This is a genomic window from Arthrobacter koreensis, from assembly GCF_009193255.1.
GTDB classification, from domain to species: domain Bacteria; phylum Actinomycetota; class Actinomycetes; order Actinomycetales; family Micrococcaceae; genus Arthrobacter_B; species Arthrobacter_B koreensis.
In genome coordinates this window covers 1-57,671 of the sequence record NZ_WACG01000001.1, presented here as the reverse complement: position 1 = coordinate 57,671, position 57,671 = coordinate 1, and the positions used below count along the sequence as shown (strand labels likewise).

49 protein-coding genes and 3 tRNA genes (1 of these 52 running past the window's edge) are annotated in these 57,671 nt (G+C 65.8%); 31 read left to right on the top strand and 21 right to left on the bottom strand.

Features of this window, described 5'->3' with window-relative positions:
• From GD628_RS00255 to GD628_RS16415, 4 genes are all read left to right on the top strand, one after another.
• A protein-coding gene (locus GD628_RS00255) for an ABC transporter permease (protein WP_091603557.1) crosses the window boundary here: on the top strand, window positions 1–368 show its end. 421 nt of this gene lie to the left of the window's left edge; 368 of the gene's 789 nt are visible here — the last part of the coding sequence; the start codon falls outside the window, past its left edge; the stop codon is at window positions 366–368.
• Window positions 365–1,138 carry an ABC transporter permease gene (locus GD628_RS00250; RefSeq protein WP_091603561.1) on the top strand — a complete coding sequence of 258 codons (774 nt, stop codon included), beginning with the start codon at window positions 365–367 and terminating at the stop codon, window positions 1,136–1,138. Before GD628_RS00255 ends, GD628_RS00250 begins: the two co-directional genes overlap by 4 nt.
• Entirely contained in the window at window positions 1,128–2,042 is a 915-nt protein-coding gene (locus GD628_RS00245; protein WP_091603564.1) for an ABC transporter ATP-binding protein, read from the top strand. Before GD628_RS00250 ends, GD628_RS00245 begins: the two co-directional genes overlap by 11 nt.
• 156 nt (window positions 2,043–2,198) lie before the next feature.
• Entirely contained in the window at window positions 2,199–2,357 is a 159-nt protein-coding gene (locus GD628_RS16415; RefSeq protein ID WP_193313159.1) for a hypothetical protein, read from the top strand.
• Between the two features lie 24 nt (window positions 2,358–2,381).
• Here GD628_RS16415 and GD628_RS00240 read toward each other — a convergent pair whose 3' ends face one another.
• The 5 genes from GD628_RS00240 to GD628_RS00220 form a co-directional block, all read right to left on the bottom strand.
• On the bottom strand, window positions 2,382–3,326 hold the full coding sequence (locus GD628_RS00240; RefSeq protein ID WP_152273500.1) for a serine/threonine-protein kinase: 945 nt from the start codon (window positions 3,324–3,326) through the stop codon (window positions 2,382–2,384).
• A 181-nt stretch (window positions 3,327–3,507) separates the two neighbouring features.
• On the bottom strand, window positions 3,508–4,305 hold the full coding sequence (locus tag GD628_RS00235; RefSeq protein WP_152273499.1) for an alpha/beta fold hydrolase: 798 nt from the start codon (window positions 4,303–4,305) through the stop codon (window positions 3,508–3,510).
• Window positions 4,306–4,307: 2 nt separating this feature from the next.
• Complete coding sequence (locus GD628_RS00230) at window positions 4,308–4,637, bottom strand: biotin/lipoyl-containing protein (RefSeq protein ID WP_091603573.1); 330 nt, start codon at window positions 4,635–4,637, stop codon at window positions 4,308–4,310.
• The gene (locus tag GD628_RS00225; protein ID WP_152273498.1) at window positions 4,630–5,670 is read right to left on the bottom strand and encodes an alpha-ketoacid dehydrogenase subunit beta; all 1,041 of its coding nucleotides are present in this window, start codon (window positions 5,668–5,670) and stop codon (window positions 4,630–4,632) included. The genes GD628_RS00230 and GD628_RS00225 overlap by 8 nt, the downstream gene beginning before the upstream one ends.
• Entirely contained in the window at window positions 5,663–6,706 is a 1,044-nt protein-coding gene (locus tag GD628_RS00220) for a thiamine pyrophosphate-dependent enzyme (protein ID WP_091603579.1), read from the bottom strand. Before GD628_RS00220 ends, GD628_RS00225 begins: the two co-directional genes overlap by 8 nt.
• Before the next feature lie 861 nt (window positions 6,707–7,567).
• Between GD628_RS00220 and GD628_RS00215 the strand changes: the two genes are divergently transcribed.
• From GD628_RS00215 to GD628_RS00180, 8 genes are all read left to right on the top strand, one after another.
• The gene (locus tag GD628_RS00215) at window positions 7,568–8,065 is read left to right on the top strand and encodes an Lrp/AsnC family transcriptional regulator (protein ID WP_091603582.1); all 498 of its coding nucleotides are present in this window, start codon (window positions 7,568–7,570) and stop codon (window positions 8,063–8,065) included.
• A 108-nt stretch (window positions 8,066–8,173) separates the two neighbouring features.
• The gene (locus tag GD628_RS00210; RefSeq protein WP_152273497.1) at window positions 8,174–8,902 is read left to right on the top strand and encodes an NUDIX hydrolase; all 729 of its coding nucleotides are present in this window, start codon (window positions 8,174–8,176) and stop codon (window positions 8,900–8,902) included.
• A gap of 1 nt (window position 8,903) precedes the next feature.
• A complete protein-coding gene (gene nadA / locus GD628_RS00205; RefSeq protein ID WP_152273496.1) occupies window positions 8,904–10,208 on the top strand; it encodes a quinolinate synthase NadA in 1,305 nt (434 codons plus the stop codon).
• On the top strand, window positions 10,205–11,860 hold the full coding sequence (locus GD628_RS00200) for an L-aspartate oxidase (protein WP_152273495.1): 1,656 nt from the start codon (window positions 10,205–10,207) through the stop codon (window positions 11,858–11,860). The genes nadA and GD628_RS00200 overlap by 4 nt, the downstream gene beginning before the upstream one ends.
• A gap of 21 nt (window positions 11,861–11,881) precedes the next feature.
• The gene (gene nadC, locus GD628_RS00195) at window positions 11,882–12,805 is read left to right on the top strand and encodes a carboxylating nicotinate-nucleotide diphosphorylase (RefSeq protein ID WP_152273494.1); all 924 of its coding nucleotides are present in this window, start codon (window positions 11,882–11,884) and stop codon (window positions 12,803–12,805) included.
• Entirely contained in the window at window positions 12,802–13,962 is a 1,161-nt protein-coding gene (locus tag GD628_RS00190; protein WP_152273493.1) for a cysteine desulfurase family protein, read from the top strand. The genes nadC and GD628_RS00190 overlap by 4 nt, the downstream gene beginning before the upstream one ends.
• Before the next feature lie 104 nt (window positions 13,963–14,066).
• Complete coding sequence (locus GD628_RS00185; protein ID WP_152273492.1) at window positions 14,067–15,431, top strand: M20/M25/M40 family metallo-hydrolase; 1,365 nt, start codon at window positions 14,067–14,069, stop codon at window positions 15,429–15,431.
• A complete protein-coding gene (locus GD628_RS00180; protein ID WP_152273491.1) occupies window positions 15,431–16,939 on the top strand; it encodes an MFS transporter in 1,509 nt (502 codons plus the stop codon). Before GD628_RS00185 ends, GD628_RS00180 begins: the two co-directional genes overlap by 1 nt.
• A gap of 31 nt (window positions 16,940–16,970) precedes the next feature.
• Here the strand turns inward: GD628_RS00180 and GD628_RS00175 are convergent, their stop codons facing one another.
• The 5 genes from GD628_RS00175 to GD628_RS00155 form a co-directional block, all read right to left on the bottom strand.
• Window positions 16,971–17,471 (bottom strand): MarR family winged helix-turn-helix transcriptional regulator, encoded by a 501-nt coding sequence (locus GD628_RS00175; protein ID WP_091603606.1) that lies wholly within the window; start codon window positions 17,469–17,471, stop codon window positions 16,971–16,973.
• Window positions 17,472–17,475: 4 nt separating this feature from the next.
• Window positions 17,476–18,588, bottom strand: coding sequence for an LLM class flavin-dependent oxidoreductase (locus GD628_RS00170; RefSeq protein WP_091603609.1), 1,113 nt, complete (start codon window positions 18,586–18,588; stop codon window positions 17,476–17,478).
• A gap of 187 nt (window positions 18,589–18,775) precedes the next feature.
• Complete coding sequence (locus GD628_RS00165; protein WP_152273490.1) at window positions 18,776–21,916, bottom strand: efflux RND transporter permease subunit; 3,141 nt, start codon at window positions 21,914–21,916, stop codon at window positions 18,776–18,778.
• Between the two features lie 165 nt (window positions 21,917–22,081).
• Complete coding sequence (locus tag GD628_RS00160) at window positions 22,082–23,578, bottom strand: malate:quinone oxidoreductase (protein ID WP_152273489.1); 1,497 nt, start codon at window positions 23,576–23,578, stop codon at window positions 22,082–22,084.
• Window positions 23,579–23,675: 97 nt separating this feature from the next.
• Window positions 23,676–25,346, bottom strand: coding sequence for an ABC transporter substrate-binding protein (locus GD628_RS00155; protein ID WP_152273488.1), 1,671 nt, complete (start codon window positions 25,344–25,346; stop codon window positions 23,676–23,678).
• Between the two features lie 133 nt (window positions 25,347–25,479).
• Between GD628_RS00155 and GD628_RS00150 the strand changes: the two genes are divergently transcribed.
• Complete coding sequence (locus GD628_RS00150; protein ID WP_152273487.1) at window positions 25,480–27,192, top strand: ABC transporter ATP-binding protein; 1,713 nt, start codon at window positions 25,480–25,482, stop codon at window positions 27,190–27,192.
• A gap of 75 nt (window positions 27,193–27,267) precedes the next feature.
• Here the strand turns inward: GD628_RS00150 and GD628_RS00145 are convergent, their stop codons facing one another.
• From GD628_RS00145 to GD628_RS00135, 3 genes are all read right to left on the bottom strand, one after another.
• A complete protein-coding gene (locus GD628_RS00145; RefSeq protein ID WP_152273486.1) occupies window positions 27,268–28,209 on the bottom strand; it encodes an ABC transporter permease in 942 nt (313 codons plus the stop codon).
• The gene (locus GD628_RS00140) at window positions 28,206–29,210 is read right to left on the bottom strand and encodes an ABC transporter permease (protein WP_091603625.1); all 1,005 of its coding nucleotides are present in this window, start codon (window positions 29,208–29,210) and stop codon (window positions 28,206–28,208) included. The genes GD628_RS00145 and GD628_RS00140 overlap by 4 nt, the downstream gene beginning before the upstream one ends.
• A 95-nt stretch (window positions 29,211–29,305) precedes the next feature.
• Window positions 29,306–31,000 carry an ABC transporter substrate-binding protein gene (locus GD628_RS00135; RefSeq protein WP_091603628.1) on the bottom strand — a complete coding sequence of 565 codons (1,695 nt, stop codon included), beginning with the start codon at window positions 30,998–31,000 and terminating at the stop codon, window positions 29,306–29,308.
• Between the two features lie 216 nt (window positions 31,001–31,216).
• Between GD628_RS00135 and GD628_RS00130 the strand changes: the two genes are divergently transcribed.
• From GD628_RS00130 to GD628_RS00115, 4 genes are all read left to right on the top strand, one after another.
• Entirely contained in the window at window positions 31,217–31,609 is a 393-nt protein-coding gene (locus GD628_RS00130) for a hypothetical protein (RefSeq protein ID WP_152273485.1), read from the top strand.
• 120 nt (window positions 31,610–31,729) lie between these two features.
• Window positions 31,730–31,802, top strand: a tRNA-Lys gene (locus tag GD628_RS00125).
• Window positions 31,803–32,001: 199 nt separating this feature from the next.
• Window positions 32,002–32,074 (top strand) — tRNA-Lys (locus GD628_RS00120).
• Window positions 32,075–32,258: 184 nt separating this feature from the next.
• On the top strand, window positions 32,259–32,519 hold the full coding sequence (locus GD628_RS00115) for a hypothetical protein (protein WP_141653651.1): 261 nt from the start codon (window positions 32,259–32,261) through the stop codon (window positions 32,517–32,519).
• Between the two features lie 10 nt (window positions 32,520–32,529).
• Here the strand turns inward: GD628_RS00115 and GD628_RS00110 are convergent, their stop codons facing one another.
• Window positions 32,530–33,378, bottom strand: coding sequence for a DUF1206 domain-containing protein (locus GD628_RS00110; RefSeq protein ID WP_152273484.1), 849 nt, complete (start codon window positions 33,376–33,378; stop codon window positions 32,530–32,532).
• Window positions 33,379–33,512: 134 nt separating this feature from the next.
• A complete protein-coding gene (locus GD628_RS00105) occupies window positions 33,513–33,923 on the bottom strand; it encodes a MarR family winged helix-turn-helix transcriptional regulator (RefSeq protein ID WP_420837560.1) in 411 nt (136 codons plus the stop codon).
• 243 nt (window positions 33,924–34,166) lie between these two features.
• On the opposite strand from GD628_RS00105, the gene bcp reads away from it, so the two are divergent.
• From bcp to GD628_RS00090, 3 genes are all read left to right on the top strand, one after another.
• Window positions 34,167–34,634 (top strand): thioredoxin-dependent thiol peroxidase, encoded by a 468-nt coding sequence (gene bcp / locus GD628_RS00100; protein ID WP_091603639.1) that lies wholly within the window; start codon window positions 34,167–34,169, stop codon window positions 34,632–34,634.
• 53 nt (window positions 34,635–34,687) lie between these two features.
• A tRNA-Leu gene (locus tag GD628_RS00095) sits at window positions 34,688–34,772 on the top strand.
• A 74-nt stretch (window positions 34,773–34,846) separates the two neighbouring features.
• Window positions 34,847–35,803 (top strand): 2-hydroxyacid dehydrogenase, encoded by a 957-nt coding sequence (locus tag GD628_RS00090; protein ID WP_152273482.1) that lies wholly within the window; start codon window positions 34,847–34,849, stop codon window positions 35,801–35,803.
• A 3-nt stretch (window positions 35,804–35,806) separates the two neighbouring features.
• On the opposite strand, the gene GD628_RS00085 is transcribed toward GD628_RS00090, so the two are convergent.
• Window positions 35,807–36,247, bottom strand: a complete 441-nt coding sequence (locus GD628_RS00085) for a hypothetical protein (RefSeq protein WP_091603646.1) — start codon at window positions 36,245–36,247, stop codon at window positions 35,807–35,809.
• 160 nt (window positions 36,248–36,407) lie between these two features.
• Here GD628_RS00085 and ilvD point away from each other — a divergent pair, with 160 nt between their 5' ends.
• The 8 genes from ilvD (at window position 36,408) to metG (ending at window position 47,756) form a co-directional block, all read left to right on the top strand.
• Window positions 36,408–38,111: a dihydroxy-acid dehydratase gene (gene ilvD, locus GD628_RS00080; protein WP_091603649.1), complete on the top strand. Its 1,704-nt coding sequence runs from the start codon at window positions 36,408–36,410 to the stop codon at window positions 38,109–38,111.
• Between the two features lie 527 nt (window positions 38,112–38,638).
• Entirely contained in the window at window positions 38,639–40,543 is a 1,905-nt protein-coding gene (locus GD628_RS00075; RefSeq protein ID WP_152273481.1) for an acetolactate synthase large subunit, read from the top strand.
• 5 nt (window positions 40,544–40,548) lie between these two features.
• Window positions 40,549–41,061, top strand: coding sequence for an acetolactate synthase small subunit (gene ilvN, locus GD628_RS00070; protein WP_091603654.1), 513 nt, complete (start codon window positions 40,549–40,551; stop codon window positions 41,059–41,061).
• A gap of 45 nt (window positions 41,062–41,106) precedes the next feature.
• Window positions 41,107–42,132 carry a ketol-acid reductoisomerase gene (gene ilvC, locus GD628_RS00065; protein WP_152273480.1) on the top strand — a complete coding sequence of 342 codons (1,026 nt, stop codon included), beginning with the start codon at window positions 41,107–41,109 and terminating at the stop codon, window positions 42,130–42,132.
• A 159-nt stretch (window positions 42,133–42,291) separates the two neighbouring features.
• The gene (serA, locus tag GD628_RS00060; RefSeq protein ID WP_091603660.1) at window positions 42,292–43,887 is read left to right on the top strand and encodes a phosphoglycerate dehydrogenase; all 1,596 of its coding nucleotides are present in this window, start codon (window positions 42,292–42,294) and stop codon (window positions 43,885–43,887) included.
• A 166-nt stretch (window positions 43,888–44,053) separates the two neighbouring features.
• Entirely contained in the window at window positions 44,054–44,764 is a 711-nt protein-coding gene (locus GD628_RS00055) for an ABC transporter ATP-binding protein (protein WP_152273479.1), read from the top strand.
• Window positions 44,761–46,122, top strand: a complete 1,362-nt coding sequence (locus GD628_RS00050) for an FtsX-like permease family protein (RefSeq protein ID WP_152273478.1) — start codon at window positions 44,761–44,763, stop codon at window positions 46,120–46,122. The genes GD628_RS00055 and GD628_RS00050 overlap by 4 nt, the downstream gene beginning before the upstream one ends.
• Window positions 46,123–46,196: 74 nt before the next feature.
• The gene (gene metG / locus GD628_RS00045; RefSeq protein ID WP_152273477.1) at window positions 46,197–47,756 is read left to right on the top strand and encodes a methionine--tRNA ligase; all 1,560 of its coding nucleotides are present in this window, start codon (window positions 46,197–46,199) and stop codon (window positions 47,754–47,756) included.
• 76 nt (window positions 47,757–47,832) lie between these two features.
• On the opposite strand, the gene GD628_RS00040 is transcribed toward metG, so the two are convergent.
• The 5 genes from GD628_RS00040 to GD628_RS00020 all read right to left on the bottom strand — a co-directional run bounded on the left by GD628_RS00040 (window position 47,833) and on the right by GD628_RS00020 (window position 53,926).
• A complete protein-coding gene (locus GD628_RS00040) occupies window positions 47,833–48,342 on the bottom strand; it encodes a hypothetical protein (protein WP_091603672.1) in 510 nt (169 codons plus the stop codon).
• A 138-nt stretch (window positions 48,343–48,480) separates the two neighbouring features.
• Entirely contained in the window at window positions 48,481–50,994 is a 2,514-nt protein-coding gene (locus tag GD628_RS00035; protein ID WP_152273476.1) for an ABC transporter permease, read from the bottom strand.
• A 2-nt stretch (window positions 50,995–50,996) separates the two neighbouring features.
• Window positions 50,997–51,767 carry an ABC transporter ATP-binding protein gene (locus tag GD628_RS00030; protein ID WP_091603677.1) on the bottom strand — a complete coding sequence of 257 codons (771 nt, stop codon included), beginning with the start codon at window positions 51,765–51,767 and terminating at the stop codon, window positions 50,997–50,999.
• A 167-nt stretch (window positions 51,768–51,934) separates the two neighbouring features.
• Entirely contained in the window at window positions 51,935–52,657 is a 723-nt protein-coding gene (locus GD628_RS00025) for a response regulator (protein ID WP_091603680.1), read from the bottom strand.
• A 3-nt stretch (window positions 52,658–52,660) separates the two neighbouring features.
• Window positions 52,661–53,926, bottom strand: a complete 1,266-nt coding sequence (locus GD628_RS00020) for a sensor histidine kinase (RefSeq protein WP_152273475.1) — start codon at window positions 53,924–53,926, stop codon at window positions 52,661–52,663.
• A gap of 175 nt (window positions 53,927–54,101) precedes the next feature.
• Between GD628_RS00020 and GD628_RS00015 the strand changes: the two genes are divergently transcribed.
• From GD628_RS00015 to GD628_RS00005, 3 genes are all read left to right on the top strand, one after another.
• On the top strand, window positions 54,102–55,166 hold the full coding sequence (locus tag GD628_RS00015) for a 3-isopropylmalate dehydrogenase (protein ID WP_152273474.1): 1,065 nt from the start codon (window positions 54,102–54,104) through the stop codon (window positions 55,164–55,166).
• Between the two features lie 64 nt (window positions 55,167–55,230).
• Complete coding sequence (locus tag GD628_RS00010; protein WP_091603689.1) at window positions 55,231–56,337, top strand: branched-chain amino acid aminotransferase; 1,107 nt, start codon at window positions 55,231–55,233, stop codon at window positions 56,335–56,337.
• A gap of 8 nt (window positions 56,338–56,345) precedes the next feature.
• Window positions 56,346–57,143, top strand: coding sequence for an MBL fold metallo-hydrolase (locus GD628_RS00005; RefSeq protein ID WP_091603692.1), 798 nt, complete (start codon window positions 56,346–56,348; stop codon window positions 57,141–57,143).
• Window positions 57,144–57,671 lie beyond the last annotated feature (528 nt).

The window sequence follows — 57,671 nt, the reverse complement described above, 5'->3', positions numbered from 1 at the left end:
TCCAGGTCCTGTACGGGGTAGCGGATGTGGACCCGGTGGCCAACAACACGGCCAAGAGTTTCGGCCTGGGCCGCATGGCAAGGATCCGCTACGTCGTGTGGCCCACCACCCTTCCGTACCTGATGACCGGCGTCCGGCTTGCCGCTGCCGTTGCCCTGATCCTGGCTATCACGGCGAGCCTGATCATCGGTTCGCCCGGACTGGGCAAGGAGATTGCCAACGCACAGTCCGGCGGCGCAATTGCCCAGATGTACGCTCTGGTGCTGACCACCGGTGTGCTGGGCATCCTGATCAACATGGGCATGCGCGTGGTTGAACGCCGCACGTTGTCCTGGCACAGCTCGGTCCGCGGGGAGGTAGTGGTATGAACACGCTCAAGAAAGCGGGCTACCTTGTAGGCCTGCCGGCGCTGCTGATCTTCATCTGGTGGTTCAGCACCCAGGGCAGCACAAACTTCTTCGTCCCGAAACCGGGCACCCTGGTTGAGAAGTTCGTGACGGTGTGGACCTGGGACCGCTTCATGGCGGACGTGCTGCCGAGCCTCATTCGCCTGGTAGCGGGCATTGCGCTGGCCATTGTGCTCGGCACCGCCCTGGGCATCCTCGTGGGCACCAACCGCTGGCTGCGCAGCCTGCTGGAACCGGTGCTCGAATTCTTCCGGGCAATCCCTCCGCCAGTGCTCATCCCGGTGCTGATGCTGCTGATCGGCATCAATGACCAGATGAAGATCGCGGTCATTGTCTCCGGCTGCATCTGGCCGGTCCTTCTGAACACCATTGAGGGCGTCCGCGCCGTCGACGGCGTGCTCAGCGATTCCGCCCGCACCTTCCGCATCAGCGGGTTTGCCCGGCTGCGTTACCTGGTGCTTCCCAGTGCCAGCCCGCAGATCATGGCCGGCGTCCGCCAGTGCCTGTCAATCGGCCTGATCCTCATGGTCATCTCGGAGATGTTTGCGTCCTCCGAGGGCCTGGGCTTCACCATCGTCCAGTTCCAGCGGTCCTTCGCTATCCCCGAAATGTGGAGCGGCATTGTGGTCCTTGGCCTGATCGGCGTGGCCATGTCATTTTTGTTCCAGTGGTCCGAACGCCGCATCCTCGGCTGGTACCACGGTTTGAGAGAGGTAGAACATGCAGAGTAATCCCACGGAAGGCTCCGTCCAGCCGCTGCTGTCGGTCCGGGGCGTCCAGAAGATCTACAAGGTCGACGCGGGGGAGATCGAAGCTGTCCGCAACCTGACCTTCGACCTTCGCCCGGGTGAGCTCGTCTGCCTGGTTGGCCCTTCGGGCAGCGGCAAGACCACCCTGTTGAAGATCATCGCCGGCCTGATGGCACCTACCTCCGGTGAGGTGGTCCTGGCGGGAAAGAAAGTCACCGAACCGCCCAAGGACATGGCAGTGGTGTTCCAGGAATACGGGCGGAGCCTCTTCCCCTGGATGACGGTCCGCGGCAACGTGGAGCTCCCCCTCAAGAACGCGGGGATCGCCAAGGCCGAGCGCAACCAGCTTGTGGACGATGCCCTGGAGGCCGTTGGCCTGGCGCACGTGCCCACCAGCTACCCGTGGCAGCTCTCCGGCGGCATGCAGCAGCGTGTGGCTATCGCCCGCGCCGTGGCGTACCAGCCCAAGGTACTGCTGATGGACGAGCCGTTTGCCGCCGTCGACGCCCAGACGCGTGCCGATCTTGAGGACTTGGTGCGCAGTGTCTGGGAGAAGCTCGGCGTCACGATCCTGTTCGTCACGCACGACATTGACGAGTCCGTCTATCTCGGGGAGCGGGTCGTGGTTCTGTCCAGCTCGCCCACGGTGGTGCAGGAAGACATCGTGATCGACCTTCCGGAGAAGCGCGACCAGCTCACCACCCGGTCGCTTCCGCGCTTCGTTGAGCTCCGCAACCACGTGTACGAGCAGATCCAGATTGCCAAGCAGAACAAGGGCCAGGCTGCTCCCGCGGCGTCGGCCGCGCCACGGACTACAGTCCCGCACGTCTCGGCGGCTACCCACGGGGTGCTGGCTGACGGCGGCGGCTCCGGGGACGGTTCGTAGCCCGCAGCCAGGACGGCTGCGGCACAGGGCCGGTGGTTTCTTCCTTGGGGGGAGGAAACCACCGGCCCTGTGCTGTGTGCGGCGGGTGGCCTAGTATCAAAAGCCAGGCACCTGCCTGCCGGTTTGGCTCGCAGGTCACTTCAGGAGAGGAACACCATGGCTGATGCAGGCAAGGGAACACCCGAAGAGCAGGACAAGAACGGCGGAGCGGGCCCGGAAGGCACCATCCCCGATTCAGGTGACGGGGTAGCCGCGTCCAGCACGGAGGAAGCATCCAACTTCGAACCTGAAGAGGATGCCGACGCCGATTCCTGACCCGCCGGGGCCGGGCCGGAAGGCCTAGCCCAGGCTCGGGGCGTGCGTGGGTGGCAGCGGGATGTAGATGTTACCCGTTGTCACTCCGCCCGTGCAGACTTCTTCGGCGTCCGGCTCTTCGTCGTCAGCATGCGGGATGGCCGTCTCCGGCTCTACAGCGAGGGCGCGAAGCGCCGAAGCTGCCTCGTGCGCGGCCGGCCGGGCATCCGGGAGCCGGTTGGTCATGGCACGGAGCAGGTCCACCCAATCCGGACCGAGGGAGTCGGGGATTTCGGGATCGCGGAGCAGCCGAGCAACAGCGGCTTCGACAATCGGGCCCGGGAAGGCCTTTTCGCCGGTCAGCGACTCAAGCAGCACGAGTCCCAGGGAGTAGATGTCAGTGGACGGAGCTACCGTCCCGCCCTGCGCCTGTTCCGGGCTGAGGTAGTTGGCGGTGCCGATGGTGGCGCCGTGCGCGGTGGCGACCGTAGCCTCGACGAGCCGCGCGATGCCGAAGTCGGTGAGCTTGGGATAGAGGCGTGAATCGTGTTCCTGGGGGAAGAGCAGGATGTTCGCCGGCTTCACGTCCCGGTGGATCACGCCTTTGGAGTGCACGTAGGCCAGTGCGTCAGCCAGGTCTGCTCCCAGGGAGGCCACTGATACGGCCGGCAACGGACCGGATTTGAGGGTGCGGCGCAGGTCCGGACCATCCACCAGTTCCATGACGAGGTAGTTCAGCACCTGGCCGTCTTCCTCGCGGTGCAGGCCGGCGTCCAGCAGCGTGACCAGTCCGGGATGGTTCAGGGTTGCCAGGAGCAGGGTTTCGGTGTGCTGGCGGCGGTAGTCGTCATCCTCCTGCACGGTGGGGCGGAAGACCTTGACGGCAACTTCGCGGCCCAGGTTCTCATCCATCGCCCGGTGCACGGAAGCAGCGCCACCGGTGCCGATCAGGTCGGTGGTGCGGTAACGCTGCCCCAGGAATAAGTCCACGGGCGTCCTCACTTAAGGTTGAAACTGCGGGGATGGAACATGGATGGATGCTGCACCAAATGGTCGAAGGTAAATCGAAAGCACACTTAGTAATTCAGTTTCAGTGTACTGACTATTCGATCCTATCCTGCGCAGACACCCCTCCAGCTCCGATTTGACCCGCCGTAACCAACTCTTGACCTTAAGAGAGGGGCTGGATGTCCAGGAACTCGACGGCAGCGTTTTTGAAGGCCCGGGACGTCACGGCGTTGGCATGCCGGCGGCCGGGCAGCAGGAGGAGGTCGGCCTGCCCGTTGAGCGCTGCCAGATCCGGTGCCGTGACGGCCAGCTCATCCTGTTCCCCGGCAACCAGCAGCAGCCGCATGGGCGGGACGGCTGATTCCGGACGGAAGGGTTCGTCCTTGATCGCCTCGATCAGTGTCAGCAGGGCCTCGAGGTTATTGCTGGGCACAAGCTGGGCCATGCGCAGCAGGTCTGCGCTCACGGGATCTGCCAGCGGCGTCCCGTCCGCCAGGAACTGCCGGGCACCGTCCAGGTCGAAGTCAGCCAGCGGGTCTCCCGCTCCCGGTCCGCCCAGCACCATGCGGTGCACCAGGTCCGGAGCGGCTGCACCCAGTTCCCATGCGAGCCGCGAACCCAGCGAGTAACCGACTACGTCCACTCCGGAGGAAGGGTCGTCTTCGGTGAGCGGGCGCACGCCTGCCTCTGCGAGCAGGTCCAGCAGCCGGGCCCGGATCCGGCTGGGGGAGTAGTGCTCCCGTTCCCGGGGCGCCTCGCTGCGGCCGTGTCCAGGCAGGTCCACCGTCAGGACGCGCCGTCCGGCGCCGGTCAGCGCGGTGATCCAGCCCGTGGATTCCCAGTTCAGCTCTGTTGACGAGGCAAATCCGTGCAGCACGAGCACCGGACGCAGGGAAGTGCCGCCGTCGGGCTCGTGGACTTGGGTGTACAGGGCAGGGGAGGTGCCGATGCCTGTGCCCACGCCTAGTCCTCGTCCAGGACGGCGGAGAGCCGGACCCGGCGGCGTGCCGGCGCTTCCTGCGGGACGGTGCCGACAATTCCCGCAGTGTCATCGGGAACCTCAAAGACCACCAGGGGCTCGCCCACGTTGATCTTCTCACCCGCTTCGCCGTAGATGCGGGCAACGACGCCGGCCTGGGGAGACGGCAGTTCAACGGCGGACTTGGACGTTTCAACCTCCACCAGCGGCTGGTTGCGCTCCACCTGGTCGCCGGGAGCCACGAGCCACTCCAGGACAGTTGCTTCGATCAGGCCTTCGCCGAGGTCTGGCAGGGGGAATGAAATTTCAGCCACGCCGGTACTCCAATACTCGCTGGATCCCAAAGAGGATCCGGTCAATGTTCGGGATGTATTCGTCTTCCAGGTCACCCGAGGGATACGGTACGTCGAATCCGGTGACCCGCTCCACCGGAGCCTTGAGTGTGTCGAAACAGTGCTGCGTGATGAGCGCCGCAACTTCCGCTCCCAGCCCGGCGGTCAGCGGGGCTTCATGCACGACGACGGCGCGCCGGGTCTTGGAGACCGAGGCAGCCAGCCCTTCGGCGTCGATCGGCTTCAGCCAGCGCAGGTCCAGGACCTCGATGTCGATTCCGTCCTCGGCGGCGAGCTCGGCAACCTGCAGGCACCGTGCAACCATCGCTCCCCAGGCAACCAGGGTCAGGTGCCTGCCCTCGCGGACCACGTGTGAGCCCTGCAGGTTCCCCGGGGTGCCCAGGTCCACGGAGTCCTTCTGCCAGTAGCGGGACTTCGGTTCCATGAAGATGACGGGATCCGGCTGCGCTGCCGCGTGCTTGAGCAGGTGGTAGGCCTGGTGGGGGCTCGACGGCGAAACGACCTTCAGGCCCGGAACGTGCGCGAACAGTGCCTCGAGGGACTCGCCGTGGTGCTCAGGCGCGCGGATTCCGCCAAAGCTGGGCACGCGCAGGGTAACCGGCATTGGCATGGTGCCCCGGCTGCGGTAGTTCATGCGGGCGAGCTGGGTGATGATCTGATTGACCGCGGGATAGGCGAATCCGTCGAACTGGACCTCGGGAATAGGACGGAATCCGGCCATCGCCAGGCCCACGGACATCCCCAGGATGCCGGATTCGGCCAGCGGCGTGTCGAAGACCCGGTCAGCACCGAAGCGCTTCTGCAGTCCGTCGGTTATGCGGAACACGCCGCCGAGCCGGCCCACGTCTTCCCCGAGCACTACGGCCTTGGGATCATCGGCGAGGATTTCCGAAAGGGCCCGGTTCAGGGCCGCCTGCATGGACAGGGTTTCGGTGGTGTCCGAAGCGGAGCCGGCCTCCATGGGGCGTACTCCTTCGGTCAGCTGGCTAGACATGCTCGGATTCCTCCCGCCAGGCGCGGGCCTGGGCCTTGAGTGCATTCGTGGGTTCGGCAAAGACGAAGTCGAACATTTCCTGTCCCGGACGCGGCTGGAGTGCCTGGATGCCTTCGCGGACGGTGTCGGTGTGTGCCTTTGCTTCGGCGGCGGCGTCGTCGATGAAGGACTGGTCTGCTGCGCCGGTTTCGAGCAGCAGGGCTGCCAGCCGGGCTACGGGATCCTCGCCGCCGTCGCGGCGCTCTTCGTCGAGGGTGCGGTAGCGGCCCGGATCATCACTGGTTGAGTGTGGTCCGCGGCGGTAGGTCATTGCTTCGATGAGCACCGGTCCGTTTCCTGCCCGGGCGTGCTCAAGGGCGGCCCGGGTGGCACGCACGACGGCGGGGGCATCGTTGCCGTCCACGGTCACCGAGGCCATTCCATACCCCGCCGCTCGAGCTGCCACAGTGCCGCCGGCTACCTGTTCCTCAGTGGGCAGGGAGATGGCCCAGCCGTTGTTTTGGACGAAGAACACCACCGGGGCTTTGAGCACACCGGCGAAGTTCATGGCTTCATGCACGTCGCCCTGCGAGCTGGCGCCGTCTCCGAAGTAGGTGATGGCGGCGGGCAGCCCGGCTTCGGCGCTGCCGGCACCGGCGGCGAGCCGCTGGCCGTGGGCCCAGCCGACGGCGTGCAGCACAGAGCCGCCGACCACGGCCTGGATTGGCGCTAGCCTCGTGCTGACAGGGTTGTAGAGCCCCCCGTGCCAGCTGGCCTTGTGCGTGGACATGTATTCCACCATGTCCACGCCCAGGGACAGGGCGACGCCCATCTCGCGGTAAGTGGGGAACGCGAAGTCGCGTGAAGTGTCGAGGGCAAAGGCGCTCCCTACCTGGGCGGCCTCCTGTCCAAGCTCCGGAGCGTAGCCCGGAAGGATGCCCTGGCGCTGCCAGGCCACCGCTGCCACGTCCAGGTCGCGGGTGGCGATGAGCAGTTTGTACAGCTGGCGCAGTTCCTCGGCTGTGAGCTCAGGGATGCTCGATGTGTCTAGGTCCATAAGGAGAACGTAACCGGCATCACGTCACCGTGCAAACAGATAGATATCTCATATGCAGACTGTGCAGATAGTCTACCGATAGCCGCAACCACCTATACAAAATGACTACCCCAGAGAGGGTGTGTGAACAGGTGTCCCGCTTCCCGGCCGCCGGGGGTGCGCCAATACCCGCTGGCCGGCCCAGGGGCCCGCGCCTGGAGAATTCGGCCAGGACTGGCATTTATTTTATTTCCGGGTATGGTCTGGAATAACGGTTCTCCAGCAAATGCAGAAAACCGCAGTGGATAAAAAACCATGCGGCTCCCGACTACCGCGGGAAGTCGCTGGCCAGACGTCAAGGAGGGCACATTGTCCGGAAACGCCAAAAAGCCAGGTAAGTCCATCAAGGAGAAGCGCGCAGAGAAGCGGGCCAAGTCTGCCGGCGCGGAGCCGGCACCGCGGAAGCGCAAGGGACAGTAGGTTCCAGGGGTTTGCAGCCGCCCTGCCATAGGCCCGGCGCCGGGCAGGGCGGCTACTCCGTCGGGGCCGGTCTTATGGTTTCCGAATGTCTCAGGTTCGGAATTGGGCCGGGTTTCTGTTCTTACCAAGATTCCCGGTTGCCCGCATTAAAACCCATGCCGCATGGATAACGTGTCTGTGTAAATAATTTGTACCTTTTTTGCGGATACTTTTTTGGGTTCGTGGTTCTAATCCATTTCTAGACTCAAATGTCTGTCCCCGTCCCTGGTCTGCACTTATGTGTGCGTGGCGCGGTGCGATACTTCCTCCCGTGCCGCTAAAGTTCCCTCAGGGGTGGCACAGTGCGCCCTGTCCCGGGCGGATGTCCGGATTAGCCCGGATCTCCTGCAGGGAAAGGCCGCCATGGCAACAGATCAGCTCGACGCCCGCATTGTGTCCCTCTTTACCGACGATCCGCGGATGTCGGTCCTGGAAGCCTCACGGACCCTCAAGGTTGCCCGCGCTACGGTGCAGGCAAGACTGGATCGGATGCAGCGCAGCGGCGTCATAGCGGGGTGGGGGCCCCGGCTCGACCCCGCGGCCCTCGGCTACGTTGTCACGGCATACTGCTCGCTGACCATCCGGCAGGATATGGGGCATGACGCCGTCGTCGCGGCGCTCGCAGAGATCCCTGAAATCCAGGAAGCCCACACAGTCTCCGGGGAGAGTGACCTCATCGCCCGGGTGGCTGCCCGGTCCAACTCCGACCTGCAGCGTGTCATTGACTCAATGGTTGCTACCGGCGCCGTTCTGAGGTCATCCTCCGTGATTGTCCTCAATACCCACTTCGAAGGCCGGATGCTGCCGCTGCTCCATGCAGCGGCGGGATCGGACACCGCCGAGCCCGGGAAGAGCGCGTAATCTACCCCTCGCAAAGACCCCGTTTTACTGTCCCCTGAGTTAGAGTCAGCATGACTCTTACTATTTCACGCTGCGGCCTCCGGTCCTCAGCCAGGAAGGCAGACAGGAATGAGCCCCAGATACGCCAATGTTTCGGAACGGGAACAGGAACCACCGTCGCTGGCCATTTCAACGGTTATTTTCGCGCTGCGCCCGGACCCGGATACCGGGACCCTGACGGTGTGGCTGCCATTGGTCCGCCGCATCAGGCAGCCCTACCTGGATCTGTGGGCGCTGCCCGGCGGCCCGCTGCGGCCCAGCGAATCCCTTCAGGACGCAGCGGCCCGGAACCTGCGGGAAACTACGGCACTGACGCCGCGGTACCTTGAACAGCTCTACGCCTTCGGCGGGCCGGACCGGTCACCGTCCCCCCGGGTGGTTTCAATCGTCTACTGGGCGCTGGTCCAGCCGGACGAGGCCGCATTGGCCAGGCAGGACGAAAACGTTGCCTGGTTCCGGGCCGACAAGGTGGGGACGCTGGCCTTCGACCACAACCAGATTGTGGAGTACGCACTCTGGCGCCTGCGCAACAAACTCGAGTACGGCACCGTGGCCTATGCGTTCCTCGGCTCCACCTTCACCCTTGCACAGGTCCGTGAGGTCTATGAAGCCGTGCTGGGACGCGAACTGGACCCAGCGAACTTCCGCCGCCAGCTGCAGGCATCGGTGCACATTGAACCCACTGAGCACTACCTCCAGGGCGGACGGCACCGGCCGCCGCGGCTGTACCGCTACACCGGCCCGGATCCCCGGGACGAGTCCTTTCCCAGCCAAAGACCAGAAGCAATGGAGCACTGACATGACTGAAACGATTCCGGTCCCCGGCGGCAGCGTAGCCACGAGGATCGCCCTGCTTTCCGGACCCGCCCAGGCCCAGGCACGTGCCGCCGCCACCTGCACCCCCGGCCTTGCCGCCGACCCCTGGTCCTTCGACACGGTCCCTGGATACGGGCCCGGCGCGTCCCTCGCGGATCCGGTCCCCGCCGGAACACCGCGCCAAGGGGAACTTCCGGCCGAGTACCGCGAGGCGGGCGCGGCAGAGCTAGACGAGCGGATCCTTCGTGCCAAGGCCGCACTGGGCAGCCGTGTGGTGATACTCGGGCACTTCTACCAGCGGGACGAGGTGGTGCGGCATGCAGACTTTGTGGGGGACTCCTTCCAGCTGGCCCGCGCAGCCAGGGGCCGTCCGGAGGCCGAAGCTATCGTGTTCTGCGGCGTCCACTTCATGGCGGAAACAGCGGACCTGCTCTCCGGTCCGGACCAGGCGGTGGTGCTGCCGAACCTTGCCGCAGGTTGTTCCATGGCAGATATGGCCGACGCCGATTCGGTCGCCGAATGCTGGGAGCAGCTCACCATGCTGTACGGGAGGGCACCGGAAAGCGGCGGGAAGCAGCCGGTCATCCCGGTGACCTACATGAACTCCTCAGCCGCACTGAAAGCCTTCTGCGGAGAAAACGGCGGCATTGTCTGCACATCCTCCAACGCCGCGTCCGTGCTGGAATGGGCATTCGAACGGGGCCAGCGGGTCCTCTTCTTCCCGGACCAGCACCTGGGCCGCAATACCGCCAAGGCCATGGGTATTCCGCTGGAAGCCATGCCCCTGTGGAATCCGCGCCTCCCGCTGGGCGGAAACACTCCGGAACGCCTGCTGCAGGCGAAGGTCCTGCTCTGGAACGGGTTCTGCTCCGTGCACAAGCGCTTCACAGTGGGCCAGATAGACCAGGCCAGGGCCGACCACCCCGGTGTCCGGGTGATTGTGCATCCCGAATGCCCCATGCCCGTCGTGGATGCCGCTGACGAATCCGGCTCCACGGACTACATCCAGAAAGCCATAGCCGCGGCGCCCGCCGGAAGCACCTTCGCTATAGGTACCGAAATCAACATGGTGAACCGGCTGGCTGCACAGCATCCGGAACACACCATCTTCTGCCTCGACCCGGTCATCTGCCCATGCTCCACCATGTACCGCATCCATCCCGGCTACCTCGCCTGGGTGCTTGAGGGACTCATGACCGGAGAGGTCCGCAACCGGATCGCCGTGCCGGACGCGGCAGCGGCCGCCGCCCGCACGGCCCTGGAACGGATGCTGGCGGTCCGGCCTTGAGCATCGCCGTCGTTGGCAGCGGGATCGCCGGCCTGTACGCGGCGCTCTGCGCAGCGGAGCAGCACACCCCGGTGCTGCTGGTGTCCAAGTCCGCGCTGCAGCACAGCAGCACCTGGCACGCACAGGGAGGAATCGCCGCTGTCATGGAGTCCTCCAGCGGGGACACGCCGGCCTCCCACTGCGAGGACACCCTGTCGGCGGGCGCCTGGACAGGAAATCGTGCCGCTGCCACAGTGCTCTGCCGGGAAGCCGGAGCCCACATCCGGCGCCTGCAAAAGCTCGGCACTACCTTCGATGCCAATCCCGACGGGTCACCGGCGCTTGCCCGGGAAGCCGCCCATACGGCCCGGCGGATCCTGCACATTGGCGGGGACGCCACCGGTGCGGGCATCGCCGCGGCACTCATGGCGGCTGTGCGCCCGCATCCCCGGATTACGGTCCTGGAGAACGCGTTCGCCGTTCGCGTGGTTCTCACCGGCGGCAGTGTCTCCGGGCTGGAGGTCCTGACAGAGGGGCGCGGGCAGCGGCTCGCCGTGGACGCCGTTGTCCTGGCAACGGGCGGAGCAGGCGAACTCTACCGGCACACCACCAACCCTGCCGGCTCCACAGGAGACGGCATTGCCCTGGCCCGGCGGGCGGGGGCGGAAACGAGGGACGAGGAGTTCTTCCAGTTCCATCCCACCGCGCTCGCCGTACCCGGCACCCCGCTGATTTCCGAAGCGGTCCGCGGTGAGGGCGCGGTGCTCCGCGACAGCCGGGGCGGCAGGTTCATGACCGGCTACCACCGCGACGCCGAGCTGGCGCCACGCGACGTTGTCTCCCGTTCGATCGTCCGTCACCTGGCGGGCGCGGGGGAGGACACGGGGGAGGACACCGTCTGGCTGGATGCCACCGGGGTTGCCCGGCGCCGGGGGCCCGGATTCCTGGCCAGCCGATTCCCGGGCCTGGCCGAGGTCACCGCCGCACACGGATTCGACTGGGAACGCGAACTGCTGCCGGTAGTGCCGGCAGCACACTACTGGATGGGCGGCGTTGCCACGGACCTGTCCGGCCGGACCTCCGTTCCAGGGCTCTACGCGGCGGGAGAGGCTGCCTGTACCGGAGTCCACGGAGCCAACCGGCTTGCCTCGAACTCCCTGCTGGAAGGCCTGGTCTTTGGAGCCAGAGCTGCTGCGGCCTGCACTGCGCCGGATGCCGGACGGGCGTGGGACGCCGGGACACCCGCGGGGCTGTGGGCGGGAATCCGGCGAGTCCCGGAGGCCGCCGGCACTCCCTGTTCCGGGACGGCGTCCTCCCCGTCCTCCCAGCACGCGCTGGAAGCCCCGTCCGGAGCGCAGCCGTTCGGGCGCACCGCCCTGCAGTCCCTGATGTGGGAGAAAGCCGGGGTGCTGCGCAGTGCGGCCGGACTGCGCGAGGCAGCAGGCGTGCTCGACGGCGCCCTGCCGGTTCTTTCCGGCAGGGAAGGACACATCAGGGCCCTCGAAGATGCCAACCTGCTCACCTGCGCCCGGCTGGTCGTTGGAGCCGCGCTGCGCAGGAGTGTATCGATCGGCGCGCATTTCCGCACCGACGCTCCGCAGGGGGTGCCCGGAACACCGGCTGCACCTGCCATCCATCGCCCGGGCACCGTCCCGCTCCCGGAATTTGCCTGACCCAAGAACGGAAATACCCAGATGACGAATACCCTGCCGCCGACTGAAACCCCCTCGCCCAAACCGCTGCCGCCAAACGCCGGGGCGTCACCGCTGCCCGTTCCCGGCCCCGCGGTTGACCACGTGGTCGCGGCTGCGCTCGCAGAGGATGCACCGTGGGGAGACCTCACGTCGCTTGCCCTGATCCCCGAGGACGCCGACGCCACCGCCTTCCTGACCGCCAGGGAAGAGGGCATCTTCTGCGGCACGCAGGTCATCGAGGCCGCGTTTCGGCTCGCCGGCCCCGGCGCGGCAGTGATCAGCCTGGTCCGTGACGGCGAGCGGTTCGATGCCGGAGGAATCCTCGCCGAAATCAGCGGGCCGGCCAGGACCATCCTCGCCGCCGAACGGGTGGCCCTGAACCTTGCCCAGCGGCTCTCCGGGATCGCCACCCTGACGGCCCGCTTCGTTGCCGAAACCGAAGGCACCGGCGCGCGCATCGCCGACACCCGCAAGACAACCCCGGGGCTGCGGGCGCTCGAACGCTACGCAGTGCGCTGCGGAGGCGGGTTTAACCACCGCTATTCGCTGTCCGACGCAGTCATGGCAAAGGACAACCACCTGGCCGTCCTGGCCGCATCCGGTGGAGACCTGGCATCCGCACTCCGCCAGGCCAAGGACGGGCTCTCCCACACCGTGCATTTCGAGGTGGAAGTGGATTCCCTGGAACAGATCGAAGCTGTGCTGGCCGGCGGAGCGGACACGGTACTGCTGGATAACTTCAGCATCGAAGACCTGCGCCGCGGGGTGGAGGCCATCGACGGACGGGCGCTGGCCGAGGCCAGCGGCAACGTCCGGCTGGACACCGTGGCCGCGATTGCGGCCACGGGCGTGGACATCATCTCCGCCGGCGCCCTGACCCACAGTGTCCGTGCGCTGGACCTGGGCCTGGACATCCGCGCATGATCTACTTCGACGCCGCAGCCACCACACCGGTCCGGCCCGAAGTGCTGGCGGCGCTGGCGCCCCTGTACACCAGCGATTTCGGCAACCCCTCCAGCACACATTCGGCGGGTGAGACGGCGGCCCGCGCCCTGGACTATGCCCGGCGCACCGCTGCGGACGTGCTCGGCGTCCGGCCAGGAGATATTGTCTTCACATCCGGCGGCACCGAGGCGGACAACCTCGCCATCAAGGGCCTGGCACTGGCCTCGCCGCAGGGACGGCACATTGTCTCCAGCGCCGTCGAGCATCCGGCCGTGCTGGAGTCCCTGGCCTACCTGCAGCGCTTCCATGGCTTCCGCATCACCCTGGTCCCGGTAGACGGAACGGGACGGGTGGACGCGGCTGCGGTGGAAGCGGCGCTGACACATGACACCACCCTGTGCACCATCATGACGGCCAACAACGAGGTGGGAACACTCCAGCCGGTCGCGGAGATCGCCGCCGCGTGCCGGGCCCGCGGCATACCGTTCCACACGGACGCAGTGCAGGCCGCCGGCTGGCTGCCGGTCTCCGTAACCGGTACGGGAATCGACGCGATGAGCATTTCCGGCCACAAGCTTGGCGCACCCAAGGGCTGCGGCCTGCTGTACGTCCGCGGTGTCCTGCCCCTTGAACCGCTGCTTCACGGCGGCGGCCAGGAACGCGGCCGCCGGTCAGGGACCGAGAACGTTGCCGGTGCGGTTGCCATGGCTACGGCCCTGAAGCTCGCAGACCAGGAACGCCAGGCAGCCGCACCCCGTGCCGCAAAACTGCGCGACTACCTCATTGAGACGGTCCTGGACTCAGTGCCCGGAGCCCTGCTGACCGGTCACCGGACGGACAGGCTGCCCGGGCATGCTTCCTTCTGCTTCCCCGGAACCAGCGGCGAGTCTGTCCTGCTGGAAGCTGAGCGGGCAGGGGTGCTCTGTTCCTCCGGCTCCGCGTGCGCGGCAGGTTCGGATGAGCCCTCCGCAGTGCTGACCGCCATGGGGATGGACAGGGAAACCGCGCAGACTGCGGTCCGCCTCAGTTTCCCGCCGTCGGTTCGGGAGAGCGAGGTTGCACTGGCCGCTCGGGCCCTCAGCGGCGCCGTGGAACGGGTTCGGAGGCTGGCGGGTCCAGCCGGGACCCGCAGCTAGGCGCAGCACCCGATCACCTGCCCTGATTCGCTGCCGCCGAAACGGCGGCACGTAGCATTGCGTCGCAAAACCTGCCGGTAACACCGCAGTCCTACACTGCAGTAATGCACATCACATCCCCGGCCGGACTGCGGCCAGCGGACAGGGGAGAAGCCGCGGCTCCCAAGCTGTCCCGGCTCATCGCCTGCCGCACGGTTTCGTCCCGCATACCGGAGGAAGTGGACGAAGCCGAGTTCGCCCGGTTCCGCGGCGAACTCACCGTCCTCTTCCCGCTGGTCCACGAGCATCTGACCCGCGAGGAAGTCGGCGGCGGACTCCTGTTCCGCTGGCCCGGCAGGGAAGAGACACTCGATCCGGTGGTGCTGATGGCGCACTACGACGTGGTGCCGGTCCAGGACGATTCGACCTGGGAGCACCCGCCCTTTGCCGGTGTCCTGGCTGACGGATGCATCCACGGCCGCGGGGCACTCGATGACAAGGGGTCGCTGGCGGCGATCCTGGAAGCCGTCGAGACCCTGCTTGAGGAAGGGTTCACCCCTGCCCGTACCGTTTGGCTGTCCTTCGGGGACAACGAGGAGACCGCCGGTGACACCGCAGCCCGGGCCGCAGCGCTCCTGCAGGACCGCGGCGTGCGCCCGTGGCTGGTACTCGATGAGGGCGGGGCCGTCGCCGGCCAGGCCTTCCCGTTCGTCAAAGCGCCGGTCGCCGTCATCGGCGTCTCCGAAAAGGGCATCCTCGATGTTGAACTCTCGGTCGATGACCCGGGAGGCCATGCGTCCACGCCCAACCGTCTCGGGGCCGCTGCCCGGCTGGCACGCGCCGTCGTACGCCTGGACCGCAGGCCTTTTCCCGCCTCCCTGCACCCCGTCACCATCGAAATGCTGGGGCGGCTGGCGGCCGGGGCATCCCCGCTGCCGGCGGCACTGTTTGCCCGTGCCGGTGCCCTGCGGCGTCCGCTGACCCGGGTTTTCGGTGCCCTGGGCGGAGAGCCCAATGCCCTGGCCCGCACCACCGTGGCCCTCACACAGCTGGCTGGTTCAAAGGCCGCCAACGTCCTGCCCACGCGGGCTACCGCCAACGCGAACGTCCGGATCGCACCGGGAGAGAGCATCGACTCCGTGCTGGCACGGATGCGGCGTACGGTGCGGGACCGTAGAGTCTCGCTGCGGGTGGTGGAAGGCAGCGAACCGTCCCCGGTCTCCTCGACGTCGAACGCGCAGTTCGCCGCGCTGGAGGAGGCGGTCCGCGAGGTGTTCCCGGATGCCATCGCCGCGCCCTACATCATGCTCGGCGGAACAGACGCACGCCGTTTCACTGCGATCAGCGACGCGGTCTACCGCTTTGCACCGTTCCGCATGGACAAGGCGGCGAGAGCATCCATCCATGCGGATAACGAGAAGCTTTCCATCCAGACGTTCGGTGAGGGTATTACGTTCTACCGGCGCCTGCTCCAGGGGCTGGTGCCCTGATGCGCGCCCTCGGTCCCATTGTGTTCTTCCTGGTGCTTGTCGAGATCACCAGCGGAATCCTGCAGGGGTACTACACTCCGATCCTCACCGACATTGCCCGCAACCTCGGGATTGCCGACGGCGACGTCAACTGGTTCGAGGCGGCGCAGCTGATGTTTAGTGCCCTGGCCGTGCCTGTCCTGGCACGGCTGGGGGACATGTACGGACATAAACGCATCCTGCTGGTTTCCACCGTGCTGACGGCGGCAGCCTCCTGGGGCGTAGCCTTCGCACCGGACTTCTGGACCTTCCTCGTGGCGTGGTCCCTGCAGGGGTTCTACGTGGTGTGGCTGCCGCTGGAAGTCGCGCTCATTTTCGCGCGGGCGGCGTCGGCGCCTAACCGGGCGGCGGTAACCCGTAAGGCAGCCGGAGTGCTGGTGGGCGGGCTGCAGTTCGGCGTCATCGCCGGGGCGCTCGCCGCCGGTGCACTGGTGGACGTCTTCGGAGGCGACCTGCGGCTTACCCTGATGGTTCCTGCCGCAGCGGCCACCCTCTGCATCCTCGCTATCTGGTTCGGCGTACCCGAGTCAGGACTGAAAGCCAGCGGCGCCCTGGACGTGCGGGGCTTCGCTCTGCTGGCTGTTGGGCTGCTGCTGCTCACTTCCGGGCTCACGTTCCTGCGCATCAACGGTCCCGGAACGTGGTGGGTCTGGGCCGTGCTGGCTGCCGGCCTTGCGGCGTTCATTCCGTTCGTGCGCTACCAGCTCCGCCTCGACGAGCCGCTGGTGGACATCCGCATGCTGTGTGCGCCCACCATGTGGCCCGTCCAGCTGACCGCCGGCCTGTTCGGCATCTCCGTGCTGGGCGCCCAGGCGCCCATGTCGACTTTCGCCCGGACAGACCGGGACGTGCACGGCTACGGGCTGGGGCTGGAAGCCGGATCCGTGTCGCTGATCATTGGAGCGTACGTCCTGTCCGTGCTGGCGGGTGCGCTGCTGTTCCCGCTGGCCGCGAAGCTGAGCACTCCACGGATAACCCTGTCCGGGGCGGCAGCAGTGGTTGGCATTGGGTACGGACTGTTCCTGCCGTTCCACGATTCCCTGGCCCAGACACTGACCAACATGGTGATTGCGGGCCTGGGCTCGGGCGCGCTGGTGGCAGCGCTGCCTTCCGCTGCCGCCGCGGCTGCACCGCTGAACCGGACCGGTATGGCAACGGGGCTCACCAACACCACCAAGACGATTGGCGGGTCCTTTGCCTCGGCGGTGTTTGGGATTGCGCTGCTCAGCGCGGCCGGTGAGTCACTAGGCACAGTGGCCGGCGCTGCGACGGCGGCACCCTTGTCCGGTTATCTCACGGTGTGGGCGGTCTGCTCCGTGACGGCGTTCGCCGCTGCGGCCGCGCTGCTGCTGGTTCCCCGGCTGGCCTTTGCTGATCCGCCGATTCTTCCGGAAAGCGGGATTGCCGGGAACAGCGGCGCCGGGGCCGGGAACAGCGGCGCCGGGGCCGGGGACACGGCAGCCAGGTAGCCGGGCCACAGCCCCCTGGACAGGCGGAGGCCTAGGCCCCTGCCTGCCGCCCGTCGGCGCTGACCGGCCCCTCGGAGTTCAAGCCGGCCAGGAGCTTGTCCATGAGTTCCTTGACCTGAGCCAGTTCCTGGCCCGTCAGCGCCGGAGCCAGGAGGTCGTGGATACCCCGGACATGGATCCGGCCCAGGCGCTTCTGCACCGCCCGGCCTTCTTCCGTCAGGGACAGCTCAACACCCCGCTGGTCCTTCCGGGCAGGCCGGCGCTGGACCAGTCCCTTGTTCTCCAGCCGCTCCACCATCCGGGAGAGGCTGGGCTGACTGATCAGCAGATGCTCGTTGAGCTCATTGAGGCGGGTCCAGCCGGTGGGGCAGCGGCTCAGGTTGAAGAGCACGTCATACTCGCGCATGGTGAGTTCCTTGAACTCCGGGTCGCGCTGCAGCCGGCGCATGACGCCCACCTGTGCCCGGAACAGCGATTCCCACGCCTCGGCGGTTTCTTTGACGGTGGTTGCGTGGATGGTCTCGGAACTCATGCCTTTAGCCTACTGAAGTTACCGGGGTGGAAGCGGACACCGAGTCCTCGCGAGCCGCCACTCGTCCGGCGTGGGTGGGTCCGTCCGGCACGTGCGCCGGACGGCGGGAGTCAAGTTCCCGGCGAAGCTCGGGCAGCACGTACTCGCCGAAGAGATCCAGCTGTTCCAGCACGGTCTTCAGCGGCAGGCCGGCGTGGTCAATGAGGAAGAGCTGGCGCTGGTAGTCCCCGAAGTACTCCTGGAAGGTGAGCGTCTTCTCCAGGACCTCCTGCGGGCTTCCCACCGTCAGCGGGGTCTGTGCCGTGAAGTCCTCCATCGAGGGGCCGTGGCCGTATACGGGGGCGTTGTCGAAGTACGGGCGGAATTCGTTCACTGCGTCCTGGGAGTTCTTCCGCATGAAGAATTGTCCGCCAAGCCCCACGATCGCCTGGTCGGCTGAACCGTGGCCATAGTGCTCGTAGCGCTCGCGGTACAGGCCGATCAGCTGCATGTAGTGCTCCTTCGGCCAGAAGATGTTGTTGGCGAAGAAGCCGTCGCCGAAGTAGGCGGCAATTTCAGCGACCTGGGGCGTACGGATTGAACCGTGCCAGACGAAGGGTGCGACGCCGTCGAGCGGCCGGGGAGTGGAGGTGAAGTTCTGCAGCGGGGTGCGGAACTTGCCCTGCCAGTTAACGGTTTCCTTGTCCCATAGCTGGCGGAGCAGGTTGTAATTCTCCACCGTGAGGTCCACTGAATCCTGCGGGCTCTTGCCGAACCAGGGGTACACGGGGGCCGTGTTGCCCCTGCCCAGAACCAGGTCGGTGCGGCCGTCGGAGAGATGCTGCAGCATCGCGAAGTCCTCGGCGATCTTCACCGGATCATTCGTGGTGATCAGCGTGGTGGCGGTGGAGAGGATGATCCTCTCGGTCTGGGCGGCGATGTAGCCAAGCAGCGTAGTGGGGGAGGAGGCGTAGAACGGCGGGTTGTGGTGCTCGCCGGTGGCGTAGACATCCATGCCGATCTCTTCGACCTTGCGGGCGATGGCAACCGCGGCCTTGATGCGCTCGCCTTCCGTGGGCATCCGGCCGGTAACCGGGTCGCGGGTGATGTCGCTGACGCTGAATACGCCGATCTGCATGGTGTCCTCCTGTTGCAGCGCTTTCCCGGCGGCAGCTGCCGCCCGGGGAAGGTAGATGCATTTGCATCTACTGTGAGTCTACAACAGGTAGCCCCCGAATTTCATTCCCCCCGGTTCCGGTCCGTTAAACCCGGCAGTGCCGGTACCCGCAGGGGTCCGGCACTGCCGTCGGTTCCAAGGCTAAGGGTCAGCCGGCAGCTTCTGCCTCGAGGCGCTCACGTTCGGCCCGCTCTTCCCGTGCCCTGGCCCGGCGTTCCCGGGGTCCTTCAACCAGCTGGTAGAGGACGGGCACCAGGACCAGGGTGAGCGTCGTGGAGGAGATCAGGCCTCCAATGACGACGATCGCCAGCGGCCGGGAAATGAATCCGCCTTCGCCCGTGACGCCCAGTGCCATCGGCGTCAGCGCCAGGATGGTGGCCAGCGCCGTCATGAGGATGGGACGCAGGCGCTGCCGGGCCCCGCGGACGATCGCCTCCCGCACGTTCATGCCGGCTTCGCGCCCCTGTGGCCTGCGGTACTGGTTGATGAGGTCCATCAGCACAATAGCGTTGGTCACCACGATCCCCACCAGCATGAGCAGGCCCACCAGGGAGGGCAGGCCCAGCGGCACGTTCGCAATGAGGAGGGCAATGATCGCGCCGGTAGCTGCAAAGGGCACTGAGACCAGCAGGATCAGCGGCTGGATAAGGGACTTGAAGGTAGCAACCATGATCACGTAGACGATCGCGATAGCCGCGAGCAGCGCCAGGCCCAGCTGGGTGAAGGACTCATTCTGCTGGGTGGCAGCGCCGCTGAGCGTCGCGGTCACCGAGGTGGGCAGATCCACGTTGGCCAGCTCGGCCTGGACCTCGGCGATTGCCCCGCCAAGGTCCTCACCGGACGGAGTAACCGAAACAATTGCCGTGCGTTCCCCTCCCGAGGAGGAGACCGACGTCGGTACCTGTACTTCTTCGACGACGGCCAGGTCACTCAGCGGTACGGGCCCGCCGGCTGTCGGCACCACAATCCCGGAGAGCTGGTCGAGGGTGGTTACCTCGGTTCCCTCACCGATAAGCACCGGGAGGTCCTCCGTACCGAGCTGGACGGTACCGCCTGGAAGCGGGCTCAGCGTGGAGGCCAGGATGCCGGCCACCTGCTGCTCGTCCAACCCGGCCGCTACGGCCTTGGCGCGGTCGATCGTGACCTGGACCACCGGTTCGGCGCTGGACAGGTTGGACGTGGCCTCGGCTACTCCCGGCAGGGCGGACATGGCCGCCACCAGGGCATCCGATGCGGGCTGGAGTTCAGCGGGGTCCCCGGCGGAAACCTCGATGTCCACGGTGTTGGACGTGCCGAAGCCGCCGCCCTGGGTACCAAGGGAAACCTCGCCGGCTTCCTCGCCCAGCTCTTCCAGCTCCCGTCGGACTGTCTCACGCAGCTCAACCTGGTCCACGTCCTGCTCGGTGATGACCGTGAAGTTGGCCACCGAGGCGCCGCCGGCAGTGAACGCGGCGATTCCCGACGTCGAGGTTCCCATGGTGACCTGGACGTCCTTGATGCCTTCGGTGCCGGAGAGCACTTCCTCCACCGATTCGGCTGCAGCGGACGTGGTCTGGAGCGAACTGCCGGCCGGAAGTTCCTGGCGCACGCTGAACGTGTTCTGGCCGGTGTCGCCCAGCAGGTTGGTCTGCAGGAGCGGGGTGAGTGCGGCCGTGCCGATGAGGATCACGACGCCGGCGAGGAGGGTGTAGACGGGGTGGCGCTGCGTGCCGCGGAGGACGGGAAGGTAGCCGCGCTGCAGGAAGGTCTTCTGCTCCCGTGCTTCGACTTCGGCCCGGTGTGCCTCCGGATCGCGGACCGGCTTGGAGGACTTCAGGAACCAGTAGGCCAGCACCGGAACAATCGTCAGTGACACCAGAAGCGAGGCCAGCAGAGCCAGGGAGGTGGTGACGGCAAACGGGCGGAACAGTTCTCCCGCCAGTCCGCCCACAAACACAATGGGAGCGAAAACGGCGACCGTGGTCAGCGTGGAGGCGGTAACGGCTCCGGCAACTTCGCGGATGGCCGTGAGGATGGCGGTGCGCTTCTCTTCGCCGTAGCCAAGATGCCGCTTGATGTTCTCGATGACCACAATCGAGTCATCCACCACCCGGCCGATCGCGATGGTCAGCGCTCCCAGGGTCAGGATGTTCAGCGAGTAGCCGAACGCCAGCAGGCCAATGAAGGTCACCAGCAGGGACAGCGGAATCGAAATGGCCGTCACCAGCGTGGAACGGACCGAGAGCAGGAACACAAGGATCACCAGGACGGCGAAGCCCAGGCCCAGCAGGCCTTCAGTGGTGAGGTCGGAGATCGACTTTTCAATGAACGGGGCCTGGTCGAAGATCACGGTGAACTTCGCGCCGTTGCCCAGCTCATCCTGCAGCGAGGGGATGAGGTCCAGGACCTCGTGGGAGATGCCCACGGTATCTCCGGCCGGGGTCTTGGTGATGGAGATCGCCAGAGTGGCTTCGCCGTTGGTGCGCGTGATGGAGGTCTGCTCGTCGTCGGTGATTTCAACCGTGGCGACGTCGCCGATTGTTGGCGGGGCGGCGCCCGGCGACGTGCCCTCCGCCTCGATGGGCAGCGCCGAAATCTTCTCGAGCGAATCCAGCGGGCTGCCCACCTGGATGGAGAGCGAACGGCTTTCCTCCTGGACCGTGCCGGCGGGGATCAGCGCGCCGCTGTTCTCCAGCGCCGAGGCAATGGACGACGGCGATGCCCCCAGCGCCGCGAGGGCCGCCTGGTCCGGGGTAATCGCGACGTGCCGCTGGGATCCGCCGGTCACTTCGGCGGTACGGACGCCCTCGATCTTCTGCAGCCGGGGAACCGTCAGCCGCTGCAGCTCGGAGTTCAGCTCGCTAAGGGATGTGTCGCTGGAGACGGCCAGGTAGACGATGGGGAAGTCACTGATGCTTCCCGCCAGGGACTGCGGGTTGACGTCATCCGGGAGCGACTGGCGCGCGTTGGAGATGGCACGGTCAACCTGGCCGCGGGCACGGTCAAGGTCCGTACCGTAGGCAAACGTGAGGTTGATGGCGGAGATTGAAGACCGCGACGTCGCGGAGGATGACTCCAGTCCTTCGACTGCGGTGAGGGCGGCCTCGAGCGGCTCGCTGATCTGTGCATCCACAACTTCGGGCGAAGCGCCCGGCAGAGCGGTAATGACGGTGATCTGGGGGAACTCCAGCGCGGGAATGAGCTCCTGCTTGAGGGAATTCAGCGAGATCACGCCGAAGACCGCTACAAAGACTGTGATGAGGGCAATCAGCGCCCGGTTGGCGAGCGAGAGTTTGGCCAGACGATCCATGAACCTGCCTTTATTCGTAGACGGATTCATCATACGTGCGCGTATACGTCCTCCCGTCCGCCTGCACCGGTGCTGGAGGGGGCAGGCGAATCCCCGGGCCGGCCTTAAACACAGGTGTCCCGGACTGCAGCTGCAGTCCGGGACACCGAGGGAGTGCTGCGGCTCCTACGCCAGCTTCAGCACACGGTTGGTTTCGGCGATGATCTCATCTGCCAGGGACTCATTCTCGTTGAGCTTGACGCCGTAGCCGGGGATCATTTCCTTGATCTTGGCTTCCCAGCCCGGGAACTCCGCCGGGAAGCAGCGCTTCATCAGGTTGATCATGATGGGCGGGGCAGTGGAAGCTCCCGGGGAGGCACCGAGCAGTGCGCCCACGGTGCCGTCCGCGGAAGTGATGAGCTCGGTGCCGAACTGCAGCACGCCTCCGCTCTTCGGATCCTTCTTGATGACCTGGACCCGCTGGCCGGCCGTGATGAGGTCCCAGCCCTCGGTAACGGCCTCCGGGTAGAACTCGCGCAGCGCCTTGGTCTTGCCTTCGCGGGACTTCAGGACCTCGGTGACGAGGTACTTCACCAGGGACATGTTGTCCTTGGCCACGGCCAGCATCGGCACCAGGTTGTGCGGGCGCACGGAGAACGGCAGGTCGGTCAGGGAACCGTTCTTGAGGAACTTGGGGGAGAAACCGCCGTACGGGCCGAAGAGCAGGGACTTCTTTCCGTCCACGAACCGGGTGTCGAGGTGCGGGACGGACATGGGCGGTGCACCGACCGATGCCTGGCCGTAGACCTTGGCGTTGTGGGCGGAAATGATCGACTCGTCAGTGGAGCGCAGGAACTGGCCGGAGACGGGGAAGCCGCCAAAGCCCTTGCCTTCGGGGATGCCGGAGCGCTGCAGCAGGTGCAGGGCACCGCCGCCTCCGCCGATGAAGACGAAGCGCGCCGAGACCGTCTTGGAAGCCTTGGTGGCGCGGTTGCGGACCGTCACGTCCCAGCCGCCGCCCGAGTTGCGGGTGAGGTTGGTGACCTCGTGGCCGAAGTTGAGGTCGGCGCCGTTGGCACCGAGGAAGTTCACGAGTTCGCGGGTGAGGGCACCGAAGTCGACGTCGGTGCCGCCGGCGACGCGGGACGCTGCAACGCGCTGGCCGGAGTCACGGCCCTGCATCAGCAGGGGAGCCCACTCGGCAATCTTGCTGTGGTCCTCGGAAAACTCCATGGTCTTGAACAGCGGCTGGGCGCTGAGGGACTCATAGCGCTTACGCAGGTATTCCGCGTGCGCGTTCCCCCAGACAAAGCTCATGTGGGGCAGCGGGTTGATGAAACCGCTGGAGATATCGCCCTTTTCCACCAGGTGGGACCAGAACTGGCGGGAGACCTGGAACTGCTCGTTGATGCCGATCGCCTTTGCCGGGTCAACGGTGCCGTCCGGACCTGCCGGGCTGTAGTTCAGCTCGCAGAGTGCCGCGTGGCCGGTGCCGGCGTTGTTCCAGGGATCGGAGCTCTCGGTTCCGGCGCGGTCCATCCGCTCATAGAGGGAAATGTCCCAGTCCGGTGCCAGCTGCTTCAGGAACGCCCCGAGGGTCGCGCTCATGATGCCGCCGCCGATCAGCAGTACATCAGTTCTGTTTGCGGACTTCTCCGCCGGGCTCTCAGCACTCAACTTCATATCTCCAGTCACGTGGACGCTAGCCCTAGAAGACTATCTCTCCCGGTGGTGCTTACTAAAATTCCGGCCGGGATGTTCCCCGGCCGGAACATACACGCTAGTCCGTGAGGCGGATGTTGTTGAAGACCTCATTGAGCAGCGGCGACGTTGGGTACTGGGAGACCCGAGGCGAGACAGTGAGAGTAGAGATGGGAAACGCCAGCGGAACTGCGGGCACCCGCGTTGAAATCCGGTCCGAAATTGAGCGGTAGGCCTCGGCCCGTTCGTCGGAGTCGCCCAGCGTGCGGGCGCGGTCGACCTTGGTGAAGAGCTGTGCGTCCTCGTACCCGAATTCCTCCGTGTAGGAACCGAAGAGCGTGCCGATGAAGTTATCCGCGTCCATGTAGCTGCCCGAGAGGCCGGACAGGTGCAGTGCCCGGTTGCCGTCCTTGGAGACTGCTTCCAGGTATCCCTCGGACCATTCCATCGGCACCGGGCGGATATTGAAGCCTGCCGCCGTCAGCTGCCGGCTGAGTTCCGCGTAGACCTTCTCCGGGTTGGGCAGGTAGGCGCGGGTGACGCGGCGGGGGTAGTAGAACGGCAGTTCCTCGCCGGCGTATCCCGCCTCCTCGAGAAGCTCCTTGGCACGCTCGGGGTTGTGGCCGTAGTTGGTTACGTTCTCGGAGCGCAGGCCGAGCTTCTCCGGAAGGAACTGGCTGGCCGACTTGGTGCCGTTCAGGAACAGCCCCTCCAGCAGTGCAGGCTTGTCGATGGCATGGGCAATGGCCTGGCGCATCTTAGGCTCGTCCAGTCCGGGGAAGTTCTGGTTGATGCCCAGGTACAGGATGGAATAGGGATCCCGCTGCAGGATCTGCATGCCCGCACGGGCCAGTTCGCCGACGTCGGAGACGGTCACCAGGTCATAGCCGTCCACCTCGCCGTTCTTCAGCGCACGGAGCCGAGACTCAGGGCTGGTGATCGTACGGAACACCAGGTTGCTGATCTGCCCCTGCTCTCCCCAGTAGCCCGGGTAGGAAACGAGTGAAAGTTCGTCCTCTTCCCAGCTGGAGAACATAAACGGGCCGGTCCCAACCGGGTGCTGGGCGTAGGCCGAAAGCCGCGTTCCGTTACGGTCCTCAGTGAGCTTGTCTGCATTTCCCTCGGCAAGGGCCGCCGGGGAGGAGATGGCGAATGCCGGGGCTGCCAGGGCCGGGATGAGGCCCGGCAGGCGGGTGGTCAGTTCCAGCCGGAACGTGAATTCACCGGTGGGAACACATGACTTGAAGGCCGAAAGGTCCGGCGTGTCGGCAAACCCCTTGAAGACGGAACTGAACATCAGCACCTCCGGCCCCCGGGCGGCGGAGGGCAGGTTGTACCAGCGGTCGAAGTTCGCGCACACCGCCTCCGCATTGAACTCAGTGCCGTCGTGGAAGGTGACCCCGCGGCGCAGGGTGAAATCGTAGGTCCGTCCGTCGTCGGACTCGTCCCATTCTTCGGCCAGTGCGGGAACCGGCGCCGAGGTGAGGGGATCGACGCCCACAAGGGTCTCCAGGATCTGCCGGGTCACCCGATGGGACTCAGTGTCCACTGCCAGGAACGGATCGAGCCCGGACGGCCGCGCAGCAGTGGCGAAGGCGAAGGCGGCAGCTGGAACGCCGGCAGCGGAGGCCGAGGGTGATCCGCTCGGGGATTCTTCCTCCGGCCGCGCAGCGGTGCACCCGGTCAGGGCAAGGGCGGCGGCAATGGCTGAAGCTTTGATCACGGAGCGCCGCGTGGCGGATTTAGTCACAGCTGCTGGGTTCTCCTCGAGGCAGGCACCATCCCGGCCTGGGCGGTGGATTTCTTAGTCTAAATGATAAAAAACCGGTAAAGCCGGGTGAGAGTTGCCTCACAACAGGGCTTTGGTAAGGCAGGATATGGAAATGACTGAAACCAGCCCTGAATCTCCGCTGCTCGAAGTGACCGATCTCGCCGTTGGCTTCCAAACCATGGATGGCCCCGTGCAGGCGGTACGCAACGCCGGGTTCAGCCTCGGCGCCGGGAAAACCCTGGCCATCGTGGGCGAATCCGGTTCCGGTAAGTCGACGACGGCGATGGCGGTGATCGGACTGCTGCCGGGGAACGGAAAAGTCTCCTCCGGCAGTATCCGTTTTGACGGGCAGGAGCTGGTGGGGCTGCCCGAGTCCAAGATGCGTGCCATCCGGGGCCGCTCGATCGGCCTGGTCCCCCAGGACCCCATGTCCAACCTCAACCCCGTGACGAAGATCGGCACGCAGGTTGCCGAGACCCTCCTGGTGCACGGCATGGCGACGTCCAGGGATGTGGACCGCAAGGTCATTGAGGTGCTGACCGCGGCCGGACTGCCCGACGCCGCTGAACGTGCCAAGCAGTACCCCCACGAATTCTCCGGAGGCATGCGCCAGCGGGCGCTGATTGCCATCGGCCTGGCCTGCCGCCCGCGCCTGCTGATCGCGGATGAACCTACCAGTGCCCTGGACGTCACGGTGCAGCGCACCATCCTGGACCAGATTGGCCGGATGACGGATGAACTTGGAACTTCCGTGCTGCTTATTACCCACGACCTTGGCCTGGCCGCGGAGCGCGCCTCGGACCTGGTGGTCATGCACCGCGGCGAAGTCGTCGAGACGGGCCCGGCTCGCCAGCTCCTCGAGGATCCCCAGCACCCGTACACCAAGTCGCTGGTCAGCGCGGCTCCCAGCGTCGCCGCCGTCCGCCTCCGTCCGGGAGCGTTCGCGGCGCCTGCCGAGGAGCGCCTCGCCGTCGTCGAGGAGACGCCGGCCCGGTCCGCCGGGACAGCGGCCCCTGAAGCGGCTCCGGACAACATCGTTGAAATCCGTGACCTCAGCAAGGTCTACAAGACCCGCGGCAAATCCGGGGACTTCCATGCGGTGAAGAACGTGAGCCTGGAGATTCCGCGGGGAAGCACCGTGGCAATTGTCGGAGAATCCGGTTCGGGCAAGACCACCACCGCGCGGATGCTGCTCAAGCTCATCGAGCCGACGAGCGGTTCAATGACGTTCGACGGCGTGGACATAGCCACCCTTGAGAAGGGCAGGTTGAGTGATTTCCGCCAGCGGGTCCAGCCGATTTTCCAGGACCCGTATTCCTCCCTGGACCCGATGTTCACGATTGAACGGATCCTTGAGGAGCCGCTGAAGACGTACAAGCGCGGCAACCGGCAGGAGCGCTCCGCACGGGTCCGTGAGCTGATGGAACAGGTTGCCCTCCCGGCATCCATGCTGCGCCGCTATCCGGCTGAGCTCTCCGGCGGACAGCGGCAGCGCGTGGCGATCGCCCGTGCGCTGGCGCTGAATCCGGAACTGATTATCTGTGACGAGCCCGTCTCGGCCCTGGACGTGCTGGTGCAGGCCCAGATCCTCAAATTGCTCGGAGACCTCCAGCGGGACCTGGGACTGAGCTACCTCTTCATCAGCCATGACCTGGCCGTAGTGCGGCTGATCTCGGATTACGTGTGCGTGATGAAGGACGGTGAACTGGTGGAGGCGGCGACGTCGGAGGAAGTCTTCCAGAACCCGCGCCACCCGTACACGCGCAAGCTGCTCGCCTCCATACCGGGCAATGAGCTGAACATCCAGGACGAAATGGCATCCTAGCCCACAGCGAAAGGGCCCGCATCCCAGACTGGGGATGCGGGCCCTTTTGCCGTTTCCGGGCTGTGCCCTACCGGCCTATTTGCGCCTGGTTTTCGGATCGAGGGCTTCCCGCAGGGACTCACCCAGCAGGGTGAATCCCAGGGCCGTTACGGCGATGCAAATACCCGGCAGGAAGGCGAGCTGCGGTGCCACCGCGAGTTCGTTCTGCGCATAGGTGAGCATGCGGCCCCATTCCGCGCTTTCCGGCCTGCCGCCGCCGAGGCCCAGGAAGGACAGCGCAGCGGCGTCGATCACAGCCGTGGCGAGGGTCAGGGTCGCCTGGACAATCACCGGGCCCACGCTGTTGGGCAGCAGATGGCTCATGGTGATGGTCCGGGTGCTCAGGCCGAGGGCCTGCGCGGAGAGGACATAGTCCGCCCCGCGCTGGCTGATCATGGAAGACCGCAGCAGCCGGGCGAAGATAGGCACCTGCGAAACCCCGATGGCGATCATCACCGCCGTGGGTGTCTGTCCCAGCACGGCCGCGATGCTCACGGCCAGCAGCAGGTTCGGGACGGAGAGCAGGATGTCCACGAACCGCATGATCACGTTATCCACCCAGCCGCCGAAGCCGCCGGCAATGACACCGAGCAGCATCCCGCCGGCCAGGCCGAGTGCGGTGGAGATGACGCCGATCAGCAGCGAAGCCCGTGCGCCCCAGATGAGCTTGGAGAGCACATCGCCGCCGAATCGGTCCAGGCCCAGCGGATACCCGTCGATGTCACCCGGGCCGGGAATCGACGTCGGAGTGATCTCGGTGCGGCCGGGCAGGTCCTCGCCGCCGTACGGTGCAAGGATCGGGGCGAAGATGGCCACGAGCAGGAACAGGCCCACAATGACGGCACCGGCAATTGCCGCCGGGTTGCGCCGGAGCCTGCGGAAAGCATCGCGCCACATGCCGCTTCCCCGTGTATCGGGAGCGGCTGGCTCGTCTGGCCGGACGGCTCCGCCGGCCGGCGGTGGAAGAACTGTACTCATTGCACCCTCACCCTCGGGTCGATGAAGCCGTAGGAAACGTCAACCAGGAGGTTGATCAGCGAATATGCCACGGCAATAAAGATGATGAAGCCCTGCAGTACCGGATAGTCCAGGTTGAAGATGGCATCACGCAGGAACCTGCCGACGCCGCTGAACGCGAACACCGTCTCCGTGAGCACTGCGCCGGAGATCAGCAGGCCCGTCTGCAGGCCGACCGTCGTGGTAACCGGAAGCATCGCGTTGCGCAGCACGAACCGGTTCCGGATGGTGCGCTCCATCAGGCCCTTGGCCCGGGCCGTACGGACGTAGTCGGCGCCCTGGACTTCCAGGACGGAGGCGCGCGTGATGCGCACGATGATGGCCAGCGGAATGGTACCCAGGGCAATGCCGGGAAGCACCAGGTGCATCAGGGCATCCCAGGAGGCGTCCCATTCCCGTGTGAGTATTCCGTCCAGGACGTAGAAGTCCGTGACATGGGTGGCGTTGATCCGCGGATCCTGCCGCCCGTCCGTAGGGAAGAGCGGGATCTGGATGGCGAACAGCCATTTGAGGATGAAGGCAAGGAAGAAGACGGGCACGGTAATGCCGATCAGGGACAGCACTACGGAGGAATGGTCCCAGAAACGGCCGTAGTGCCGGGCGGCCAGGTAGCCGAGCGGGATGCCGATGCCGATCGCGAAGATGAGCGCGACGGCAGCAAGTTCCAGCGTGGCCGGAAAGCGGGTGGCGAACTCCTCCAGCACCGGGCGTCCGGTGACGGTCGAGACGCCGAAGTCGCCCTGCAGCAGTTTTCCAACGTAAGTGAAGTACTGCTCGATGAGCGGACGGTCAAAACCGTAGGCCTCGTTGATCCGGGCAATTGCTTCGGGTGTGGCCTTGTCTCCCAGGAGGGCGGTCGCAGGACCGCCCGGGAGGCTGCGGACCCAGATGAACAGGAGGATGGACAAGCCGATCAGGGTCGGGATCAGCATTAACAGGCGCTTGCCTATAACTCGCAGCACGAGCGTCCTTTCTCAGCCGGGGGTACGGCTGCGGAAAAGGTAAGGACAGAACGGACCGGGACCCAGCGCCAGCTGGATCCCGGTCCGTTTCGCCGCTACTTGTTGAGCTTGATCTGGTTGAACACTTCGTCGTTCACGGGGGAGGCGGGGTACGAATCCACGCGCTCCGAGAACGCGAGCGACGGCGCCGGGTGTGCCAGCGGGACGGCCGGGGCGAACTTGGCAATGTCGTCGTTGATCTTCTCGTACATCGGGGTCTGCTCCTCCAGGCTGCTTACCTGGCGGGCGGCCTCGAGCTGGTCGAAGATCTCCTGGTTAGTGAAGCCGAACTCGGGCTTCTCCTGGCCGAAGAACACGCCTACGAAGTTGTCCGTGTCGTTGTAATCACCGGTCCAGCCGAGCAGGTGGATGCCGTGGTCCTCAGTGGCCTGGACGCGGTCGAGGTAGTCCGGGGACCACTTGCTCGGCTGCGGGTTGACCTTGATGCCCACTTCTTCCAGCTGTGCGGAGATGTTGGAGAACACCTGCTCGGGAGTCGGCATGTACGGGCGCGAGACGCCGGTGGGGTAGTTGAAGTCCACCGTGAAGCCGTCCGGGTAGCCGGCTTCCGCCAGCAGTTCCTTGGCCTTCTCGGGATCGTACTCGTATGTGGTGACGTCTTCGTTGTAGCCGTTGACGACGTCGGGGATGAACTGCGTGGCAACCTTGGTGCCCTCAGGCAGGGTCTGGTTGACCAGCGCTTCCTTGTCGATTGCGTGGGAGATTGCCTGGCGCACCAGGGGATCGGCGAGCTGCTCCACCTTCTGGTTCATGCCCAGGTAGAGGATGGTGAAGGGATCCCGCGGGATGACCTTGAACCCGGCGTCGGCCAGGGCCTGCGTGTCGGCCGGAGCCACCAGGTCATAGCCGTCAATGTCGCCGGACTGCAGGGACTGGCGGCGGGAGTTCGGATCATCGATGACGCGGAAGATGATGTCCGTAACCTGGCCCTGGTCGCCCCAGTAGTCCTCGTAGGCGGACAGCGTGATCTGGTTGCCGACTTCCCAGCCTTCGAACTTGAAGGGACCGGTGCCGGTGGGGTGTTCCTTGGCGTAGGCGGTCAGTGTGGGAGCCTCGGCCGTGCCGGAAGCTTCGTTTGCTGCGTACTCTTCCATCGCCGCCGGGCTCTGCATGGAGAAGGCGGGGAGGGAGAGAGCGGCGATGAACCCCGCGAAGGGTTTGGCCAGCGTAATGACTGCCTGGTTCTCGGCCGGAGCCTCGCAGGACTCGTAGGTGGCGGTCTCCGGGGTGTCAGCGAAACCCTTGAAGAGCTTGCTGTAGTAATAGGCCTGGCTTTCGGCCTGCTGGATACCGGTGAAGTTGTACCAGCGGTCGAAGTTGGCGCAGACGGCCTCTGCGTTGAACGGCGTTCCGTCGTGGAAGGAGACGCCTTCCTCCAGATCGAAGGTGTAGGTCAGTGCATCCTCGGAAGTCTCCCAGGACTTGGCCAGCAGCGGTGCGGGATCGGCGGTGCCGGGCTCTACGCCCACGAGGCCTTCGAAGATCTGGCGGCTGACGCGGAAGGACTCGCCGTCGGAGGCGAAGGCGGGATCCAGGGTCTTGGGATCGGAGGAAGCGGCGAAGACGAAAGTGCCGTCAACCTCGGAGGCTGTGGCGCCGTCGTCCGCTGCGTCCCGGTTGCTTTCGGCGCAGCCGGAGAGCACCAGGGCGCTCATGGCCAGCCCGGCAGTCAGGGCGGCAGCCCGTCGCCGGGCCTGCCGGCTGAGAGTGAATCTGCCAGCAAGGGTCATTTTTCTATCTCCTCTGGGCGTGAGGTGCGTTCCTGCCGGTTGGCCGGACGCATCGATGTGTTGTGGAACACATGTGTAGTCCCAGAGCCTAGCGGCACCTGCGGGATGGTTTGGGACGCTAAGCGTGTTGAGCGGGGTCACAATTCGGTTACACACCGCGCAGGGTTTTGCCCGGATCATGTGGACAGCGCGGAGGACCGGCCGTAGCGTCGAATTGTGGGTACCTCTTCGGCGGGAAGCGGACGGCCCGGGCTGGCGGCGCTCGCAGCCGGCGCCGCGATTGGGCTGGCAGCTGCGGCAGCGGCAGCGCTCCTGGAGCGGCTGCGCAGGATCCCCGTCCAACCAGGCAGCCGGGCGGACATCCCGGATCCTGGCCCGGCGGGCTCTGTGCCCATCAGTGCGCGCAAGGATCCGTACCTGCCGGACTGGCGGCAGGGGATGCCGGGCACACCGGGGACCGTAACCGTGGAGGTCAGTTCGCTGGATGCAGGAACCGGAGGTCCGCGCCGTACCTGGGTGGTCCACAACGGTCCGCAGTGGCAATCCCGGCCCGGGGAGCTCATGGTCCCGCCGAACCAGGCAGCCACGAACCCCGGCACCCCGTTGTGAATCAGCTCTCACTTGGCGGGTTTGGTTTTTGCCACGCGAAAAGTGCTGGTAGAGTTTCATGTCGTTGCCGAGCGCGAAGAGCTGGTTTTACCAGCGCCGTTCACGTTCAGCATCTGCCACGCACCTCTAGCTCAATTGGCAGAGCAATTGACTCTTAATCAATGGGTTCCGGGTTCAAGTCCCGGGGGGTGCACAGTTGAGGAAATCCGCCGCTCCGGCTCATGGAGCGGCGGATTTTTTTATGATCCGGGGCGGATCTGCTGCTGCCGCCCCGCTGCCTTTCGGCTCCGCAGGGTGGCCGCGGACCTGTTTAGGCAGGACGCAAAAAGGGTGGTAAAGTATTTTCCCGGTGCTGATCGCCGGGGAGTTTCATTCCGTAGGATCACCACCGCGCACCTCTAGCTCAATTGGCAGAGCAATTGACTCTTAATCAATGGGTTCCGGGTTCAAGTCCCGGGGGGTGCACAGTTGAGGAAAGCCCCGTGCGGACCGGCCACTGGCCGGGAGCACGGGGCTTTTCGTTTGCCCCCTGCTGCGTCACTGCCGGCCGCGGAGTCTTCCGGCGGCCGGGCCGCTTCCCGTAGCATCACTGGGGGTAAGGAGCCGCTGTCCAAGCGACTCAGCCTGCCGCTAGTCACGGGAGCCTGCCATGAGTGGTGAAGTCCGTATCGAGAACCCCGCGAAGGACACCTACGTATTGCGCAATACGAGTGGTGGAGAGCTCGACGAGGTGATGGTGGACCTCGCCCGGACCGGGGCAACGTCCCAGGACCTGCCTGCTGGAATGAACCTCGCCGCGGAAGAAGGTGTCGAATTCCACCTGCATCACCACGGCGGGTACCGTCCGCCGGGAAGCATGCATGTGCGATGGCGGGGCGGACCCGAATGGGTTGAAGTTCCGGTCACCTAGCTGTCCCGGCTCACATCCTGCCCCAGCGCGCCCGCGCCAGCGCGAAGATGCCGTAGCAGATGAGGCCGGCCGCAATCGCGAGGATCAGCGGCGCACCAAAGGAATAGTCCAGCAGGGCCTGCAGACCGCCGTCCAGCCCGGTTGACTCCTCCGCCCGGTGGTTGATGGCGGCGGCGATGAACAACATTCCCACCAAGACCAGAGCGATTCCCTTGCCCACATGGCCGGCCACGCCCAGCGCGTTGAGCAGGTGCCCGCGGCAGGTGTGGGCAAAGTGCCTCAGCTCGGGACGGAAGCGGCGTGCGCAGCCCTTGAAGACGAAGTACCCGCCAATCCCCAGGACGAGGGCACCCACGGCACCCAGTGCGGGGGAGCCCGCGGGTGAATCGATGACCGCGGCGCTGAAGTCCGCAGTACTGTCCCCGGAGTCCCGGCCCCGGCCGGCGGCGAACGCGGCGAACGTCGCAGCGACGCTCCCGTAGATCAGGACCAGGGACCCGGAGGAGACACCCTTGGCCAGTCTCTTCTTCAGGGGAGCGCGGCGCACGCGCACGGTGGCTTCGGCGAGCTGCCACAGTGCCAGTGCGGCGCAGGAGATGCAGCCTGCCCACATCAGCAGGGGGCCGAAGGGTTCGGATCGGGCAAGGGGCCCGATGGCGCCGCTGGTCTCCGCCTGCCCGTATCCACCGAAGGCAATGCCGGCGGCGATCGCACCGATCAGGATGTGGAGCAGGGCAAGGACCGCGAATCCGGACCGCGCAAGGACGTCAAGCCCCGTGCTGTCGGCCGCTTCTTCCAGCACCTCGGCCGTCTCGCTGCCGTCCCCGCTGGAGGTTTCCCGGTCTGGTTCTGCCGTCACTGCCACCTCCTTCCGCGGACTTTACCCCAGGTGTTTGGGGTTGTCGCAGCGCCGGCGAAGTGCGGGGGCATAAACACGGGAGGGGCACACCGTCATGGTGTGCCCCTCCCGTAAATAAGCTCGTTGTCCGGCCGCTACGCGGTCCGGGACGTTGTGTCCACCGGGACTTCGAGCGGTGCTTCCAGGGGTACCGGGAGGCCCGGCACATCCACTGCCATGTGCCAGCGCGGATTGCCCAGTTCACGGATGACGGTGCGCAGCTGGCTGCGGAGGTCCTCGGAAAGCAGCTCTCCGCCGTCGAGCAGGGTGCGTTCGATGTCCTGTGCCTCATGCAGGGCCTCAACGCCCGCGGGAGTGATGGACACCATGTGGCTGCGCTTGTCCAGGTCATTGCGGACACGCGTGACGTGCCCGTGCGCTTCGAGGCGCGCAAGGGTTTTGCCCATCGTCTGTGCCTGTACGCGGACCAGCTGCGCGAGGTGCGCCTGGGTCATGGGTCCCTGGCTGTCCAGGACTCCAAGGGCGATGACGCCCGCGTGGGTCACTCCTATACGAACAAGCCGCTCATTCCAGGCATGTTCAACCAGGCGGGCAGCTGTTGATAAGAGGCGACCGGTTGGCCAATGCTCCATATCCGGCATAAAACTGAACTCTTCCTTTCGAGTGCGGATTCACGCGGCCTGATCGGATAGCCTACAAATCCAGTGTCTAGGATAACCAACCGCAAGCCTGCTGTCGTCCTGTGACACAGCCTTTGCTCAATTGATACCTAAGGAGCCCAGTCTCTTATGTCGAAACTCACCCCCGGTGACCAGGCGCCCGACTTCACCCTGACGGCTTCGGACTCCTCGGCCCAGTCCCTGGCGGACCTGCGCGGCCGCAGCGTCATTGTTTACTTTTACCCGGCAGCAGCAACGCCCGGCTGCACTAAGGAAGCGTGCGATTTCCGGGACAACCTGAACTCGCTTGCCGCATCGGGGTACTCCGTCCTCGGCGTCTCCCCGGACAAGGTGGAGAAACTGGCGAAATTCGCCGCGGACGAGTCCCTGAACTTCCCGCTGCTCTCCGACCCGGACCACGCGGTGGCCGAGGCCTGGGGCGCCTGGGGCGAGAAGAAGAACTACGGCAAAACCTACGAAGGGCTCATCCGCTCCACCGTGGTTGTCGATCCCGAGGGCAAGGTTTCCCTCGCCCAGTACAACGTCCGAGCCACCGGCCATGTTGCCAAACTGCGCCGTGATCTCGGTCTCGACTGAACCTCGGGTACACTAAAGGCTGGCTTTCGCCGGGAAACCGGCCTGGCTGCCGCGCGCGAGTGGCGAAATTGGCAGACGCGCTGGATTTAGGTTCCAGTGTCTTCGGACGTGTGGGTTCAAGTCCCTCCTCGCGCACCACGGCAAAACACCCCGGCCATCAGGCCGGGGTGTTTTTCTTTGCCGTCAGGGCAGCGCCGCTAGGCTATGGAAGCATGTCAGCCGAACCAAAAGTCCGCACCATCACCGTACCGACCCGCCAGCTCCTTGATTCCCTCGCGCCGCTCCCCGGCGGAATGCGCGCAGTGCTATGGGACTTCGAATCGGATCCAGAGGGAGTTGACTACGCGGACATCGACGCCGTCGTTGCTCCCTACGCGGGCGGGAACGGCTGGCAGCAGGGCCTGCGGCGGGTGCCGAACCTCCTTCTCCTCCAGGCCCAGACCACCGGCTATGACGGTCTGCCGGAGGTGGCGGGCGGCGCCGCCGTTGCCAGCGCCGCGGGCGTCCATGCAGCCGCCACCGCTGAGCTCGCCGTCGGCCTGATGCTTGCCTCGCTGCGGGGTATCGATGCGGCCGTACGGGACCAGCAGGAGAGCCGGTGGAATCCCCACCGGTACCCCGGTCTTGCGGATCGGAAGGTCACGCTCGTTGGTGTGGGCGGAATCGGCCGGGAAATCGCCTCCCGCCTGGCGCCGTTCGAAGTGCGGCTCACCCGGGTGGGCAGCACGGCCCGGAACGACGACGGCGGCCGGGTCCACGGCGCGGATGAACTGGTGCGCCTGGCCGCGGATACCGAAGTCCTCGTGGTCATCACGCCGCTTAACGAATCCACCCGCGGCCTCGTCGGTGAACAGGTCCTCGCCGCCCTGCCGGACGGCGCGCTGGTGGTCAACGTGGCACGCGGACCCGTGGTTGACACGGACGCCCTGACCCGGGAGGTCGTATCGGGCAGGCTGCGCGCCGCCCTCGACGTCGTGGATCCGGAACCGCTGCCGGCCGGCCATCCCCTGTGGGGCTGCGCCAATGCCATCATCACCCCGCACGTCGGCGGGAACTCGGACGCGTTCACGCCACGGATCGAGGAGTTCCTGCGCCGGCAGGTACAGCGGCTGGCCGCCGGGGAAGATCCACTAAACCTGGTCCAGTCCGGACCCTGGAAGCGCGGCTGACGCCTACGCCAGGTCCAGGAAGACGTCCAGGAAGGAGTTGAAGTCGGACCGGTCACCGTGCTGGCGGAGGACCCGGTTCGTGCCCCCGGCTGCGGCCGGGAGTGCTGCCTCGGCTTCAACTCCGAAACGGAACACCCTTCCGGTGCTGGTTCCTACCTCATAGCTTCCCGGTGCCAGCTCATCGGCATGGGAAAGGTTGGTGGTATTTACCGCAGTGGGCGGTTCAAGGCCCTCCAGCGAACCGGTTTCGAACGGTGCGAACACCAGCTCGGGAGGACTCCACCGGTAGCCCAGGACAAAGTAGCCCGCTGAACCCGGCAGGGGAGTGGCGCAGACAAGGTTGTAGTCACCGTAATTCGGCATCTGGGAGTCGAAGACGCGGCGAAGGGCGGACTTCAGTTCGTCGCTGCCATGGCTTTCTTCCGGTCCTGTTTCCGCACTCATGCTCCCCAGTGTATGGACACGCACCCCCATCGGGGGAAGCGCGCCGGGGCTGCAGGCAAAGTTCATTCGGCTGTGCAGTCCGCGTAACCCGCGCGTAACACGGCCCCCGGCGCCGCCTCCGGATGCGCCGGCCCGGACGCGGAAGGAATAGGATTTTGCTATGACCACGGAGAGCACCCCTGACATCAAACCCCGCAGCCGAGTCGTGACCGACGGTATCCATGCGGCGCCTGCGCGCGGCATGTTCCGTGCGGTTGGCATGGGCGATGACGATTTCGCCAAGCCACAGATCGGTATTGCGAGTTCCTGGAACGAAATTACTCCCTGCAACCTCTCCCTGAACCGGCTGGCCCAGGGTGCCAAGGAAGGGGTGCACGCCGGAGGCGGGTTCCCCATGCAGTTCGGCACCATTTCCGTCTCTGACGGTATTTCAATGGGCCACGAAGGCATGCACTTCTCCCTGGTGTCCCGCGAAGTCATTGCCGACTCCGTCGAGACCGTGATGATGGCAGAGCGCCTGGACGGTTCGGTCCTGCTGGCCGGCTGCGACAAGTCCCTGCCCGGCATGCTGATGGCTGCCGCCCGCCTCGACCTCTCCAGCGTGTTCCTCTACGCCGGCTCGATCATGCCCGGCTTCGCCAAGCTCGAAGACGGAACCGAGAAGGAAGTCACCCTCATTGACGCCTTTGAAGCCGTTGGTGCCTGCGCCGCCGGCAAGATGAGCCTTAAGGACCTGGACACCATCGAACGGGCCATCTGCCCCGGCGAAGGTGCCTGCGGCGGCATGTACACCGCCAACACCATGGCCTGCATCGGCGAGGCACTGGGCATGTCCCTGCCCGGCTCGGCCGCACCGCCCTCGGCTGACCGGCGCCGCGACGAATTCGCCCGCAAGTCCGGCGAAGCCGTCGTGAACCTGCTGCGCAAGGGCATCACGGCACGCGACATCATGACCAAGAAGGCCTTCGAGAACGCCATAGCCGTCACCATGGCCTTCGGCGGTTCCACCAACGCCGTCCTCCACCTGCTGGCGATCGCCCGTGAAGCGGAGGTTGACCTCACGCTCGAGGACTTCAACCGCATTGGCGACAAGATTCCCCATCTGGGTGACCTCAAACCGTTCGGCCGCTACGTCATGTACGACGTCGACAAGATCGGCGGCGTGCCCGTCATCATGCGCGCGCTGCTCGACGCCGGCCTGCTGCACGGCGACTGCCTCACCGTCACCGGCAAGACCGTTGCCGAGAACCTCGAAGCCATCAACCCGCCGGATCCCGACGGCAAGGTGCTCCGTGCCATCGACAACCCGATCCACAAGACCGGCGGCATCACCATCCTGAAGGGCTCGCTGGCACCGGAAGGCGCCGTCGTAAAGTCCGCAGGCTTCGACGCCGATGTCTTCGAAGGCACCGCACGCGTCTTCGAGCGCGAGCAGGGTGCCCTGGACGCGCTCGACGCCGGCGGAATCCACGCCGGGGACGTCGTCGTCATCCGCTATGAAGGCCCCAAGGGCGGCCCCGGTATGCGCGAGATGCTCGCCATCACCGGCGCCATCAAGGGCGCAGGCCTGGGCAAGGACGTGCTCCTGCTGACCGACGGCCGCTTCTCCGGCGGCACCACCGGCCTGTGCATCGGCCACGTTGCTCCGGAAGCAGTCGACGGCGGGCCCATCGCCTTTGTTAAGGACGGCGACCGCATCCGCGTGGACATCGCAGCCCGCACCTTCGACCTGCTCGTGGAGCCCGAAGAGCTCGAAGCCCGCAAGGTCGGGTGGGAGCCGCTGCCGGCCAAGTTCACCAAGGGCGTCCTGTCCAAGTACGCCAAGATGGTCAACTCGGCTTCCACCGGGGCTTACTGCGGTTGAAACCTTCCCGAGGTGCGGCGCTGGAGCGCACCGCACCTCGGGGCCCTGGTTTCAACCTTATTAAGCCCTGCCGCCTTGAGGGGGAGGGTGCTGGAGACCCGCTAGCGCGGGCCTGACTCCTGCCATCTCGCCGAAATAGCAGAAACTGCTCGTTACAGGCCTCATACGAGCCGTTTCTGTCATCTCGGTGGGGTGGGGGATGGGTATGGCGGCGGGGCCCTTTCGTGGGGGAGGTCCAGAAGGTGGGACGGGATGTCCATATAATGAGACGGATGGGCCTCCGGTTGACACCGTTGCCGGAGGAGGGGAACACTGATCCTTATGCAGATCGTAACCGTCGTCCTTAGCAAGCGCGTGGCGTAACAGCCCGACTTGAAAAAGACGTCACGCGCGGACCCCTACGGAGCCAACAGGCACGAGGGGTTTTTTTATTGGCTTCAGAAAGCACAGAGACCGCTCCGGGCCTACCCTCCGGGCGGTACGCCGCATCAGAACAAATGGATATGTATCCGCAAAGGAAGTTTCCGATGAGTAAGGGATCGCCAGCCAGCCCGTCGCTGATGGCACAAAAGACCGGCCCGGCACGCCCCGCGCCGGCCAAGCACAAAGATGCAGCTTTTTCTGTTCATCCTGCTGAAGCCGTGGACACTCGTGTCCAGGGACCCAACAACGTAGTTCCGCCCACCGAGATGACCGGTTCGCAGGCCATCGTCCGTTCGCTGGAAGAGCTCGGAGTCGACGACGTCTTCGGGCTGCCAGGCGGTGCGATCCTGCCGACCTATGACCCGCTGATGGACTCCGCCAAGCTGCGTCACATCCTGGTCCGCCACGAACAGGGCGCCGGCCACGCTGCCGAAGGCTACGCCATGGTCACCGGCCGCGCCGGTGTCTGCATTGCGACGTCGGGCCCCGGCGCCACCAACCTGGTCACCGCCATCGCGGACGCACACATGGATTCGGTTCCCATGGTTGCCATCACCGGCCAGGTCAACAGCGCCGTGATCGGTTCCGACGCGTTCCAGGAAGCGGACATCGTGGGCATCACCATGCCGATCACCAAGCATTCCTTCCTGGTGACCAGCGCAGACGAGATTCCCCGGGTCCTGGCCGAAGCGTTCCACATTGCGACCAGCGGCCGTCCCGGCCCCGTCCTGGTGGACATCACCAAGGACGCGCAGCAGGCAACCACAACGTTCTCCTGGCCGCCGAAGATCGACCTGCCCGGCTACCGCACCGTGGTGCGCGGCCATTCCAAGCAGGTGCGCGAGGCTGCCCGCCTGATCGCCGCATCCCAGCGGCCGGTCTTCTACGTTGGCGGCGGCGTGCTGAAGGCAGACGCATCGGCTGAACTGCTGGAGCTCGCCGAAGAGGTTGGCGCTCCCGTGGTGACCACGCTGATGGCCCGCGGCGTGTTCCCCGACTCCCACAAGCAGCATGTTGGCATGCCGGGCATGCACGGTTCCGTCTCGGCAGTCACGGCCCTGCAGCAGTCGGACCTGCTGATCACCCTGGGGGCCCGTTTCGATGACCGCGTCACCGGCGTGCTGTCCTCCTTCGCACCGGGTGCCAAGGTCATCCATGCAGATATCGATCCGGCGGAAATCTCCAAGAACCGCACCGCGGACGTGCCGATCGTGGGTTCGGTCAAGGAAATCATCCCCGAACTCACCGAAGCGGTCCGCAGCCAGTTCGAAGCCTCCGGCTCACCGGACATCACCGCCTGGTGGGCGGTCCTGGACCGGATCCGGGAAACCTATCCCACGGGCTGGACCGAACCCGAAGACGGACACGTTGCCCCGCAGCAGGTCATCAAGCGCATCGGTGAGCTCACGGGGCCGGAAGGCGTCTACGTGGCAGGCGTGGGCCAGCACCAGATGTGGTCCGCCCAGTTCATCAACTACGAGCGTCCCCGCGCCTGGCTCAACTCGGGCGGCCTGGGCACCATGGGCTACTCCGTGCCGGCGGCCATGGGCGCCAAGGTCGGCAACCCGGACCGCGTGGTCTGGGCGATCGACGGCGACGGCTGCTTCCAGATGACCAACCAGGAGCTGGCCACCTGCCTGATCAACAACATCCCGATCAAGGTAGCCATCATCAACAACTCCTCCCTGGGCATGGTCCGCCAGTGGCAGACCCTGTTCTACGAATCCCGCTACTCCAACACGGACCTGAACACCGGCCACGACACCGTGCGGGTTCCGGACTTCGTGAAGCTCGCGGATGCCTACGGCTGCGTGGGCCTGCGCTGCGAACGCGAAGAGGACATTGACGCGACAATCGAGAAGGCACTGTCTATCAATGACCGCCCCGTCGTCATCGACTTCGTGGTCAGCCGCGACGCCATGGTCTGGCCGATGGTTCCCTCCGGAGTCAGCAACGACCTCATCCAGATTGCCCGCAACATGACGCCCACCTGGGAAGAGGAGGAGTAGGGGACATGGCACGCCACACCCTTTCCGTGCTCGTAGAAGACGTACCCGGTGTCCTGACCCGTGTTGCGTCCCTGTTCGCCCGCCGGGCGTTCAACATCAATTCTTTGGCCGTCGGCCCGTCGGAAGTTGCGGGCCTGTCCCGCATCACCGTCGTCGTCGAGGCTGAAGGTGACCTGCTGGAGCAGGTCACCAAGCAACTGAACAAGCTCGTCAACGTCATCAAGATTGTCGAACTTGTTCCCGAGTCTTCCGTGCAACGCGACCACATCTTGGTCAAGGTTCGCGCGGATGCCGCAACCCGGCTGCAGGTAACCCAGGCAGCCGAGCTGTTCCGTGCTTCAGTGGTAGATGTGTCTACAGACTCCCTGATCGTTGAGGCAACTGGCACCGCCGAAAAGCTCAATGCACTGCTCTCAGTGCTGGAGCCCTTTGGCATCCGCGAAATTGTTCAATCCGGAACGCTGGCCGTTGGCCGCGGCGCCAAGTCGATGTCCGACCGCGCCCTGCGCAGCGCCTAGTTCCACCCGCAAACCTTTATCCAAGACCAAACAGGAGATATTGAAGTGACTGACATGTATTACGACGACGACGCAGACCTGTCGATCATCCAGGGACGCAAAGTCGCCGTCATCGGCTACGGCAGCCAGGGCCACGCACACGCCCTGAGCCTGCGCGATTCCGGTGTTGATGTCCGCGTTGGCCTCAAGGAAGGCTCCAAGTCCCGCGCCAAGGCAGAAGCCGAAGGCCTGAAGGTCCTCAGCGTTGCCGACGCCGTTGCCGAAGCAGACCTGATCATGGTCCTCACCCCGGACCAGGTCCAGCGCTTCGTCTACGCCGAAGAGATCGCCCCGAACCTGAAGTCCGGCGACGCCCTGTTCTTCGGCCACGGCTTCAACATCCGCTACGGCTACATCCAGCCGCCGGCCGACGTCGACGTCGCACTGGTTGCTCCGAAGGGCCCGGGCCACATTGTCCGCCGCGAGTTCGAAGCAGGCCGCGGTGTTCCGGACCTGATCGCCGTCGAACAGAATGCCTCCGGCAAGGCCAAGGACCTGGCGCTTTCCTACGCCAAGGCCATCGGCGGCACCCGTGCAGGAGTCATCGAGACCACCTTCACCGAAGAGACCGAAACCGACCTCTTCGGCGAGCAGGCTGTCCTCTGCGGCGGCGCTTCCCAGCTGATCCAGTACGGCTTCGAAACGCTGACCGAGGCCGGCTACAAGCCGGAGGTCGCCTACTTCGAGGTGCTGCACGAGCTCAAGCTGATCGTTGACCTGATGGTTGAAGGCGGCATCGCCAAGCAGCGCTGGAGCGTCTCAGACACCGCTGAGTACGGCGACTACGTCTCCGGCCCGCGCGTCATCACCCCCGAGGTGAAGGAAAACATGAAGGCTGTCCTCGCGGACATCCAGAACGGTGCCTTCGCCAAGCGCTTCATCGATGACCAGGACGCCGGCGCTCCGGAGTTCAAGGAACTGCGCCAGAAGGGTGAGGACCACCCGATCGAGGCCACCGGCCGCGAACTGCGCAAGCTGTTCTCCTGGATCAAGTCCGACGACGATTACACCGAAGGCTCCGTCGCGCGTTAATTCCGCCGGTAACAAAGGCACGGATTCCCCGTGTCAGTTGCCGCGGCGCTACGCTTGAAAAGCAAGCCGTTTCGGTAAGGAGGCCGGGCCCTGCACGGGGTCCGGCCTTCGGCGTGAAATACCCAAAACCACATCGACACACAGCTAAAGAGGTCATCGGTGACTGCCACCAAACCAGTAGTACTTCTCGCGGAGGAACTTTCCCCGGCCACGGTTGAGGCCCTGGGCCCCGACTTTGAGATCCGCCAGACCGACGGCGCAGACCGTTCCCAGCTGCTCTCCGCCATCGCGGATGTCGACGCGATCCTGGTGCGCTCCGCCACCCAGGTGGATGCCGAAGCCATCGCCGCTGCCAAGAACCTGAAGGTCATCGCCCGCGCCGGCGTGGGCCTGGACAACGTGGACATCCGTTCCGCCACACAGGCCGGCGTCATGGTGGTCAACGCCCCGACGTCGAACATCATCTCCGCTGCCGAACTGACCGTCGGCCATATCCTCTCCCTCGCCCGCCACATTCCGCAGGCGTCCTCCGCCCTCAAGGGCGGGGAGTGGAAGCGCTCCAAGTACACCGGCACCGAGCTGTTCGAGAAGAAGGTCGGCATCATCGGCCTGGGCCGCATCGGTGCCCTGGTGGCAGCCCGTGTCCAGGGCTTCGGCACTGAGGTCCTGGCCTATGACCCGTACATCACCTCTGCGCGTGCCGCCCAGCTGAACGTCAAGCTGGTCACGCTGGACGAGCTGCTGGAACAGTCTGACTTCGTGACCATCCACATGCCCAAGACGCCGGAGACGGTTGGCATGCTCGGCGCCGAGGCGTTCGAGAAGATGAAGGACACCGCCTACGTGGTGAACGTGGCCCGCGGCGGCCTCGTGGACGAAGACGCGCTCTACACCGCCCTGACCGAAGGCAAGATCGCCGGCGCCGGCGTCGACGTCTTTGTGAAGGAGCCCAGCACCGACCTGCCCTTCTTCGCCCTGGACAACGTCATTGTGACCCCGCACCTGGGAGCCTCCACCGACGAAGCGCAGGAGAAGGCGGGGATTTCCGTCGCGAAGTCGGTCCGCCTGGCCCTGGCCGGTGAACTGGTGCCCGACGCCGTGAACGTCGCCGGCGGCGTCATCGCCGAGGACGTCCGCCCAGGCATCCCTCTGATCGAAAAGCTGGGCCGGATCTTCACCGCACTGGCGCACGATTCAATGACCGCCATCGACATCGAGGTAGCCGGAGAAATCGCGTCACTGGACGTGAAGGCGCTGGAACTGGCCGCGCTGAAGGGCATCTTCACCGACATCGTCTCGGAGCAGGTTTCCTACGTGAACGCTCCGGTGCTGGCTGAGCAGCGCGGCATTGCCGTCCGCCTCATCACCACGCCCGACGTTGACGACTACCGGAACCTGCTCACCATCCGGGGCGCGCTCTCCGACGGCACTCAGCTCGAGGTTGCCGGCACGCTGACCGGCCCCAAGCAGATCCAGAAGCTGGTGGGCGTCAACGGCTACGACCTTGAAATCCCGATCAGCGAACACCTGCTGGTGCTGATCTACCAGGACCGCCCCGGCGTCATCGGCGCACTGGGCCGCATCCTGGGCGAAGCGGAAATCAACATCGCCGGCATGCAGGTGGCCCGCAACTCCGAGGGTGGCCAGGCCCTGTCCCTGCTGACGGTGGATTCCTCCGTGCCGCAGGACGTCCTGGAAACCGTCCGCGATGCGATCGGTGCAACCGTGGCACGCGAAGTGGACCTGCAGGACTAAGTCGCCTTGCGTTGAGCAGAGGCCGGTTCCGTTTGGAGCCGGCCTCTGCTGCGTCCGGGGGAGCAGCACAGCGGTCCCGGCCTCCACCCGCAGTACGACGCCGCTGCCGCCGGGTTCACGCTGAGAGCCGATGTGCGTGCGGGGTCCGCCGGGACAGGATGGATCCATGAGTGAATCCCTGCCCGGCGCAACCCTGCTTGCAGCCGCCAACCTGACTAAGAACTACGGAAACTCGACCGCACTGGCCGGTGTCAGCCTGCAGGTGCGGGCCGGAGAGGCTACTGCCGTCATGGGCGCCTCCGGATCGGGCAAGACCACCCTGCTGCACTGCCTGGCAGGGATCGTGCTGCCGGACGCCGGCACCGTCAGGTATTCCGGCGCTGCGCCGGTGGAAGTCAGCTCCCTTAATGACGGGGCCCGCTCGGCGCTGCGCCGCACCGAGTTTGGCTTCGTATTCCAGCAGGGCCTGCTGATTCCCGAGCTGACCGCCGGCGAAAACGTGGCGCTGGCACTGATGCTCAACGGAACCCCGCGCCCGGCCGCCGAGCAGCAGGCCGTTGCCGCCCTTGCAGCGCTGGGACTGGCCGGGATGGAAGGACGCCGGATAGGAGAGCTCTCCGGCGGGCAGGCCCAACGGGTGGCCATAGCGCGGGCCCAGGTCAACGGTGCCCGGGTTCTGTTCGCGGACGAGCCCACAGGGGCTCTTGACTCGCGCACCTCCGCGGAGGTGATGGCACTGCTGCTGCAGTCCGTGGCGGGAACCGGACGCGCCCTCGTGGTGGTCACGCATGATCCCGAAGTCGCCCGCTGGTGCAGCAGGGTAGTCACACTGGCCGACGGCCGGATTGTTGCGGACACGGCTGAGGTGGCCCGATGAGTGCGTCCGGCGCCGTCGCCCGGGCGGTGGATTCATCCCCGTGGGCGGTACCGCTGCGGCTGACATGGCTGCTGAACCGGCCCGGCACCGCGGGATCCGCTGCCGCGCTGCTGCCCGCAGCGTCCTTTGCCGTCGTCACCACGCTGCTCCTGACCGTGCTCGCCGGAGCCCTGTCCTTCACCCAGTGGGGCGATGACGAGGGGAACCTGTACCTGCTGCTGGCTGCCTTTGCCCTGATCCTGCTGGTCCTGCCGCTCCTGACACTGGGTGGATCAGCTGCACGCCTGTCCGCCCGGCGCCGTGACGAACACCTCTCGACCCTCCGGCTGCTCGGCGCCTCCGCCCGGACAGTCCGGCAGGTCACGGTCCTGGAAGCCGCTGCCCAGGCTTTCGCCGGAGCCCTCGCCGGTGTCCTCGGCTACGTCGTGCTCGCCCCGTTCGTCCAGCTGATCCATTTCCGCGGCGCGGCACTGGGAAGTGCCTACTGGCTGCATCCTGGTGCCGCAGCCGCCGGAGTTGCCGCCGTCGTCGTCCTCGCCGCAGTCAGCTCCGTGATCAGCCTCCGCCGCGTGGTCATTTCTCCGCTGGGTGTGCGCACCCGGGCCGATGCCCAGAAAGTCCATTGGTCACGTGCCGGCATCGCAGTGCTCATTGTGGGACTCTGCGTAGCCGGGCTGATGACTCCGGTCGGCGCGGCGGCGATTGCACTGGCCATCATCTTCGCAGCCTTCGCCGGCGGCCTCGCCGTGCTGAACCTGGTGGGCCCGTGGCTCGTGGCCCGCTCCGCCGGACTGCGCCTGCGGCGGGCAGCCACTCCGCAGGCGCTGCTCGCAGCCCGGATTATACTGGATGCCCCGAAGGCAGCCTGGCGGCAGGTCAGCGCACTGTCAATGGTCTGTTTCACCGCCGTCGTTGCCGGGGCCGGGGCCGCCCTGCTGCAGACCGCACAGTCCGGAGGGCCGGAAGACTTCCTGATCCAGGACATTATGACCGGAGTCTTGATCACCGTGATCGCCGGTTTCCTGATGGTTGCCTGCTCCGCAGGTATCAACCAGGCAGCGACAGTCCTGGACCGTGCGGAGCTGTACCGCAGCCTGCACCGGATGGGAATGCCCCGGGACGTGATCGACGCGGCGCGCACCGGCGCGGTGATGCAGCCCGTGGTGCTGGTCAGTACGGCGTCCGCGGCCGTTTCCGGGGCGCTGCTCTTCCCTGTAGTCGGTGCCGCCCTGATTTTCAATCCGGTGGCCATGGGGTTCCTTGCGGCCTCCGTGGCGGTGGGAATCCTGCTGGTCCGGGCCGGGCTCGCGGCCACCTCTCCGGTGCTCACCTCGGTGCTGGAGGCCGACGCTCACTGACACACGCTGCTTCGGGCCGGGGCCGTGCCCGGCCCGAAGCGACAAGCCGCGCCGAAACAGGGTAATTTTCTAGTGTGACTTCAACCGACTCCAAGACTCCGTTCTACATCACCACAGCCATCTCCTACCCCAACGGCCAGCCGCACATCGGCCACGCGTACGAGCACATCGCCACCGATGCGATGGCCCGCTTCAAGCGGCTGGACGGCTACGACGTCTTCTTCATGACGGGTACGGACGAGCACGGGCTCAAGATGCAGCAGTCCGCGGACAAGGAAGGCATCACCGCCAAGGAACTGGCAGACCGCAACTCCGCTGCCTTCCAGCAGATGGAAGCGGACATGGGCACTTCCTATGACCGGTTTATCCGCACCACGGACGCGGACCACTATGCCGCCGCCCAGGCCATCTGGAGGCGCATGGAGGAGAACGGCGACATCTACCTGTCCAAGTACTCCGGCTGGTACTCCGTCCGCGACGAGGCGTATTACGGCGAAGACGAAACCGAAGTCCGTGAGGACGGCGTGCGCTACTCCAAGGAAACCGACACTGAGGTGACCTGGACGGAAGAGGAGAGCTACTTTTTCCGCCTCTCGGCCTACCAGGACAAGCTGCTGGCGCTGTACGAGTCCCAGCCGGACTTCGCCGCACCGCGTTCCCGCTTCAACGAGGTCATCAGCTTCGTCAAGGGCGGACTCGAGGACCTCTCCATTTCCCGCACCACCTTTGACTGGGGCGTTCCGGTTCCCGGCAACCCGGACCACGTGATGTATGTGTGGGTGGACGCGCTGACCAACTACCTGACCGGCGTCGGCTTCCCGGACACGGAGAGCGAAACCTTCCGGAAGTACTGGCCGGCCGACGTCCATGTGATTGGCAAGGACATCTCCCGCTTCCACGCCATTTTCTGGCCGGCGTTCCTGATGTCCGCGAAACTGGAACTGCCCAAGCGGATCATGATCCACGGCTTCCTGCACAACAAGGGCGTCAAGATGTCCAAGTCGCTGGGCAACGTGGTGGCGCCCAAGGACTGGGCGGACCAGTACGGGCTCGATTCAGTCCGCTTCTTTCTGCTGCGCGAAGTGCCCTTTGGTGCGGACGGCTCCTACAACCATGAGGCCGTGGTGGGACGGATGAACTCCGACCTCGCCAACAACCTGGGCAACCTCGCCCAGCGTTCCCTGTCCATGGTGGCCAAGAACTGCGCCGGTGCGGTTCCGCAGCCGGGGGAGTTTACGGACGAGGACAAGGCACTGCTCGAGGCCGCCGGAAAGCTGCTGGACGTTTCCCGCGAGGCGTATGACGTGCAGGACTTCCACGGTGCGCTCGAGGCCACCTGGAAGGTCCTCGGCGATACCAATGCCTACTTCGCCGAGCAGGCCCCGTGGGTGCTGCGGAAGACCGACGTCGAGCGCATGAACACCGTGCTGTACGTGACGCTGGAAGTCCTGCGGATCGTCGCCATCCTCATCCAGCCGGTCATGCCGGTCAGTGCCGGCAAGCTGCTGGATGTACTGGGCCAGCCCGACGGCGACGCCCGCGCCTTCGCCGCGCTGGGCACCCCGCTGGTCCCCGGCACCGAACTGCCCGCTCCGGCGCCGATCTTCCCCAAGTACGAAGAGCCGGCGGAGTAAACCTAAACGAGATGACAGAAACTGCACGTACCAGCGCTGGTACGTGCAGTTTCTGTCATCTCGGTGGAGGGGAAGGCTAGGTGAGGAAGCGGGCGGGAACGGTATCCTCCATGACCTTCGCGACGGCGTCCTGCTGGTTCCGGGCGAGCTCGAGCAGTTCGCGGATCCGCGGGGCGTGGAACCGGTGGTCGTGGGCGGAAAGTACCAGCAGGGTCCGGTAGAGGCACTCCTTTGCGCGCACAATCGACTGCAGTGTCTCAAGTTCCAGCTGGCCGGTGGTTCCTTTCCCGGTGCTGAGCGGATTGATGGGGCCGAGCCTGCCGCCGGCCGCGCCAACCAGTGCCAGCGCCTTCTTGAAGCGGCTGCGCTGGTAGCCCAGCGCCAGGATCAGGGTTTCAAGCTCATCCCGCTCGTCGGAAATCTGCTGAACCAGGTCCGCGAAGACACTCTCGTGCTCGGTTCCCTCCCAGGTTTCCCGGGCGGCCTTGAAGAGGCGGACTCCGGTCTCTGCACCCAGCAGGTGATCATCCAGGTAAGCGGCCAGTGATTCGTGGCGGGGCGTGCGGCCGGTTTCTTTCTGCGGCATGGCGGCTCCTTTTTCTGTTCCTGGCACGGCTGACAGCGCCGGCTCGGGTTATCAGTATGCTGTGTATCTTTGCAGATCAGAGGCATAAAGCGCGAGGCGGCACCCATCGGGTACCGCCTCGCGCCTTATCTGCGGCCGCTAGTCTGCGGCCAGTCCGGCGACGGGGGAGAGCCGCGCTGCCCGGCGGGCCGGGAGCAGGGATGCGCCCAGCCCCGCCACCAGGGCCACGGCCAGCACGCCGGCCAGCTGGACCCACGGCAGTGCCGGTGTCACATCGGCGAAGCCGCCCAGGGCGGACTGCGCGCCAAGCCACCCGTACACCGCTCCGAGTCCGAGCCCAAGCAGGGCCGCCACTCCGGCGATCAGCACCGCCTCCAGTCCCAGCATGCCGCGCAGCTGGCCCTTGGTCAGGCCCAGTGCCCGCAGCAGCGAGGATTCCCGGGTCCGCTCCAGGACGGAGAGGGACAGGGTGTTGGCCACGCCCACCAGGGCAATGACGACGGCGACGCCCAGCAGTCCGGTGACCACCATCAGCAGCACGTCGATGACCTGTTCAAAGGCAGCGCGCTCGATGGCGGCGCCCGTGACCTGGTAGTCCTGGATGTTCAGGGCCTCCGCGAGGGCTGTCTGGAGTTCCATGATGGACGGCGTGTTCAGGCCGTCGGCGACGGCGATCCACAGCATCGGCTGTGCGCGGAACTGTTCCGGGGTCTGTTCCTCCGGTACGCCGCCCAGCAGCCGCGCGGTGTCAGTGCTTACCAGCGGGGAGAAGTTGCGGCTCTCAGAAGTCACAATCTTCAGTTCCACGTCTCCTGCGGCACCGCGCACGGTGAGCATCTCTCCTTCGGTGCCCTGCGGCATGGTGATGGTGCCCGCTTCGGGAACCATGGAAGCGTCCTGCAGGACTTGGCTGTCAGCAGGGTCCAGGGAGTAGACCGGAACTTCTTCACCATCCCTGTCGATCAGGCCGGCGACCGGAAGGAAAGCTGCTTGGTCCACGTGGTCAACGGCCGCTGCTGCGGCTGCGTCCTTCGCGGTGAACGGCGATTCCACCGGAATGGCTCCGCTGACGGTGACGTCCACCGGGAACTCGCCGGCGAGCGTGTCGTTGAACGCGCTCCGGGCGGTGGCAGCGCCCGTCATCATCATGACCACCAGGGTGACGCCGATGAGCAGCGCAGAGGAGGTGGCGGACGTCCGCTGCGGATTACGGACGGCGTTGACCGCTGCCAGTTTGCCAGGTACGCCGAGCGGGGAGGCGAGGAAGCCCACGGCACGGACCAGCGGCGGGATGAAGAGCGTGGAGCACATCAGGATGCCCACGAAGCTCAGGATGCCGCCCGGGAGCGCGACCAGCAGGTCTCCCTGGGAAGCACCGTAGCCCAGCAGTGCGGCACCCGCGGCGGTCAGCACGAGGCCCGACACCAGCCGGACGCGCCCCTTGCGGGTACCGGCCCGGACGTCATCTGCGGGACGGAGGGCTGCGAGCGGTGCCACGGCAGTCGCCGCCCGGGCAGGAACTAGGGCCGCGAGGACAGTGAGGATCACGCCTGCCGCAATCCCTGCCGCGACTGCCAGCGGGGGAACATCCAGGGTGGCGAAACCGCTTTCCGGCAGGGTCCGCAGGTAGGCCACGATTCCGCCCACCAGTCCCACGGCTGCCAGCACACCGATAATCGAGGACACGATGCCGACCAGCAGCGCCTCCACGAGGACGGAGCGGCGGATCTGCGACCGGCCGGCGCCGATGCAGCGCAGCAGGGCGAGCTCGCGGGTGCGCTGGGCCACCAGGACCGAGAAGGTGTTGGAAACTACGAGGGCGCAGACCAGCAGGGCAACCGCGGCGAAAGCGAGCAGGATGACAGTCAGGCTGTCCTGGCCGCCGGTGAAGCCGGCCATGAGTTCGGTGGTCTCTTCCTCCACCGTGCGAACAGTGACCGCCTTGATGCCGGCGTCGCTGAGTGCCTGCGTCAGCGCCGTCTGGACTGCCGTCGCGGACGCGTTGTCCGCCAGGGCGAGCTGGATGGAGTCGAAGCCGAACTCCAGGTTGGCGAAGGGGGCGACCGTTGCTGCGGTCGCGTAAAGCTGGGTGGCGCCCATCGAGCGCGGATCGGAAGAGGCCTCAACGAGTGCCGTCACCGTGAGCGGAGTTTCATCACCCTCCAGATTGTCCGAGGACACCACGGGCAGTACCGAGCCGATGGTAATGCCCCGGCGGTCGGCGGTCTGCTCATCGATGGCAACCTCACCGGTAGCTGCCGGGAGGCTGCCCTTCACGACGTCCACCGGCAGCAGGGAAACGTCGTCCGGAAGATTGGCCAGGACGGCGTAGGAGCTTCCGCGGCCGTCCCGAACCGCCACGGAGGAAGAGAGCACCGCGTAGGTGTCTTCCACACCGTCAGCGCTGCCGGCCACCTCCGCCGTCTGCTCGTCGAGGGTTGCCCAGGAGCCGGCGTCGTCGTCGTAAGCGGCCGAAAGCACCAGGTCTGCGTTGCGGAAGCTCTGTCCGACGCTCTGGGTCAGGGAAGCCTTCGAGGAGGCGTTGATGATCAGGGTGGCGGTGAGGAAGCCGACGGCGATCATCACGGCCACGCCGACGGCGATGAAACGCCGGGCATTGAGGCGCACCTGCGCCAGGGCTACCTGCAGCACCGTTATGCCCCCAGCTTCGTCAGCGCTGCCAGTACGCTTTCCGGCGTGGGGTTGTTCAGCTCGCCCACGAGCGCGCCGTCATTCATCAGCACCACGCGGTCCGCGTAGGAAGCAGCTACTGGATCATGGGTGACCATGATGATGCTCTGGCCCATCTCGCGTGAGGAACGCCGCAGCAGCGAGAGGACTTCGGCGCCCGAGCGCGAATCGAGGTTGCCGGTGGGCTCGTCACCGAAGATGACGTGCGGGCGGGTCAGCAGCGCGCGGGCAACTGCGACGCGCTGCTGCTGGCCGCCGGAAAGTTCATGGGGACGGTGCTTGAGCCTGCCCTCGAGGCCAAGGGTGCGCGTGATCTCGGCGAGCCAGGCGGCATCAACCTTGCCGTTGGCAAGGGACACCGGGAGGGTGATGTTCTGTTCGGCGGTCAGCGTGGGGACCAGGTTGAAGGACTGGAACACGAAGCCGACGCTGTCGCGGCGCAGCCGAGTGATCTCAGCATCCTTGAGGGAAGTGATTTCGGTTCCGCCAATCCAGATGTGGCCTGAGTCGGCGCTGTCCAGGCCGGCGAGGCAGTGCATCAATGTGGATTTGCCCGAGCCGGAGGGGCCCATGATGGCGGTGAAGGTGCCGGTTTCGAAGCGGACGTCGACGTCGCGCAGGGCGTGAACGGCGGTGTCGCCTTTTCCGTAGGTCTTGTTCAGGGCCTGCGCGGCGGCGGCAGCCGTGGAGCTGCCGGGTCCCGGCGCAGCGGAGTGCTCAGTAAGGGTTGTCATGCCCTCTACGCTATTGGCGGCGGCATGCCCGGCACATCGGGTCAGGGGCGGGTATGTTCCACGCCCCTTCTCATCCCGTGGGTGGAACCGGCCCCGCCAGCCGGTAGGACTCCGGCAGCAGCTCCTGCGCCGCTGCTTCTGCGGACACCATGGGTACCTCCGGGGAGTTACGGCGTGACGATTCCCGTCTCATAGGCGATCACGACAGCCTGGACGCGGTCCCGCGCCCCGAGCTTGGCCAGGATGTGCCCTACGTGGGTCTTCACGGTCGCTTCGGAGAGGAAGAGCTTCGCAGCGATCTCCGGGTTGGACAGCCCGCCCGCGATGAGGGCAAACACCTCGCGCTCGCGGGGAGTAAGGGTCTCCACGCTGGCGGCATGCCGGCTCACTTCCGGGGTGGGCTCGCGCAGCATGGGCGCCACGTGGTCCAGCAGCCGGCGGGTGGTGGACGGCGCTATCACCGCGTCCCCGCGGTAGACGGTGCGGATGGCCTCGAGCAGTTCCTCGGGCGGTGCGTCCTTGAGCAGGAAACCGCTGGCACCGGCCCGGATGGCGGACAGCGCGTACTCGTCGAGGTCGAAGGTTGTCAGCACCACCACCTTGATTTCCGTTCCCTGCGAGCCGGCCTCCGCAAGGATCCGCGCGGTTGCCTCAATGCCGTCCATGCCCGGCATCCTCACGTCCATCAGCACGACGTCGGCAGCGGCCTGGGAGAGCACCCGCACGGCTTCGGCCCCGTTGCCGGCCTCGGCGGTCACCATCAGGTCCGGCTGGGAGTTGATCAGCATCTTGAAGCCGCCGCGGACGAGCTGCTGGTCATCGACAAGGGCTACGCGGATGGGCGCGGCGGGCTCAGTCTCCCCGGGAGCACCGGGGGAGGGGATGGTCATGCGTTAGGCCTCCGTATAGGGAATGAATGCGGCGACGCGGAATCCGCCGCCGGGGGCGGGAGCGGCCTCCAGGGTTCCATCGTAGAGCGCCACGCGTTCCTTCATGCCGATGATGCCCTGCCCTGCGCCGGGGGTGCGGGGCGCGCCGTCGGTGGTCCTGTCTCCGTCCCGGACCGGATCCGCGCCGGCTCCCCGGCCGTCGTCGGTCACCGTGATGCCCAGTCCGCGCGCGGTCCAGTCCAGGTCCACCTTGGCCCGGGCCTGCGGACCGGCGTGCTTCAGCACATTGGTCAGCGCCTCCTGGACCACCCGGTAGGCCGTGAGTTCGGCGCCGGCTGGCAGGGACCGGCGCATGGCACCCGCGGTGATGATCTGCACGTCCACTCCCGCGCGCTTGACGCCGTCCACGAGGTCCCCAATGTCCGCCAGCGACGGCAGCGGACGGGTAGACGCGCCGTCGTCACCGCGGAGCACTCCGAGCAGGCGCCGCATCTCGCGCAGCGACCCCCTGCCGGTCTCTGCGATGGTGCCCAGCGTCGCCGCAGCGATCTCCGGGTCCTGGGCGCTCGCATACCTGGCGCCGTCGGCCTGCGTAATGATGACCGACAGCGAGTGCGCCACGATGTCATGCATTTCGCGGGCGATATGGGTACGTTCGTCAGCAGCTGCCAGGTCCCGTTCCTGCTGGCGTTCAACTTCCAGGCGGCGGGCCCGGTCACGCAGCGACTCCATGGCCAGTCGCCTGGTCCGGGTCAGGTCGCCGAAGGTCCAGGAGACCAGGACCACCGCTTCGACCGCTACGAGGGCGATGATCCAGAATCCGATCATGCCCACGTGGACGCCGGAGACCGTGCCGGGCTCCGTGCTGAAGGAGATGTAGGGGCGCACCAGGTACTGGAGGATCAGCAGCACGCCGCCGATCAACGCGAGGGCAAGCCCGCCGAGGCTGGCCCAGCGCGGGGCGTAGGCGGCGAGGGCGTGCACCATGACGAGGACGAAGAAGTCTGCAGGCAGGCCGGTCTCCGGGACCGCGGGAAGCTGGATCAGGCAGGCCGCGGCCATCACCGCTGCTGCCGGGACCGGTCTGGTGCGGCGCCAGGCCAGCGGGAGGCAGATGGCGACGGACAGGACGAACTCGCGCAGGCCGGTGCTGCCTCCCGCCAGCAGGAAAGGAATTGCGAAAAACAGGATGGCCAGCAGTGCACCGAAGAGGTCCACGATGAAGGGATTCGCCTGGGTCCAGGCATAGATACGGCGGTGCAGGAGCATGGACAACAACTTTAGGCCCGCACTGCGGTCCCTACCTCATGCCATGGTCTGATTTGCCGTTCGGGCGGAGGGGCGTCATCCCAGGATGGCGACACGTTCCGTCGTGCCGCGGTCGTGCGTCTCATTATGCGAGACATGTTGACCGCCATCTGGACGCTCTTCCTAGAATTGCAGCATGAGCGAAGAAGCGTCGAAGGTCATCTCACTGGCAGTCATCCCCGGAGACGGAATCGGTCCCGAAGTCACGGCCGAGGCCGTCAAGGTCCTCAAAGCCGTCACCGCGTCCGGCCCCGCGCAGTTCGATCTCACCGAATACCAGCTCGGTGCCGAGCACTGGCTGCGCACCGGGGAAACGCTTCCGGATGAGACCCTCGAGGCAATTAAGAAGCACGACGCTATCCTCTTCGGTGCCGTCGGCGCCGCCCCGGGAGACGCCAAGATGCCCTCGGGCCTGATCGAGCGGGAGATGCTCCTGAAGCTGCGCTTCAGCCTGGACCACTTCGTCAACCTGCGCCCGTCCAAGCTCTACCCGGGAGTCACCAGTCCGCTGGCCCATCCCGGCGAGATCGATTTCGTTGTGGTGCGGGAAGGAACCGAGGGCCCGTACGTCGGCAACGGCGGTTCGCTGCGCACCGGAACGCCGCAGGAAATCGCCACCGAGGTTTCGCTCAATACTGCCTACGGCGTCGAGCGCGTAGTTCGCGACGCGTTCCGCCGCGCCAGCGACCGGCCGCGCCGCAAGCTGACCCTGGTCCACAAGCACAACGTCCTGGTCTATGCGGGCAGCCTCTGGAAGCGGACCGTCGAGGCCGTGGCCGCGGAGTTCCCCGAGGTGGAGGTGGATTACCTGCACGTCGACGCCGCCACGATCTTCCTCACCACGGATCCGTCCCGCTTTGACGTCATTGTCACGGACAACCTGTTCGGGGACATTCTCACCGACCTCGCGGCTGCCGTCACCGGCGGTATCGGCCTGGCGGCCTCCGGCAACATCAACATGGAGGGCACGTTCCCGTCCATGTTTGAACCGGTGCACGGTTCCGCTCCGGACATCGCAGGCCAGCAGAAGGCGGATCCCACCGCCGCGATCCTCTCCGCAGCCCTGCTCCTGGCGCACCTCGGTTTCACGGATGAAGCCGCCCGCGTGGAACAGGCAGTGGAAGCCGACGTCGCTGCCCGCGCAGGAAACACGCGCACCACCGCGGAAATCGGCGATGCGATCGCCGCGGCTGTGTCATAAGCTCAACAGTGACCCGATCAACAGGAAGACGAACGACGGCCGCGCCGTTCACCGTGGAGGAATAATGTCTGTCAGCGCTCTGGAATTCACCCAGAAGCTATCCACCCAGCCCAAGTCTGAGCAGGAACGCGCCGCGATCCTGGCCGACCCGGGTTTTGGAAACCACTTCACGGACCACACCGCCGTCATTGACTACCGTGTTGCGGAGTCCGGCGAAGGCGCATGGGAAAACGCGCGCATTGAACCCTACGGGCCAATTGCCATGGATCCCGCTGCATCCGTGCTGCACTACGGCCAGGAAATCTTCGAAGGGCTGAAGGCCTACCGGCACGGGGACGGTTCCGTCTGGACCTTCCGCCCCGAGGCCAACGCCGCGCGCCTGAACGCTTCGGCTCGCCGCCTTGCCCTGCCCGAGCTGCCCGAGGAACTGTTCCTCGAATCGCTGAGCCGGCTTGTCGCCGTCGACCGCGACTGGGTGCCTTCCGGTGACGGTGAATCCCTGTACCTGCGCCCGTTCATGATCGCCACCGAGGCGTTCCTGGGCGTCCGTCCCGCCCGTGAGGTGTCCTACCGCGTGATCGCCTCACCGGCAGGCAACTACTTCGGCGGAGAACTGAAGCCGGTTTCGATCTGGCTTTCCACCAAGTACGCCCGCGCGGGCCGCGGCGGCACCGGCGAAGCCAAGTGCGGCGGCAACTACGCAGCCTCGCTCATCGCGCAGATGGAAGGCGAAGCGAACGGCTGCAAGCAGGTCCTGTTCCTGGATGAGTTCAATGACAACGCCGTTGAAGAGCTGGGCGGCATGAACGTCTTCTTCGTCTTCAAGGACGGACGCCTTGTGACACCGGCGCTCTCCGGCACCATCCTGCACGGAATCACGCGCGACTCGGTGCTCCAGCTGGGCCGAGACCGCGGACTGACGGTGGAAGAACGCAAGATCACCCTGGACGAATGGCGCGACGGCGTTGCCTCCGGAGATATCACTGAGGTCTTCGCCTGCGGAACCGCAGCAGTGATCACCCCCGTCGGGGAACTGAAGTCTGAAACCGAGACGATCGGCTCTCCAGAAGCAGCTGCAGGTGAAGTAACCATGTCCATCCGGCGTGAACTGTTGGGGATCCAGACCGGTGCCGTGGAGGACACCCGCGGCTGGCTGACCCGCCTGGCCTAGGGGAGAGCATGAGTACATCGGCGCAGCCGGCACCGGGCCGGATAGTCAGCAGTACCCCGCTGGCCCGGTACCGGCTGGCCGATAACCCCGGGCCCATGAGCCTTGACGGCACCAAGAGCTACGTCCTTGCGGCCGAGCCGGGCGGACCGTGCGTCATCGTCGACCCCGGGCCGGCCGATGAAGAGCACCTTGCCGGACTGGCTGCTGCAGGGAAAGTGGAACTGGTGCTGATCACGCACCGTCATCCGGACCATACCGAAGGCGCGGAGCGCTTCCATGAACTCACCGGTGCTCCTGTCCGGGCCGCGGACCCCGCGTTCTGCTTCAGCGGTTCTCCGCTCCAGGACGGGGAGACCATCTCCGCCGGGGGAGTGGAAATCCAGGTACTGGCAACTCCGGGGCACACCTCGGATTCGGTGTGTTTCTTCCTCCCTGCGGACGGACCCAGCGGGTCTGTCCTTACCGGGGACACCATCCTGGGCCGGGGGACCACCGTCCTGGATTACCCGGACGGAACCCTGCAGGACTTCATGGCCAGCCTGGAGAAGCTTGGCCGGCTGGGACCGGCCACCGTGCTGCCGGCCCACGGACCCGATCTTGAAAACCTTGAATCCGTTGTCCTGACCTATCGGGACCACCGCGATGAGCGGCTGGCTCAGATCCGGGGGGTGCTCAGCCTGCTGGGTGACGACGCCACGGTTGAGCAAGTTGCCAATGCGGTCTATGCCGACGTACCCGCAGCGGTCCGGGCTGCGGCCGAATTGTCCGTAGCTGCACAGCTGGAGTACCTCAGGGTCCGTGGCTAACGCCTGAACCGTGTGAGCACTCCCACCCGATTCGGACTTGCACGGCGCAGGGGAGTCTTCCCTAAAATGGAAATGCGCCGATACGCGGGGAAGGATCCCTGGAACCGTGGAGAAGCGCAGCACCTGGCCCGCAAGTTCGTGCAGGAGGTCACAGCCCTGCCGAGTTGCGCAGGGCTCAGTGGATGTGTAAAGTAGAACGAGTTGCCGCGGGGCCGAACAGGCCGGACGGCAGCAAAACCCACACGAATCAACCGGGTAAAACCGGGCGGTTTGGCATGGGTCCGGAAGGGCTTTTACAGCCGGTTTGGATGGAATTCCACGGAATTCACCGAATTGCTAAAACGGTCCGGATGGAATATGCTGGTAAAACACACAGCGGTGCGAAAAGAAAACAAATATTCCCCTTGAGGGAATGGTTTTCCGAGTAGACCGGATGTGCCTGTTGTTTGAGAACTCAATAGTGTGCCAAGTTTATTGATACCGATTATTTTAATTGGTTGAATTGGCTGTCCCGCCCACCCCGTGGGT

Excerpts from the sequence above, each read along its gene's own strand:
- GD628_RS00250 (WP_091603561.1), top strand. The coding sequence starts at position 365 with ATGAACACGCTCAAGAAAGCGGGCTACCTTGTAGGCCTGCCGGCGCTG.
- GD628_RS00245 (WP_091603564.1), top strand. The coding sequence starts at position 1,128 with ATGCAGAGTAATCCCACGGAAGGCTCCGTCCAGCCGCTGCTGTCGGTC.
- GD628_RS16415 (WP_193313159.1), top strand. The coding sequence starts at position 2,199 with ATGGCTGATGCAGGCAAGGGAACACCCGAAGAGCAGGACAAGAACGGC.
- GD628_RS00225 (WP_152273498.1), bottom strand. The coding sequence starts at position 5,670 with ATGTCTAGCCAGCTGACCGAAGGAGTACGCCCCATGGAGGCCGGCTCC.
- GD628_RS00220 (WP_091603579.1), bottom strand. The coding sequence starts at position 6,706 with ATGGACCTAGACACATCGAGCATCCCTGAGCTCACAGCCGAGGAACTG.
- GD628_RS00215 (WP_091603582.1), top strand. The coding sequence starts at position 7,568 with ATGGCAACAGATCAGCTCGACGCCCGCATTGTGTCCCTCTTTACCGAC.
- GD628_RS00210 (WP_152273497.1), top strand. The coding sequence starts at position 8,174 with ATGAGCCCCAGATACGCCAATGTTTCGGAACGGGAACAGGAACCACCG.
- nadA (WP_152273496.1), top strand. The coding sequence starts at position 8,904 with ATGACTGAAACGATTCCGGTCCCCGGCGGCAGCGTAGCCACGAGGATC.
- nadC (WP_152273494.1), top strand. The coding sequence starts at position 11,882 with ATGACGAATACCCTGCCGCCGACTGAAACCCCCTCGCCCAAACCGCTG.
- GD628_RS00190 (WP_152273493.1), top strand. The coding sequence starts at position 12,802 with ATGATCTACTTCGACGCCGCAGCCACCACACCGGTCCGGCCCGAAGTG.
- GD628_RS00185 (WP_152273492.1), top strand. The coding sequence starts at position 14,067 with ATGCACATCACATCCCCGGCCGGACTGCGGCCAGCGGACAGGGGAGAA.
- GD628_RS00180 (WP_152273491.1), top strand. The coding sequence starts at position 15,431 with ATGCGCGCCCTCGGTCCCATTGTGTTCTTCCTGGTGCTTGTCGAGATC.
- GD628_RS00175 (WP_091603606.1), bottom strand. The coding sequence starts at position 17,471 with ATGAGTTCCGAGACCATCCACGCAACCACCGTCAAAGAAACCGCCGAG.
- GD628_RS00170 (WP_091603609.1), bottom strand. The coding sequence starts at position 18,588 with ATGCAGATCGGCGTATTCAGCGTCAGCGACATCACCCGCGACCCGGTT.
- GD628_RS00165 (WP_152273490.1), bottom strand. The coding sequence starts at position 21,916 with ATGGATCGTCTGGCCAAACTCTCGCTCGCCAACCGGGCGCTGATTGCC.
- GD628_RS00160 (WP_152273489.1), bottom strand. The coding sequence starts at position 23,578 with ATGAAGTTGAGTGCTGAGAGCCCGGCGGAGAAGTCCGCAAACAGAACT.
- GD628_RS00150 (WP_152273487.1), top strand. The coding sequence starts at position 25,480 with ATGACTGAAACCAGCCCTGAATCTCCGCTGCTCGAAGTGACCGATCTC.
- GD628_RS00145 (WP_152273486.1), bottom strand. The coding sequence starts at position 28,209 with ATGAGTACAGTTCTTCCACCGCCGGCCGGCGGAGCCGTCCGGCCAGAC.
- GD628_RS00135 (WP_091603628.1), bottom strand. The coding sequence starts at position 31,000 with ATGACCCTTGCTGGCAGATTCACTCTCAGCCGGCAGGCCCGGCGACGG.
- GD628_RS00115 (WP_141653651.1), top strand. The coding sequence starts at position 32,259 with ATGAGTGGTGAAGTCCGTATCGAGAACCCCGCGAAGGACACCTACGTA.
- bcp (WP_091603639.1), top strand. The coding sequence starts at position 34,167 with ATGTCGAAACTCACCCCCGGTGACCAGGCGCCCGACTTCACCCTGACG.
- GD628_RS00090 (WP_152273482.1), top strand. The coding sequence starts at position 34,847 with ATGTCAGCCGAACCAAAAGTCCGCACCATCACCGTACCGACCCGCCAG.
- GD628_RS00085 (WP_091603646.1), bottom strand. The coding sequence starts at position 36,247 with ATGAGTGCGGAAACAGGACCGGAAGAAAGCCATGGCAGCGACGAACTG.
- ilvD (WP_091603649.1), top strand. The coding sequence starts at position 36,408 with ATGACCACGGAGAGCACCCCTGACATCAAACCCCGCAGCCGAGTCGTG.
- GD628_RS00075 (WP_152273481.1), top strand. The coding sequence starts at position 38,639 with ATGAGTAAGGGATCGCCAGCCAGCCCGTCGCTGATGGCACAAAAGACC.
- ilvN (WP_091603654.1), top strand. The coding sequence starts at position 40,549 with ATGGCACGCCACACCCTTTCCGTGCTCGTAGAAGACGTACCCGGTGTC.
- GD628_RS00055 (WP_152273479.1), top strand. The coding sequence starts at position 44,054 with ATGAGTGAATCCCTGCCCGGCGCAACCCTGCTTGCAGCCGCCAACCTG.
- GD628_RS00050 (WP_152273478.1), top strand. The coding sequence starts at position 44,761 with ATGAGTGCGTCCGGCGCCGTCGCCCGGGCGGTGGATTCATCCCCGTGG.
- GD628_RS00040 (WP_091603672.1), bottom strand. The coding sequence starts at position 48,342 with ATGCCGCAGAAAGAAACCGGCCGCACGCCCCGCCACGAATCACTGGCC.
- GD628_RS00030 (WP_091603677.1), bottom strand. The coding sequence starts at position 51,767 with ATGACAACCCTTACTGAGCACTCCGCTGCGCCGGGACCCGGCAGCTCC.
- GD628_RS00025 (WP_091603680.1), bottom strand. The coding sequence starts at position 52,657 with ATGACCATCCCCTCCCCCGGTGCTCCCGGGGAGACTGAGCCCGCCGCG.
- GD628_RS00020 (WP_152273475.1), bottom strand. The coding sequence starts at position 53,926 with ATGCTCCTGCACCGCCGTATCTATGCCTGGACCCAGGCGAATCCCTTC.
- GD628_RS00015 (WP_152273474.1), top strand. The coding sequence starts at position 54,102 with ATGAGCGAAGAAGCGTCGAAGGTCATCTCACTGGCAGTCATCCCCGGA.
- GD628_RS00010 (WP_091603689.1), top strand. The coding sequence starts at position 55,231 with ATGTCTGTCAGCGCTCTGGAATTCACCCAGAAGCTATCCACCCAGCCC.
- GD628_RS00005 (WP_091603692.1), top strand. The coding sequence starts at position 56,346 with ATGAGTACATCGGCGCAGCCGGCACCGGGCCGGATAGTCAGCAGTACC.